The 57,671-nt window shown below is 59.5% G+C and carries 41 protein-coding genes and 1 tRNA gene (1 of these 42 running past the window's edge); 28 read left to right on the forward strand and 14 right to left on the reverse strand.

Annotated elements, in window-relative coordinates:
- Positions 1-206 precede the first annotated feature (206 nt).
- Positions 207-1,391, reverse strand: coding sequence for a hypothetical protein (locus tag GSF27_RS12790; RefSeq protein WP_160969684.1), 1,185 nt, complete (start codon positions 1,389-1,391; stop codon positions 207-209).
- 147 nt (positions 1,392-1,538) lie between these two features.
- On the opposite strand from GSF27_RS12790, the gene serB reads away from it, so the two are divergent.
- A complete protein-coding gene (gene serB / locus GSF27_RS12795; RefSeq protein ID WP_160969686.1) occupies positions 1,539-2,756 on the forward strand; it encodes a phosphoserine phosphatase SerB in 1,218 nt (405 codons plus the stop codon).
- 30 nt (positions 2,757-2,786) lie between these two features.
- Here the strand turns inward: serB and GSF27_RS12800 are convergent, their stop codons facing one another.
- The 3 genes from GSF27_RS12800 to epmB all read right to left on the reverse strand — a co-directional run bounded on the left by GSF27_RS12800 (position 2,787) and on the right by epmB (position 8,065).
- The gene (locus GSF27_RS12800; protein ID WP_160969688.1) at positions 2,787-4,886 is read right to left on the reverse strand and encodes an EAL domain-containing protein; all 2,100 of its coding nucleotides are present in this window, start codon (positions 4,884-4,886) and stop codon (positions 2,787-2,789) included.
- Between the two features lie 213 nt (positions 4,887-5,099).
- Entirely contained in the window at positions 5,100-6,857 is a 1,758-nt protein-coding gene (locus tag GSF27_RS12805) for a hypothetical protein (RefSeq protein ID WP_160969690.1), read from the reverse strand.
- A gap of 203 nt (positions 6,858-7,060) precedes the next feature.
- Positions 7,061-8,065: an EF-P beta-lysylation protein EpmB gene (gene epmB, locus GSF27_RS12810; RefSeq protein WP_160969692.1), complete on the reverse strand. Its 1,005-nt coding sequence runs from the start codon at positions 8,063-8,065 to the stop codon at positions 7,061-7,063.
- 234 nt (positions 8,066-8,299) lie between these two features.
- Between epmB and efp the strand changes: the two genes are divergently transcribed.
- The gene (efp, locus tag GSF27_RS12815) at positions 8,300-8,875 is read left to right on the forward strand and encodes an elongation factor P (RefSeq protein ID WP_160969694.1); all 576 of its coding nucleotides are present in this window, start codon (positions 8,300-8,302) and stop codon (positions 8,873-8,875) included.
- Between the two features lie 65 nt (positions 8,876-8,940).
- Positions 8,941-9,888, forward strand: coding sequence for an EF-P lysine aminoacylase EpmA (epmA, locus tag GSF27_RS12820; RefSeq protein WP_160969696.1), 948 nt, complete (start codon positions 8,941-8,943; stop codon positions 9,886-9,888).
- Positions 9,889-10,010: 122 nt separating this feature from the next.
- Here epmA and cysE read toward each other — a convergent pair whose 3' ends face one another.
- Both cysE and GSF27_RS12830 read right to left on the reverse strand, forming a co-directional pair.
- Positions 10,011-10,811 (reverse strand): serine O-acetyltransferase, encoded by an 801-nt coding sequence (gene cysE, locus GSF27_RS12825; RefSeq protein WP_160969698.1) that lies wholly within the window; start codon positions 10,809-10,811, stop codon positions 10,011-10,013.
- 585 nt (positions 10,812-11,396) lie between these two features.
- The gene (locus GSF27_RS12830; protein WP_160969700.1) at positions 11,397-12,389 is read right to left on the reverse strand and encodes a serine/threonine protein kinase; all 993 of its coding nucleotides are present in this window, start codon (positions 12,387-12,389) and stop codon (positions 11,397-11,399) included.
- A 195-nt stretch (positions 12,390-12,584) separates the two neighbouring features.
- On the opposite strand from GSF27_RS12830, the gene GSF27_RS12835 reads away from it, so the two are divergent.
- Positions 12,585-13,019: a hypothetical protein gene (locus GSF27_RS12835; protein WP_160969702.1), complete on the forward strand. Its 435-nt coding sequence runs from the start codon at positions 12,585-12,587 to the stop codon at positions 13,017-13,019.
- 35 nt (positions 13,020-13,054) lie between these two features.
- Here GSF27_RS12835 and GSF27_RS12840 read toward each other — a convergent pair whose 3' ends face one another.
- Positions 13,055-13,828 carry a ComF family protein gene (locus tag GSF27_RS12840; protein ID WP_160969704.1) on the reverse strand — a complete coding sequence of 258 codons (774 nt, stop codon included), beginning with the start codon at positions 13,826-13,828 and terminating at the stop codon, positions 13,055-13,057.
- Between the two features lie 176 nt (positions 13,829-14,004).
- Between GSF27_RS12840 and bioB the strand changes: the two genes are divergently transcribed.
- The 5 genes from bioB to GSF27_RS12865 all read left to right on the forward strand — a co-directional run bounded on the left by bioB (position 14,005) and on the right by GSF27_RS12865 (position 20,776).
- Positions 14,005-15,060, forward strand: a complete 1,056-nt coding sequence (gene bioB, locus GSF27_RS12845) for a biotin synthase BioB (RefSeq protein WP_160969851.1) — start codon at positions 14,005-14,007, stop codon at positions 15,058-15,060.
- Positions 15,061-15,106: 46 nt separating this feature from the next.
- Positions 15,107-16,288: an 8-amino-7-oxononanoate synthase gene (gene bioF / locus GSF27_RS12850; RefSeq protein ID WP_160969706.1), complete on the forward strand. Its 1,182-nt coding sequence runs from the start codon at positions 15,107-15,109 to the stop codon at positions 16,286-16,288.
- Positions 16,281-17,879 carry a malonyl-ACP O-methyltransferase BioC gene (gene bioC / locus GSF27_RS12855; protein ID WP_237457549.1) on the forward strand — a complete coding sequence of 533 codons (1,599 nt, stop codon included), beginning with the start codon at positions 16,281-16,283 and terminating at the stop codon, positions 17,877-17,879. Before bioF ends, bioC begins: the two co-directional genes overlap by 8 nt.
- A 13-nt stretch (positions 17,880-17,892) precedes the next feature.
- Positions 17,893-18,585, forward strand: a complete 693-nt coding sequence (gene bioD / locus GSF27_RS12860) for a dethiobiotin synthase (RefSeq protein ID WP_160969708.1) — start codon at positions 17,893-17,895, stop codon at positions 18,583-18,585.
- A gap of 400 nt (positions 18,586-18,985) precedes the next feature.
- Positions 18,986-20,776: an acyl-CoA dehydrogenase C-terminal domain-containing protein gene (locus GSF27_RS12865; protein ID WP_160969710.1), complete on the forward strand. Its 1,791-nt coding sequence runs from the start codon at positions 18,986-18,988 to the stop codon at positions 20,774-20,776.
- Positions 20,777-20,782: 6 nt separating this feature from the next.
- On the opposite strand, the gene GSF27_RS12870 is transcribed toward GSF27_RS12865, so the two are convergent.
- The gene (locus tag GSF27_RS12870) at positions 20,783-21,994 is read right to left on the reverse strand and encodes an EAL domain-containing protein (RefSeq protein WP_160969712.1); all 1,212 of its coding nucleotides are present in this window, start codon (positions 21,992-21,994) and stop codon (positions 20,783-20,785) included.
- 185 nt (positions 21,995-22,179) lie between these two features.
- On the opposite strand from GSF27_RS12870, the gene GSF27_RS12875 reads away from it, so the two are divergent.
- Positions 22,180-22,524 (forward strand): Hpt domain-containing protein, encoded by a 345-nt coding sequence (locus GSF27_RS12875; protein WP_160969714.1) that lies wholly within the window; start codon positions 22,180-22,182, stop codon positions 22,522-22,524.
- 42 nt (positions 22,525-22,566) lie between these two features.
- On the opposite strand, the gene GSF27_RS12880 is transcribed toward GSF27_RS12875, so the two are convergent.
- Positions 22,567-22,893, reverse strand: a complete 327-nt coding sequence (locus GSF27_RS12880) for a hypothetical protein (protein WP_160969716.1) — start codon at positions 22,891-22,893, stop codon at positions 22,567-22,569.
- Between the two features lie 337 nt (positions 22,894-23,230).
- Between GSF27_RS12880 and GSF27_RS12885 the strand changes: the two genes are divergently transcribed.
- The 7 genes from GSF27_RS12885 (at position 23,231) to GSF27_RS12915 (ending at position 34,341) form a co-directional block, all read left to right on the forward strand.
- The gene (locus GSF27_RS12885; protein ID WP_160969718.1) at positions 23,231-23,767 is read left to right on the forward strand and encodes a cytochrome b; all 537 of its coding nucleotides are present in this window, start codon (positions 23,231-23,233) and stop codon (positions 23,765-23,767) included.
- A gap of 36 nt (positions 23,768-23,803) precedes the next feature.
- Positions 23,804-24,370, forward strand: a complete 567-nt coding sequence (locus tag GSF27_RS12890; RefSeq protein WP_160969720.1) for a YceI family protein — start codon at positions 23,804-23,806, stop codon at positions 24,368-24,370.
- A gap of 90 nt (positions 24,371-24,460) precedes the next feature.
- On the forward strand, positions 24,461-24,781 hold the full coding sequence (locus GSF27_RS12895; RefSeq protein ID WP_160969722.1) for a 2Fe-2S iron-sulfur cluster-binding protein: 321 nt from the start codon (positions 24,461-24,463) through the stop codon (positions 24,779-24,781).
- A 4-nt stretch (positions 24,782-24,785) separates the two neighbouring features.
- Positions 24,786-26,018: an amino acid permease gene (locus tag GSF27_RS12900; RefSeq protein WP_160969724.1), complete on the forward strand. Its 1,233-nt coding sequence runs from the start codon at positions 24,786-24,788 to the stop codon at positions 26,016-26,018.
- 467 nt (positions 26,019-26,485) lie between these two features.
- Complete coding sequence (locus GSF27_RS12905; protein WP_160969726.1) at positions 26,486-28,810, forward strand: TonB-dependent receptor; 2,325 nt, start codon at positions 26,486-26,488, stop codon at positions 28,808-28,810.
- Positions 28,811-29,418: 608 nt separating this feature from the next.
- Complete coding sequence (locus tag GSF27_RS12910; protein ID WP_160969728.1) at positions 29,419-31,809, forward strand: TonB-dependent receptor; 2,391 nt, start codon at positions 29,419-29,421, stop codon at positions 31,807-31,809.
- Positions 31,810-32,223: 414 nt separating this feature from the next.
- Complete coding sequence (locus GSF27_RS12915; RefSeq protein WP_160969730.1) at positions 32,224-34,341, forward strand: glycoside hydrolase family 2 protein; 2,118 nt, start codon at positions 32,224-32,226, stop codon at positions 34,339-34,341.
- A 142-nt stretch (positions 34,342-34,483) separates the two neighbouring features.
- Here GSF27_RS12915 and GSF27_RS12920 read toward each other — a convergent pair whose 3' ends face one another.
- Together GSF27_RS12920 and GSF27_RS12925 are read right to left on the reverse strand one after the other, a co-directional pair.
- Complete coding sequence (locus GSF27_RS12920) at positions 34,484-35,077, reverse strand: hypothetical protein (RefSeq protein WP_160969732.1); 594 nt, start codon at positions 35,075-35,077, stop codon at positions 34,484-34,486.
- A gap of 313 nt (positions 35,078-35,390) precedes the next feature.
- Complete coding sequence (locus tag GSF27_RS12925) at positions 35,391-36,620, reverse strand: hypothetical protein (protein ID WP_160969734.1); 1,230 nt, start codon at positions 36,618-36,620, stop codon at positions 35,391-35,393.
- A 777-nt stretch (positions 36,621-37,397) separates the two neighbouring features.
- Between GSF27_RS12925 and GSF27_RS12930 the strand changes: the two genes are divergently transcribed.
- Genes GSF27_RS12930 through GSF27_RS12940 form a run of 3 tightly spaced genes read left to right on the forward strand, consistent with a single transcriptional unit; the run spans position 37,398 to position 40,195 of the window.
- Positions 37,398-38,534 (forward strand): Re/Si-specific NAD(P)(+) transhydrogenase subunit alpha, encoded by a 1,137-nt coding sequence (locus GSF27_RS12930; RefSeq protein WP_160969736.1) that lies wholly within the window; start codon positions 37,398-37,400, stop codon positions 38,532-38,534.
- Positions 38,534-38,818, forward strand: a complete 285-nt coding sequence (locus tag GSF27_RS12935) for an NAD(P) transhydrogenase subunit alpha (RefSeq protein ID WP_160969738.1) — start codon at positions 38,534-38,536, stop codon at positions 38,816-38,818. The genes GSF27_RS12930 and GSF27_RS12935 overlap by 1 nt, the downstream gene beginning before the upstream one ends.
- 12 nt (positions 38,819-38,830) lie before the next feature.
- The gene (locus GSF27_RS12940) at positions 38,831-40,195 is read left to right on the forward strand and encodes an NAD(P)(+) transhydrogenase (Re/Si-specific) subunit beta (RefSeq protein WP_160969740.1); all 1,365 of its coding nucleotides are present in this window, start codon (positions 38,831-38,833) and stop codon (positions 40,193-40,195) included.
- Positions 40,196-40,303: 108 nt separating this feature from the next.
- On the opposite strand, the gene GSF27_RS12945 is transcribed toward GSF27_RS12940, so the two are convergent.
- The gene (locus GSF27_RS12945) at positions 40,304-40,975 is read right to left on the reverse strand and encodes a TetR/AcrR family transcriptional regulator (RefSeq protein WP_160969742.1); all 672 of its coding nucleotides are present in this window, start codon (positions 40,973-40,975) and stop codon (positions 40,304-40,306) included.
- 485 nt (positions 40,976-41,460) lie between these two features.
- Here GSF27_RS12945 and GSF27_RS12950 point away from each other — a divergent pair, with 485 nt between their 5' ends.
- Together GSF27_RS12950 and GSF27_RS12955 are read left to right on the forward strand one after the other, a co-directional pair.
- Positions 41,461-43,764, forward strand: coding sequence for an arylsulfatase (locus GSF27_RS12950; RefSeq protein WP_160969744.1), 2,304 nt, complete (start codon positions 41,461-41,463; stop codon positions 43,762-43,764).
- A 772-nt stretch (positions 43,765-44,536) separates the two neighbouring features.
- Positions 44,537-46,768 carry a TonB-dependent receptor gene (locus GSF27_RS12955; protein ID WP_160969746.1) on the forward strand — a complete coding sequence of 744 codons (2,232 nt, stop codon included), beginning with the start codon at positions 44,537-44,539 and terminating at the stop codon, positions 46,766-46,768.
- 209 nt (positions 46,769-46,977) lie between these two features.
- Here GSF27_RS12955 and GSF27_RS12960 read toward each other — a convergent pair.
- Positions 46,978-47,064: transfer RNA gene (locus GSF27_RS12960), tRNA-Leu, on the reverse strand.
- 327 nt (positions 47,065-47,391) lie between these two features.
- Here GSF27_RS12960 and GSF27_RS12965 point away from each other — a divergent pair.
- From GSF27_RS12965 to GSF27_RS12975, 3 genes are all read left to right on the forward strand, one after another.
- Entirely contained in the window at positions 47,392-49,968 is a 2,577-nt protein-coding gene (locus GSF27_RS12965; protein ID WP_160969748.1) for a ribonuclease R family protein, read from the forward strand.
- A gap of 59 nt (positions 49,969-50,027) precedes the next feature.
- Positions 50,028-50,774, forward strand: a complete 747-nt coding sequence (gene rlmB, locus GSF27_RS12970) for a 23S rRNA (guanosine(2251)-2'-O)-methyltransferase RlmB (RefSeq protein ID WP_160969750.1) — start codon at positions 50,028-50,030, stop codon at positions 50,772-50,774.
- Between the two features lie 251 nt (positions 50,775-51,025).
- Complete coding sequence (locus GSF27_RS12975; protein WP_160969752.1) at positions 51,026-51,454, forward strand: group II truncated hemoglobin; 429 nt, start codon at positions 51,026-51,028, stop codon at positions 51,452-51,454.
- Positions 51,455-51,479: 25 nt separating this feature from the next.
- Here GSF27_RS12975 and GSF27_RS12980 read toward each other — a convergent pair whose 3' ends face one another.
- Positions 51,480-53,351 (reverse strand): DEAD/DEAH box helicase, encoded by a 1,872-nt coding sequence (locus GSF27_RS12980; RefSeq protein WP_160969754.1) that lies wholly within the window; start codon positions 53,349-53,351, stop codon positions 51,480-51,482.
- A 539-nt stretch (positions 53,352-53,890) separates the two neighbouring features.
- Here GSF27_RS12980 and GSF27_RS12985 point away from each other — a divergent pair.
- The 3 genes from GSF27_RS12985 to GSF27_RS12995 all read left to right on the forward strand — a co-directional run.
- The gene (locus GSF27_RS12985) at positions 53,891-54,148 is read left to right on the forward strand and encodes a hypothetical protein (protein ID WP_202410440.1); all 258 of its coding nucleotides are present in this window, start codon (positions 53,891-53,893) and stop codon (positions 54,146-54,148) included.
- Positions 54,149-54,384: 236 nt separating this feature from the next.
- Positions 54,385-56,199, forward strand: a complete 1,815-nt coding sequence (locus GSF27_RS12990) for an FAD-dependent oxidoreductase (protein ID WP_160969756.1) — start codon at positions 54,385-54,387, stop codon at positions 56,197-56,199.
- A protein-coding gene (locus GSF27_RS12995) for a 2-oxoacid:acceptor oxidoreductase subunit alpha (RefSeq protein WP_160969758.1) crosses the window boundary here: on the forward strand, positions 56,196-57,671 show its 5' portion. 390 nt of this gene lie beyond the right edge of the window; only the first 1,476 of its 1,866 coding nucleotides appear in the window; the start codon lies at positions 56,196-56,198; its stop codon lies beyond the right edge, outside the window. Before GSF27_RS12990 ends, GSF27_RS12995 begins: the two co-directional genes overlap by 4 nt.

Here is a 57,671-nt window from a genome sequence, read left to right on the forward strand (position 1 = left end):
GACAGAAGAAAAGATCGCCCGCGGGAGCGGGCTCCTACACGGGATGTGATATACATCGTAGGAGCCCGCTCCCGCGGGCGATCTTTTTCAACGGTGGCGCAATATGGCCGGAGTCACCTCCCCCCTGCTACCAAGCGGTTTACCCCACCCTGTAGCGAAGCGTCCTGAATCCTGTAGCAACGCGTCCTGTAGCGAAGCGTCCTCATTTAAGCCGGATGCAGCGCCTTGTTGGTCTGCAGCTGCTGCAACTGCTTCTTCAGCAAGCCTTCATAGCTCGGCTGCAGGCCGTCAACCACAAACCAGTGACCGTCCACCAGCGCCTGTCGGGTGCGGATGCGCTGCAGTGTCTGGGAGGTGGCGCAGTTCTGGCCGTCCAGCAGCAGGGTCTGTTGGGTCTGCTGCCGCAACAACTCCCACACCGCCTGGCGCTCCTTCTGTGATTGCAGCTGTGATTGCAGGTTTTGTCCCCGCGCCGGTACATAGACCGCACCGCTGAACACCAGCCCCATGCCGGGGGCTTTTCTCTCCTGTAGCAGGCACAGCAGCAGTTGCGCCGCACAGATGGCCCGGAAGCCGGTACTGCCCAGGTCGTCGCCCTGGAATTGCAGTTCCAGCCCCTGTTCGCTGGCAAACACTACCTTGCCGCCGTAGAGGGAGCTGATACCGCTCAACTGGGTCTCCAGTTCACTGTAGAGCTGCTGTCGCAGCGAGGCGCTGAGTTGCTGGCGCAGGGCGTCGGTGTTGAGGCAGTAGAGTGTGAGGGAGACGCTGACGTTTTCCCGCTCCCGCGTCGGCAGCTGGCTTTCGTCGTTGGCGGCGCTGGTGTCTGCGCCGGGTTGAGAATCGTCCTCGCTGTTGCGGCGCAGGTTGAGGGCGCTGCTGACCATCAGGGCGATGGCCAGTACCAGCAGGGCCAGTAACCAGCTCTCGCGGGTCTCGCTATAGAGTCGTTCGTGGTCCACGGTGATGGTGACAAAGCCGGCCACGCTGTCGTGCAGGGTAATGGGTGCACTGTAGGAACGGTAGTCGCGATCGCTGTAGTCGCCGCTGCCGGGGGAGGTGCCGGCCTGCACCAGCAACTGGTTCTCCACATCGTGGATGGTGGCGCTGAGGATATCGGGGTTGCGGGCTACGTCGCTGACGGTGACCTGCAGGCTCACCAGATCGTGGTTGAGGGTGGCGTCGGTGGCTTGCTTGGCGGCCAGGTCGGCCAGTGCCTGGCCGTAATGGGCGCTGCGCTCATCGAGGCGGGCGCGGTGTTGCTGATCCGAGAGGGAGGTGCTCAGCAGCAGGCAGAGCAGGGCCGACAAACCGGCGACAAACAGGGGCGTCTGGAGCAGGCGGTAGAGGGTCTGGACTATCTGTTGCAGCATGGTGGGCTGTTGCGGCATGGCGGGAGTGCCGGAATTCCGTGGTGTTGATGGTGATTGCTGTATCCCTGACACGGCGTGTCGTGCAGCAAAACCACAGGGTATTTTAGTCTCGGGGGTGAGTAAAGCTATAATGCCGCACCAAGTCGCTGTTGCCAGAGTACCTTTGTGAAAGAGATCCTGCTGATTACCATCTCCGGTGAAGACAAACCCGGTGTGACCTCCGCCATTACCCGCATCCTCGGGCAATACAAGGCCAATATTCTCGATATCGGCCAGGCGGTGATCCATGACACCCTCAGCCTCGGCCTGCTGGTGGAGATTCCCGCCGCCTACGAGTCGTCGCCGGTGCTGAAGGACGTGTTGTTCAAGGCGCACGAGCTGCATATGCAGGTGCGTTTCCAGCCCATTACCGAGGAGAGCTACGGTCACTGGGTGGGGCAGCAGGGCAAGGACCGTCACATTGTTACCTTGCTGGCCCGTCGCATTACGGCGGAACAGATCGCCGAGGTGACCGCAGTGGCCGCCAGCCACAACCTCAATATCGACAATATTACCCGTCTCTCCGGCCGCTTGCCGCTGGAGTCGGCCGCGGAAAAGACCAAGGCCTGTGTGGAGTTCTCCGCCCGTGGCACCCCGGAAGACCTGGGTGAGCTGCGCTCGGCGTTTATGGAGCTGTCCACCCGCCTGGATGTGGACATCGCCTTCCAGGAGGACAACGTCTACCGTCGCAACCGCCGCCTGGTCTGCTTTGATATGGACTCCACCCTGATTGAGGCGGAGGTGATCGACGAGCTGGCCAAGGCCGCCGGCGTGGGTGAGCAGGTGATCGAGATCACCGAGGCGGCCATGCGCGGTGAGCTGGATTTCAAGGAGAGCTTCGCCCGTCGCATGGCGCTGCTGAAGGGACTGGACGAGTCAGTGCTGGCGCAGATCGCCGAGCAGCTGCCGGTCACCGAAGGCGCCGAGCACCTGATCTCGACTCTCAAGCAGCTGGGCTACAAGACCGCTATTCTCTCCGGCGGTTTCAACTACTTTGGCCGTTTCCTGCAGCAGAAGCTGGGTATCGATTACGTCTACGCCAACGAGCTGGAGATTGAGGATGGCAAGGTCACCGGCCGGGTCTCCGGTGTGGTGGTGGACGGTGCCCGCAAGGCGGAACTGCTGCGCGAACTGGCGCAGCGGGAAGGTTTGTCGCTGGAGCAGGTTATTGCGGTGGGGGATGGTGCCAACGACCTGCCCATGCTCAGTATCGCCGGTCTGGGCATTGCCTTCCGCGCCAAGCCATTGGTTAAGGCGTCTGCCAAACAGTCGATTTCCAACCTGGGGCTGGACGGTATTCTCTACCTCATAGGTTTTCGCGATCGCGACCAGCTGGAGGGTTGAGCGAGGGTTGCTGATGGCTGAGCGCAAGGCTCAGCCATCCATGGCGAACTCGTAGCTCATGGACTCTGCCGGGGCCTGCAGGTAGCGCCCCTGGATGTAGTGCACGCCGGTCTGCCAGAGGGTGGCCAGTACGCTGGCGTTTTCCACTTCCGGAATAATGGTGAGTTTGTCCGCTTCCAGCAGCTGGGTGATCAGGCTGTTGAGGGACTCGGGGTTCTCGCCACTGTTCTGGATGTCCTGGGTAAAGGAACCGTGCACCTTGATCAGGTCCGGGGAGGCGTGCTCCAGGGTCTTGAACGGGTTCAGGGAGCAGCCGAAGTTGGAGATGCAGGAGCGTCCGCCGATAGCTGCCAGCGCATCAAACATCGCTTTGGCAGCATTGAGGTGGTTGGTGACGTCATCTTCCTGCACCTGGAATATCAGGGCGTCAGTGCGCAGGTTGCTGGCCTTGAAGGCCACTGACAGCCAGGGCACCAGTGAGGCGTCACAGAGGGAATCCTTGCTCAGGTTGACCACCAGGCGGGTGTTAAAGCCCTTGCCACGGTGCGCTGCCAGCGACTTGATAGCCTGCAGGATCACCCAGCGGTCAATTTTTACCATTGCGCCCATCTGCGAGGCGATAGTGGCGAACAGGGTAGGAGAGAGGTGTTCCTGCTCATCCACCATGCGCAGAAGCACCTCGTAGAGCTCCTCGTCGGAGCCGCGCAGGCTGACGATGGGCTGGTACAGGAGCTTGAATCCATTGTTGGCCAGGGAGTGCTTCAGCTTGCGGGTGATCTCCGCTTCCCGGGCTTCGTCTTCGCTCAGTTCCGGCTCAAACAGGCGGGCACCGTTGCCGGCGCCGCTGTTGTCCTTGCGCCAGTTCTGCACCGCTTTCTGGGCCTCGGCCACTACCGCTGCCGAACTGTCGGACGTCTCGTTGATGGTGGAGACACCGACGGTACAGGTGGCCTGCACGGTGCGACCCTCGACATCAATGATGTGCTGCTCCAGCGCCTTGCAGATCTGTTGCGCCTTGCTCACCGCCGTCTCGGCGGAGAGGCCCGGGGCCACCAGCGCAAAGCTGTCGTCGCCCAGGCGGGCCAGGGTCTGGCCGGCGTCGGCAAAAGGCTGCAGGGCGGTGGCAATGCTTTTCACCACGCCGTCGGTGGCGGCCAGTCCCATCTGACCCTGAATGCGATCAGCAAAATCGTCCACTTCGATGTAGAGCAGGCAGGCGTGGGTGCCGTTGTTAACGGCGCGTGAAACTTCCCGCTCCAGCTGGTCCATCAGGAAGGGACGATTGTAGAGGTTGGTCACATGATCGAGATCCTTGACCTTCTGCAGTTCCGCCTGCAGCAACTCGCTGTCGGCGTCTGTGGCCTTGGCGCGGATCAGAAACTGGATACAGGGCTCTTCGTCGTAGATGGCGTTGGCCACATCAATGGTGGCGGGAATGCTGCGCCCGTCGGCGGTCACTGTGGTCAGCTGCAGCTGGCTCAGCTCGGCGTCATCACCCTTGAGGGTGAACTCCTTGAGCAGCTGTTTGACCGGCTCCTGGTCGGCATCGCTGATCATGTCGATGACCGGCATGCACTCGATGTCGTCGCGATCGTCGTAGCCGAACATCTCCGCAAAGGACTGGTTGGCGTACAGATACATGCCATCCTGAACGAAGGCAATGGCGTCGCGGGAGCTGTCCAGCAGTTGCTGGCTGCGGCGTTCCGCTTCCCGCAGCTTCTGGTCGGCGCGGCGGCGGACCTGGCGCTGCTCGCGATTGCTCATCTCCCGCTGCAGTACCAGCAGCAGGTGCTGGTCTTCATCCAGGCGCACCACATCGGCGGCGCCAATCTTGAGGCCGTTGACCACCGGCTGGGTGCCCTCGTCATCACAGATGAGGATCACCGGTACGTCCTTGTTCAGGCGGCGTACGGTGCGGATAGCATCGACGGGAGTCAGTTGTGAGCAGGTATCCTGTGCCACCATCAGGTCCCAGGCGTTCTCCTGCAGCAGTTTGGCGAGGGCTTCCTCGCTTTCGACATGTTGGGCGCGGATGCTGAGGCCGGCGTTCTTCAACATGCTGACAAGCCTTTCAACTTCTGCACGGGAGTCGTTGAGGATCAGCAGGCGAATGGTCTCGTTAGCAGTCATAGCAGAAAATCGGTAATCCTAGGAGCCGTGTATCGTCAGGGCCGGTGGTGGCCCCGGATGAACCTCGGGCGGCAAATATCCTGGCCTGGGGAGAGCCACTATTGTACGGGCCGCAGAGCAGGGTCAACCAGACTACTGCAAAATTTATTTCCCTCCACGCGTCACTCTCCGGCTTTTCGCCGAAGTGTGACGTTGTTTGCACAATGTGGAGTGTTACTCGGGGAACTCCCGGTGCAAATGGCGGTACGAGAACAGGCATACACTGGAGGCGCTGAACTCCAGTTTGGTGAGGTGCAGGAGCATCTCTTCCTGGTTGTCCCGTACCATGACCTTGTTGCCTTCGCGGAAGGGCACGGCAGCGGTGATCAGCACCTGCTGGTTCATCTCCGGGCCACCGCGAGAGGCAATAAAGGCGCGCATATAGACATTGCTGCCGGAGGTGGCGCGTTGCTGGGCGGCGACCGGCACCAGCTGCTGGGCGATGATCTGCACACCCAGCTGGGAGCTGTCCCGGTGCTGCCGGGCCCAGCGGATCACCGCCAGGGACCAGAGCGGGCGTCCCGGTTCACGGAAGGCGATCAGTTCTCCGGCCCTGGCCTGGGGCGGGATCTCGCCGTGCCACTCCAGGCAGTAGCCGCCACTGCTGGTATCCGAGGTGTGCACCTGATAAATGGGGTAGCGGTTCTGGTCCACTACCTTGGTGGTCTTGGCGGCTTTGGCCTGGGCGCGGTAATCGTCCAGTGAGAGCTCCAGTATGGAACCCCCCAGCTTTTCTGCGTCCGGGGCGTCGGCCCAGGGATCTTTGAGCCCGGTGGACTGGCTGTTGAACTGGCTGGAGGTGATAGATCTGTGACCCAGTGCCGAGGCATCGCTGAGGAACTGGTCGAAGGTGCGCTGCTGGGACAGGTGATAGTGCGCCTGGGTGAGGCCGACCACGACTTCCAGCGGGGTGTTGCTGGGGCGTCGGGTCGGTTTGCGGTGGCGCTCCTCGCCCCAGCTGGTGAGCAGGTGCTGGGTCAGCCTCTGGTTAAGGCGTTGCGGCAAGCCGGTACCGCCCTGGCTGGCGCCGGCACTATCCTGCACCAGATCCAGCAGGTGGCCAAAGCGCAGGGCACGCAGGGTGGCTGGCCGGGGCTTGTTGTCGGGCCAGGTACTGCTGTAACCGGGCGGGTAGCTGTCGGCCAGGTCGACGCAGTAGAGTGCCGGCTCCGGGGAGTGCACCGTATCGATGGTAACGGCGCGGCTCCACTCTTCCAGTGCATTATAGAGGGTGTAGACCTCCTGCTGCTGCAGCTGGTTGGGGCCTGCGGCGCTGAGCAGCAGCGTGCGGCAGTAAGTCTGCTGGATGGTGCTGGCCGGTAGCTGGCGCAGCAGGTTGTCGCTGGCCGCCTGATGTTGCAGGCCGGTGATTTCCGCAATCCGGTAGAGGGTGTGGATCTCCAGCCACAGCTGGCTGGAGACCTGGGAATAGATCTGGGAGTTGCGCAGGTATTGCAGGCCAAGCCCGGTGAGGGCGCGGTGCAGCGCCAGTGTCAGCTGCTCGGAGTCATCCTTGCGCCAGCGACTGTTGCCGCGCTTCAGCAGCAGGTCTTTCACCACCTGACAATAGCCGGCGGTCATATGTTTCTGCAGCGCCTGGGCGATGATGGCAGTTTTCATCGCTGTCTCGGGCAGGATCAATGGCTGGTCGAGAAAGTCTGCGGCCAGCCCCTGAATGCACTGCTGCACACAGTCGCGCAGGGCTTCCAGAATGGCCAGCCGGTTGTCGGCACTGGTATTCAGGCGGCTGACTTCCGGCAGGGCCTTATACAGCAGCACGCTGGTATGGGTGGTGCGGGTGACAGGCAGCAGGCTTGCCCACGCGCTCACCCTCGCGGGCTTGGCGCTTTGGCAAAAGCTCAGTTCCGACAGCTCCTGGGGTGGCAGGCGCAATCTGTTTATCAGTTGAAGCAGGGTGGCAGTGTCAGTCATCGCGGCGTAATCGCTCGGCACAGGTCCTTGTCACACGGATCGCCCTCCACCGCTCTGTTCCGCTGCCGGATGGCGCTGGAGCAGGGTGAGTGAAACTGAGCATCCAGTCACAGTTTAAGTACAAAGTACCGCAATGTGTAATAAAACGACAGTTTTATGTCACGGATTGTTATGGCCGGTTGCTGCGGGGGAATATCGCAGGATCAGTACAGCAGCGTCTTGTTGGGTTGGCCGGGCTCTTCCCGGGCCAGCTTGGGGACCAGGTAGCCGGACATGCAGGCCTGCATCTGGCGGTGCAACTCCAGCGCTTCGGTGTCGCTGACTTCGAAATGGGCGGCACCGTCGACGCGATCCAGCTGGTGCAGGTAATAAGGCAGCACGCCCAGTTGAAAAAGGCGTTCGGAGAGGCTCTTCTGGCTGGCAAGGGTGTCATTGACACCCCGCAGCAGCACGGCCTGGTTCAGCAGGGTTACACCGGCGTGGCGCAGGCGGGCGAGGGCATCGCCGACGGCAGGATCCAGCTCATTGGCGTGATTGCTGTGGATCACCAGCACAGTCTGCAGGCGGTGGCCACTGAGCCAGCGCAGGGCGTCGTCGGTAATGCGCTGCGGAATCACCACCGGTAGGCGGGTGTGGACCCGTAGGCGCTGCAGGTGGGGAATCTGGCACAGCTGTTCCACCAGCCACTGCAACTGGCGGTCGCCGCTGGCCATGGGGTCGCCACCGCTGAAGATCACCTCCTGCAGGCTGTCGTCCTCGCGCAGGTAGTCCAGGGTCGCCTGCCACTGGGCGCGGCCGGGGTTGTTGTCGGCGTAGGGGAAGTGGCGGCGGAAGCAGTAGCGGCAGTTAACCGCGCAGTGGGGGGCCACCACCAGCAGTGCCCGCCCCCGGTATTTATGGATCAGCCCCTGTTGCGGGTTGCTGCCCAGCTCCTGCAGCGGATCGGCACTGTAGCCGTCGGCACTGTGCAGCTCGGCTTCCAGCGGCAGGATCTGGCGCAACAGGGGGTCGTTGAGGTCGCCTTTGCGGATGCGTTCCAGGAAGGGCTTGGGCACCCGCAGGCCAAAGTGGCTGGTGGCGGCTTCGGCCGCCGGCAGCAGTTCCATGGGCAGCTGGAGGTACTCCAGCAGCTGGCGGGGTTCGCGCACGGCCTGAATCATGGCTTCCTGCCAACTGAGGGTAGTCTGGGCTGGGATGATCTGGCTCATGGGTCTGGCTGCGGCGCACCGGGGGATAAGGGGGCGGCATTGTATCAATACCGCGCTCTTTGCGCCTCTGTTCCCGCTGTGGTTGCCCCCGGGCAAGACATTCACCGGGCAATGAACGCCACTGGTTATTTTCCCCGCAGGCCTGCGCTATAATGCCGCCCACTCCGGCCCCGGTCCCTGCGCCCGCGGCCCCGATTGCTATCCCGATGACCGATAATTAGCGCGAGACCTACCATGGCTGTTTACTCCACCAACGAATTCCGCAGCGGCATGAAAGTGATGCTGGACGGCGAGCCCTGTGCCATCCTCGACAACGAGTTTGTCAAACCCGGTAAAGGCCAGGCCTTCAACCGCGTAAAGCTGCGCAACCTCAACACCGGCCGCGTCTGGGAGCGTACTTTCCGCTCCGGTGAGACCCTGGAAGGCGCCGATGTGATGGACCACGACATGGAGTACCTCTACAGCGATGGTGAGTTCTGGCACTTCATGGATCCCGTGACCTTCGAGCAATTCCAGGCCGATGCCAAAGCCGTGGGCGACAACGCCAAGTGGCTGAAGGAGACCGACAAGGTCACCGTAACCCTGTTTAATGGCTCTCCACTGGCTGTGACTCCGCCCAACCACGTGGAGCTGGAGATCGTTGAAACCGATCCTGGCCTGAAGGGTGATACCGCCCAGGGCGGCACCAAGCCGGCCAAGCTCTCCACCGGCGCTGTGGTAAAAGTGCCTCTCTTCCTCTCCGAGGGTGAAGTGATCCGTGTGGATACCCGCAGTGGCGAGTACCTGAGCCGCGCCAAGGACAAAGATTAAGTCCTTGCCGCCCCGGGGCATCCGGCCCCGGGGCTACCTTCCCCTTTTTTGTTTCCCTGTCTCCCATGTCTCTCTGGCAACCTTCGGCTTCCCTGCCCCAGCTGCAACAGCGCGCGCAACTTAACCACTACCTGCGGAATTTCTTTGCTGACCGCCATGTGCTGGAAGTGGAAGTGCCGGCGCTCTCCCGGGCGGCGGTGAGCGACCCCCACATCGACAGTATTAACGCTTCGGTGTGTGGCGAGACCCTCTACCTGCAAACCTCGCCCGAGTTTTTCCTCAAGCGCTTACTGGCGGCGGGCAGTGGTGATGTCTACAGCCTGGGACGCGTATTTCGCAATGGTGAGGCCGGCCGTCGCCACAACCCGGAGTTCACCATGCTGGAGTGGTACCGGGTTGGCTGGGACGATCAGCGGTTGATGGACGAAGTGGCCGACCTGCTGCATGGCTGCCTGACCCTCGGCAGCACACAGCGGTTGAGTTACCAGGAGTTGTTTGAGCGCGAGCTGGGAATCGATCCCCACGTTGCCGGTGCGGCGGAGCTGGAGGGGCTGGTAAAGACACACATCGAGATTGACCTGCAGAGTGACGATCGCGATCTGTGGCTCGACCTGCTGATGAGCCATGTGCTGGAGCCGTGCATGGGTGACGGGCTGGTGTTGCTCTATGATTTCCCGGCTTCGCAAGCGGCGCTGGCCCGCCTGGGTACCAATGCCCGCGGGCAGTCAGTGGCAAAGCGCTTTGAAGCCTATGTGGGTGGCATTGAGTTGGCCAACGGCTACTGGGAACTGTGCGACGCCGACGAGCAGGCCGCGCGCCTGCAGCGCGATCTGCACAAGCGGCAAACTCTGGGCCTGCCCCAATACCCCGTCGACCAGCATCTGCTGCAGGCGCTGGCCGCCGGCATGCCGGACTGCGCCGGTGTGGCCATGGGGGTGGATCGCCTGTTGATGTTGCAGGGCAGCTGCGACGATATCCGTAAGTTGCTGGCGTTTCCGTTTGAGAGGGTTTGAGAGCAGGACGCTGCGCTTACCAGTACAGAGGTTACAGGACGTTTCACTGCAGGTGGTTCAACGGGGGTGGCCCTGTAGCGAAGCGTCCTACCCCCCTGTAGCTCTGCGTCCTGAATCCTGATTTATATCCCCTGATTCATCGCCCGTGAGGGCTCATCGTCCACCGGTCCGACTTCCTTCGCTGGCACACCTGCCACCGCAGTGCGCTCGGGCACCGCTTTCAGCACCACACTACCGGCGCACACCTTGGCGCCGCGTCCGACTTCGATATTGCCGAGAATCTTGGCGCCCGGGCCGATCATGACGCCGGCGCGGATTTTGGGATGGCGATCGCCACTCTCCTTGCCGGTACCGCCCAGGGTGACGGACTGCATGATCGAGACGTTGTCCTCCACCACCGCGGTTTCACCGATCACAATACCGGTGGCGTGATCCAGCATGATGCCCTTGCCGATGCGGGCCGCCGGGTGGATATCCACACCAAAAGCGACGGAGATACGGTTTTGCAGGAACAGCGCCAGTTCGCGGCGGTTGTGCTGCCACAGCCAGTGACTGACCCGGTGGGCCTGCAGGGCGTGGTAGCCCTTGAAGAACAGGAAGGGGGTGGAGAGGTTGTCACAGGCGGAGTCCCGCTCCATCACTGCCAGCAGGTCGGCGCGGGCGGCGGCGCTTAGCGACGGGTCCGCTTCCAGTGCCAGCTGCACCACTTCGCGGATCTGCATGGCCGAGGCGGCCGGAGTGTCCAGCTTGTTGGCCAGGTGGAAGCTGAGGGCGTCTTCCAGGCGCGAGTGGTTGAGGATTGTGGCATGGAAAAAACTGGCCAGAATCGGTTCTTCCGCGGCCTGCTGGGCGGTCTCCTGGCGAATGGTCTGCCAGATCTCGTCCTTGGCCGGATCGGGCAGGCGACTGTCCGGGAAGTTCATGGGCGGCTCCTCAGTGAAAAACGGGGCGATTATCCCGCTTTCGGTGTGACTGTTGCAAATGTGACAAAGAGATCGGAATGGACGACGGTAACCATGAGTTCGGGTGACTGTGCTGGCGCTCTCGCGGGAGGAGCATATGACGCGGAGCCTCAGTATGAGTTTGGTTCGTGTTGTGGATATGAACAAGTTGAATTGCGGTGGGGCTGCCAGAGCGTGGTCCGGGGTGGGCCGTAGTCTGGTTTCTCCCGGGCGTCATGGGCCCCCGCCTGCGCGGGGGCGACGGAGAGGATAGTGATCGGTAACTGCCGGGTGGTGATGGCAGGGCAGGTGACCGGAGCCTCAGCGGCGCAGTTCCCGGACATAACCCGCATCAGAGTCATTCCCGCGCAGGCAGGAATCCATAGATCATTTACTGAATCTTCAATCCCGCCAACTCGTTCTTCCCGCGCAGGCGGGAATCCAGGCTCCGGTAGCCTTCCGCCAGAGCAGTCACTGCGTGTCATTCCCGCGCAGGCGGGAATCCATATCCTGCCAGGCTTTGGGCCTGAGTCAGGACGGTCTGGATGGGCGAATCGGGCGCACCATCTAAAACATCGGCATTTCCAGTGGTGGCTCCTGCAGCGCCGCCAGCTGTTCCCGCAAGGTCAGGATATGGTCCGACCAGTAGCGCTGGGTGTTAAACCAGGGGAAGTTGTGGGGGAAGGCCGGATCTTCCCAGCGGCGGGCGAGCCAGGCGCTGTAGTGCATGATGCGCAGGGTGCGCAGTGGCTCAATCAGGTTCAGCTCGGCGCCATTAAAGGGACAGAATTGGCGGTAGCCCCGCAGTATGGCCTCCAGCTGCACCTGTTGCTGCGGGCGCTCGCCGGAGAGCAGCATCCACAGGTCCTGAATCGCCGGGCCCGAGCGGCAATCGTCGAAGTCGACAAAGTTGGGGGCGTCGTCGCGCCAGAGGATATTGCCCGGGTGGCAGTCGCCGTGCAGGCGCAGGGTTTCAAAGCGGGTGGCGGCAAAACGTTGCTCGACAATTTTCAGCAGATCCTGCGCCAGGGTGCGGTAGGCGGTTTCCAGCTCCATGGGGATAAACTGCTGTTGCAACAGAAATTCCATGCTCTCCACGCCGTAACTCTGTATGTCGATGGCGGGGCGGTGAAGGAAGGGTTTCTCGTATCCCTGGTTGTGCAGGCGCGCCATAAAGCGACCCATCACTTCCAGGTTGTTGAGGTTATCCAGCTCCGGCGCGTGGCCGCCACGGCGCTCAAACAGTGCGAACAGAAAGTCGCCGTGCTGGTGCAGGGTCGTGCCGTTGCTGTCGGCCATGGGCGGCACCACCGGCAGCTCCATCTCCACCAGCTCGAGGCAGAAGTCGTGCTCCTCCTGAATCTGCTCCCGGCTCCAGCGGTGGGGGCGGTAGAACTTGGCAATCAGCGGCTGGGCATCGTCGATGCCCACCTGATAGACTCGGTTCTCGTAGCTGTTAAGCGCCAGAATGCGGCCGTCACAGTAGTAACCCATGGATTCCACCGCATCCAGTACGGAGTCTGGTGTGAGGGCATCGTAGGGGTGGGTTGTTTCGCTCATGGGTCTGTCGGCTGCCTCTGGTAAACGGCGCTCAGTTTGGCGGAACTCGCTGGCAGGGTCTAGCATCGTCATTGAGATGGCCGCTTTAAGGATGTTGGTGATAACGGTTAGGCCAATCCCGTTGGCTGATGTCCGGACAGGAGTCCGGTGGGCAGGGATTGGGACATTGGATTGCAATATCAGGGAATGACAGGGATGAAGATAATAATTGGTGTAGCCGTGCTGCTGCTGGCGGCTTTTTTGTTTTTCAGGAACAACCGTTCAGTGGCTGGCAGTCATGGGCGCACGGTTCGTCCCGGCGCCTCGTTAAATCCGAAATCGGGTCGGGCGCAGCCTGCCCCCAGGCCCTATCGTGCCACCTCAATTGTACCGGGCACCAACGCCTGCGGCGCGGTAGCAGAACTGCAGGAGACCCGCTTCCTGGACGCGCAAGGCGCGACGCCGGCCTTGCCGCTGGAAGGTTGTGACGCAGGAAGCTGCCAGTGCCGCTACGCTCATCACACCGACCGTCGCGACAGCAGCGACGACCGGCGCCTGGCCGGTCAGCTGCAATCCCAGCTTTATGAGGCCAACAGCGGTGATGAGCGTCGTCAACGCCGTCGTGGCCGTCGTCGACGGGACCTGAACTAGTCCGCCAGGCTCCGGTTGGCCGCTCGGGTAAGGCATTACGCCAGTTCAGGCCCGCATCGGAGTCGATGTGGTTTCGGCGTGCGGGTCAGGCACCATACATCCACGCGTGCGGCGCCGGCATCCCGCAGCAGCTGGCTCAGTAAGCGCGCGCTGGCGCCGGTGGTCACCACATCGTCGATCAGCGCCAGGTGACGGCCACTCAGGAGCGAGTGCATTCGCGGCCGCACCTCAAAGCAGTCGCGCAGGTTGTGCAGCCGCTCACGTCGGCTGAGGCTTTTTTGCGCCTGGCCGGCGGCAACTCTCTGCAGGGCCATCAGCGCCGGGATGCCTGTCTGCTGGCTGAGTCGATGGCTCATCCAGGCGGCCTGGTTGAAGCCGCGCTGCAGCTGCGCCCGCCAGTGCATGGGGGTGGGTATCAGCAGGTCGGGGCGCGGGCCATTCCCATAATGCGCTTCTACAACCTTCGCCAACCGCCAGAGCAGCAGTTCCCCGGCCGTGAGGTCAGCGTTGTGTTTAAACACATTGAGCCAGTCGCTGGCCGGCGGGGTGTGATCGCCTGCGCAGAGGGTATGGTAGAACGCCGGCGACTGCTGCAGGCATTCGCCGCAGATCTCACCACTGCCGGGCAGGGGCAGGGCGCAGCGCCGACAGCGATGAGGGGCGGGGGTGCTGATGGCGTGACAGGCATGACAGACGGGAGTCCCGGAGAAGAGACCGCAGAGGCGGCAGGGCTGGGGAATCGGGATGGGGGAGAGTAGCCGGGTGAGCAGCGGAGAGAGTCGCCGGGTGAGTCGCCGGTAGAGAGGCACGCAGGACATCCTTGTATGGTTAGTTAACCTTGTTTCGGATTTTTGGTTGACAGGTTCATCCAGAGCCTTATCATGCGGACATTCACAGCTTTATTTTTAACCAATCCATGGCCTGGAGCCGGCGTCCGCACGCCAGCCCAGACAGCCGTAAAGAGCCTAACAGGGTGATTCAGATTATGGGCGCCACTGCCGACACTATCCGCCACGACTGGACCCGGGAAGAGATCAACGCACTGTTCGATCTGCCCTTTAACGACCTGATGTTTCAGGCGCAGGTGGTGCATCGCCAGTTCTTCAATCCCAACGAAGTGCAGATCAGTACCCTCTGCTCCATCAAGACCGGCGCCTGCCCTGAGGATTGCAAATACTGCCCCCAGAGTGCCCGCTACGACACCGGCCTGGAAAAAGAGCAGTTGATGAAAGTAGAAAAGGTGGTGGAAGAGGCCCGGGCCGCGAAAAACAGTGGCGCCACCCGCTTCTGCATGGGTGCCGCCTGGCGCTCGCCGAAGAAAAAGGACATGCCCTACGTCACCTCCATGGTGCGTCAGGTGAAGGCGCTGGGCCTGGAGACCTGCATGACCCTCGGTATGCTGAAAGAGGAGCAGGCCCAGGAGCTGGCAGAGGCCGGCCTGGATTACTACAACCACAACCTGGACACCTCGCCGGAATTTTACGGTGACATTATCACCACCCGCACCTATGAGGATCGTCTCAACACCCTCTCCAATGTACGCGCTGCCGGTATGAAGGTGTGCAGCGGCGGCATCGTGGGTATGGGTGAGCAGCAGAAAGACCGTGCCGGTCTCCTGCACCAGCTGGCCACCATGCCGCAGCACCCGGACTCCGTGCCGATCAACATGCTGGTGCGTGTTGAAGGTACTCCGCTGGCGGACCAGGCTGACCTGGACCCGTTTGATTTTATCCGCACCATCGCCGTGGCCCGTATCCTCATGCCCCGGTCCCATGTGCGTCTCTCCGCTGGTCGCGAGGAGATGAACGAGCAGATGCAGGCGATGGCCTTTATGGCCGGTGCCAACTCCATCTTCTACGGTGAGAAGTTGCTGACCACGCCCAACCCGGAAGCCAACAAGGATATGGCGCTGCTCAACCGTCTTGGTATCAACACCGAGAAGTACGAAGTGGAGCAGGATGAGGCGGAGCAGGAAGAGGTGCTGCGCCAGTCCATGGAAGCGGCCCGCAACGACCAGTTCTTCTACGACGCCGCCAAGTAAGCGGCGTCATTCTCCGGCACAGATTTCAGTAAAAGGCAGCTCCGCCATGTCGTCGATGGATCAGCTTCTGGCGCAGGCACTGGCAGAGCGGCAGCAGCACAACCTCTACCGCCGCCGTACCACCATCGACTCTCCCCAGGGAGCCCACGTGGTGGTGGATGGCGAGACCCTGCTCAATTTCTGCAGCAATGACTACCTGGGACTGGCCAACCACCCGCACCTGAAAATCGCCATGAAGCAGGCGGCCGACACCTACGGCGTGGGCAGCGGCGCTTCTCACCTGGTGTGCGGTCACTCCCGCGAACACCACGCCCTCGAAGAGGAGCTGGCTGCCTTTACCGGCCGCGACCGGGCGCTGCTGTTCTCCACCGGTTACATGGCCAACATGGGCACTATCAACGCCCTGGTGGGCAAGGGTGACGGGGTTTTCGAAGACAAGCTCAATCACGCTTCGCTGCTGGATGGCGGACTGCTCAGCGGTGCTCGTTTCCAGCGTTTCCTGCACAACGACAACGACGACCTGCAGCGCAAGCTCAGCAGCAGTGACGCCAGCCGCAAGCTGGTGGTGGTGGACGGTGTCTTCAGTATGGACGGTGATATCGCTCCGCTGGCTGAGCAGGCGCAGGTGTGTGCGGCGCAGGACGCCTGGTTGATGGTGGATGACGCCCACGGTTTCGGCGTGCTGGGCGACAGCGGCGCCGGGGTGTTGGAACACTGCGGTCTCACCCAGCAGCAGGTGCCGGTACTGATGGGCACCCTGGGCAAGGCGCTGGGCTCCTTTGGCGCCTTTGTGGCGGGCAGTGAGACCCTGATCGAATACCTGATCCAGGAGGCGCGTCCCTATATTTACACCACTGCCATGCCGGCGGCTGTGGCGGCAGCAACCCGCGCCAGCCTTCGATTGATCAGTGATGAGAGCTGGCGGCGCGATCACCTGCAGCAGTTGATCGCCCAGTTCCGCGCCGGCGCTGAGCAGCTGGGACTGCAATTGATGCCCTCGCAGACTGCTATCCAGCCGCTGGTGATTGGGGCGGCGGATCGCGCCATGGCGGCGGCTGCGGCGCTGCGGGAGAAAGGATTCTGGGTCGGTGCTATTCGTCCGCCCACGGTTCCCGCCGGCACGTCCCGCCTGCGCATCACCCTGTCGGCAGTACACACCTTTGAGCAGCTGGAGCAGCTGCTACAGGCACTCTCCAGTGTACTGGCGGAGCTGCCAGACGATGGTTGAAGCAATGCGTATCGCGGTGGAGCGATTGCCGGCGACGCAGAGGCTGCGTCCGGAACCCCTGGTGCTGCTGCACGGCTGGGGCAGCGATACCCGCAGCTGGGAACCGCTGTTGCCGGCACTGAATTACCACTACGACCTGCTGCTGGTCTCCCTGCCCGGCTTTCATGGAAAGAATGGTGGCAGTGAAGTCTGCGAGTCGATGGATAGCTGGCTGGCTGAACTACAACGGCAGCTGCCCGAGCGCTACCTGCTGGTGGGGTGGTCACTGGGGGGCATGCTGGCGTTGCAGCTGGCGGCACGGGAACCGAAACGGGTACTGGGCCTGATCACCCTGGCCAGCAATCTCTGCTTCGTGGCCCGGGATGACTGGCCTCAGGCGATGCCCGAGGACACCTTTGCCGGCTTCTACGACAGCTTTGGCGCTGCCGCGGCGGCGACCCTCAAACGCTTTGCCGGCCTGATGGCCAAGGGTGCCGGTGAGCAGGAGCGGGAGCTGTTGAAAACGCTGCGACAGCTCAGCGCTTCCTCGGCAGAGGGCCGGGAGATGACCGCCTGGCAACAAGGGCTGCAGTGGTTGCAGCAACTGGATAATCGCGCGGCGTTTGCGCAACTCACCCAACCCGGCCTGCACCTGCTGGCCGCCGACGATGCGCTGGTACCGGCGCAAGTGGAGGAGGATATGGCACAGCTCAACCTGCTACAGCGTGTGGACGTGGTCAGCGACAGTTGCCATGCCCTGCACTGGCAGCGCACCGACGAGGTGGCGGCACGGGTAACGGAGTTTGTGGAACAGATCCACTACACGGTGGATAAAGCCAGTGTGGCACAATCCTTCGGGCGTGCTGCCCACAGTTACGATTCAGTGGCGGGTTTGCAGCGCGATATCGGCCATAACCTGTTGCGCCAGATCGATACAAGCGCACAGGTGGCCGATCGCTGGCTGGATCTGGGCTGCGGCACCGGCTATTTCGAGCCGCACTTGTGCCGGCAGCTGGACCTGCCGGGCCAGAACCTGATTGCGCTGGATCTCTCCCACGGCATGCTGCAGTTCGCGCGAGAGGAACGTGGCGGCGATTACCTGTGGCTGTGCGGCGATGCCGAGTCACTGCCGCTGGCGGACAACTCGGTGGACGGTATCTTCTCCACCCTCGCTATCCAGTGGTGCAGCGATTTGCCGGCACTGTTTGCCGAATTGCAGCGGGTGCTCAAGCCCGGTGGCCGGGCCTATCTCGCCACCCTGGGCCCGGGCACCCTGCGTGAGCTGCGTGCGGCCTGGAGTCAGGTGGATCAGTTTACCCATGTGAACCGTTTTGCCAGTGAGCAGCAGGTGCGGGCGGGCGTTGAGAGCTCAGGCCTGCAATTGCTGCAGTGGCAGGGTGAAGAGATGGTGCTGCGCTACAGCGAAGTGCGGCAGCTCACCCATGAGCTGAAGGCGTTGGGTGCCCACAATATGAACCACGGCCGCGCCAGCGGTTTGACCGGACGCCAGCGCCTGCAGGCCTTTAAGCTGGCCTACGAGAATTTCCGTCAGGCGGACGGACTGCTGCCCGCCACCTATGACGTGTTTTACCTGCAACTTCTGAAACATTGAGACCGACTGTTCCATGGCCAAAAAGAAATTTTTTATCGCCGGCACCGACACTGATGTGGGTAAAACCCTGATTGCCTGCGGTCTGCTGGAAAAGGCCCGCCAGCAGGGGCTGCGTACGGCAGCTATCAAACCGGTGGCTGCCGGGTGTGAGGAGACACCGGATGGCCTGCGCAACAGCGACGCGCTGGCCCTGCAGGCAGCCATGACCAGCGAGTTTGATTACAGCGAAGTCAATCCGGTGGCCCTGCGCTCCGCCATCGCCCCTCATATCGCCGCCCAGCAGGAGGGCAGGGTGCTCTCTGCCGCGCGCCTGGCCGGCTATTGCCAGGGGCTGTTTATGGCGCCGGCGGACCTGTTGCTGGTAGAGGGAGCCGGCGGCTGGCGGGTGCCGCTCAACCCGCGGGAAAACCTGTCGCAGCTGGCGCAGGAGCTGCAACTGCCGGTGGTACTGGTGGTGGGGATGAAGCTCGGTTGCCTGAATCACGCCCTGCTCACGGCCGAGGCCATTCAGCGTGATGGCCTGGTGCTGGCGGGCTGGGTCGCCAACCGGGTGGACCCGGATATGAACTGTTACGAGGAGAATGTGGCGACCCTGAAAGGCTTGCTGAAAGCGCCGTGTCTGGGTGAAGTCCCGCATCTGGCTGAGGCTGATGCAGTGGTCGCAGCCCAATACCTCTCTCTGGAGCCTCTGTTGGGAGAGGACTGAAGTCCTCTCCGCCTGGCTCTCCTGTCTGGTTCTCCGGCCGTCCTCACGGCCGTCACGCTTTCTACCCGGGGCGACTTTCCGGGGCTCTCATTCCGGCGCTCTCTGCCTTCACCACGGGCGGCGCCTGCTATCACCCAAGGCCCTTCACTGAATCTACACAGTTAACTGGCAAGGTTTATGCTGATGTAACAGCGGGGAGAGCTGGTCCCGGGTCGCGGCGTGTCCGCGCAGAGCAGTGGAAGCGTTTGAAATTAAAACGACTGTTTGATTTAATCGGGGGCTGTTGCCGCCACGCGCGGCTGTCGATGTAACCACTGTCCGGTTACTGCAATCCATCGGCATTACCTGTGACCTGTTCACGTTTACTCAAGCAACGGATTTGACTAATTGAGGTGACCCTATGGCTGACTACAAAGCTCCTCTGCGCGATATCCGCTTCGTTCTCAATGAAGTGTTCGATGCCCCGGCTCTCTGGGCCCAATTGCCCGCTCTGCAGGAACTGGTGGACGGGGAAACGGCGGACGCGATTCTGGAGGAGGCAGCCAAACTGATCGAGCAGGAGATTGCCCCTCTCAACCGGGAGTCCGATGAGCATGGCTCCAGCTGGGAAGATGGCGTAGTCACCGAGCCGGAGGGCTTCAAGGCGGCCTACGAGGCCTTCTGTGAAGGGGGCTGGAACGGCCTTGGAGGTAACCCGGAATACGGCGGCATGGGCATGCCCAAGATGCTGACGGCGCAGGTGGAGGAGATGCTGCAGAGTGGCAGCATGTCCTTTGGCCTGGCGCCCATGCTTACTGCCGGCGCCTGTCTCTCCATCAATGCCCACGGTTCTGATACGTTGAAAGAGACCTACCTGCCCAACATGTACTCCGGCGTCTGGTCCGGGGCCATGGATCTCACTGAGCCCCACGCCGGCACCGACCTCGGCATTATCCGCACCAGGGCGGAAGATAACGGTGACGGCAGCTACAGCATTACCGGCACCAAGATCTTTATCACCTGGGGCGAGCACGGCATGGCGGAGAATATCATCCACCTGGTGCTGGCCAAGTTGCCGGATGCGCCTCCCGGTCCCAAGGGTATCTCCCTGTTCCTGGTGCCCAAATTCATGGTCAATGACGATGGCTCGCTGGGAGAGCGCAACCAGTTCAGCTGCGGTTCCATCGAGAAAAAAATGGGCATTAAAGGGTCAGCCACCTGCGTCATGAACTACGATGGTGCCAAAGGTTGGCTGGTGGGCGAGGTCAACCAGGGGCTGGCCTGCATGTTCACCATGATGAATTACGAGCGACTGGTGGTGGGTATCCAGGCGCTGGGGGTGGCGGAGATGTCCTACCAGAACGCCGTCGAGTACGCCCGTGATCGCATCCAGAGTCGCTCACCGGCCGGTGCTGTCTGCCCCGACAAGGCCGCCGACCCGATTATTGTGCACCCCGATGTGCGCCGTATGCTGTTGGTCATGCGCGCCCAGACCGAAGGTGCCCGCGCGCTTTCCACCTACGTGGCCAAGTGGCTGGACCTGGGCAAGTACAGCGACGATGCGGAGCAGAAGAAGTACGCCAACAACATGATGGCGCTGCTGACTCCGGTGACCAAGGCGTTTATCTCGGACAAGGCACTGGAGACCACGGTGCTGGGGCAGCAGGTGTTCGGCGGTCACGGCTTTATCCGTGAGTGGGGCCAGGAACAGCTGGTGCGTGATGTGCGCATCACCCAGATCTACGAAGGTACCAACGGTGTGCAGGCCATGGATCTGGTGGGCCGCAAGCTGGTGGCCAACGGCGGTGCTTTCTTCGCTGATTTTGTCGCCGACGTGGAAGCGTTCGTAAGCAGTTGTGATGGCAATGCTGCCATGCAGGAGTTTATCGCCCCGCTGACCAGCGAGCTTGAAAACCTGAAGCAGGTTACCGCCGCGGTGCTGGAGCAGGCCAAAGGTGATGCCAGTGCCATTGGTGCCGCCGCCAACGACTACCTGCACCTGTTCGGTACCTTCTCGCTGGCCTATATGTGGGCGCTGATGGCGAAGGTGGCGCTGGAGAAGGTCGATTCCGGCGAGGCGGACTTCTACCGTACCAAGCTGGCGGTAGCGCGTTTCTTCTACCAGCGGCAGCTGCCGCTCACCAAAGCCCTGTCCGGTAACATCCTGGCTGGCAGCGACACACTGATGGCGCTGGACGCTGATCTCTTCTGATCGACCCTATGAGGCTGCATGGCGCAGGGCGTAGTCCTGCGCCCACTGCGCCATCTCTGCCGGCGGCATGGGCGGGGCGATGTAAAAGCCCTGCACAATGTCGCAACCCAGTTCCTGTACCAGTTGCCAATCCTCCAGCGTCTCCACCCCTTCTGCCACGCAGCTCAGGCTCAAGCTGTGGGCCAGGCCGATACTGGATTCCAGAATCGCGCGGCTGGCGCTGTTGCCGGCCGCATCATGCACAAAACAGCGGTCGATCTTCAGCTCCGTAAACGGGATATGGCGCAGTTGCTCCAGCGATGAAAAGCCGGTGCCGAAATCGTCGATGGAGAGACCAAATCCCTTCAGGCGCAGGCGGGTGAGGATATCGAGGGCGATGTTCATATCCTGCGCCAGGGTGCTCTCGGTTACTTCCACCACCACATCACTGGGGCTCAGCCCGCGGCGCTGCAGCGCATCGCTGAGGATGTCCGGCAGGTCCAGGGCGCTGAGGGTGCTGGGGGAGAAGTTGATGGAGACCCGGGTGTGCAAGCCCTGCTGCTGCAGGCTGGCACTGGCGTCAATGGCCTTGTGGTAGATGCAGTCGGTGAGCTCGTGGATCAATTCGTACTGCTCGGCGAGGCTGACGAACATATCTGACGGTATCCAGCCCTTCTGCGGGTGTTGCCAGCGTGCCAGTGCCTCCACGCCCACCAGCCGGCGACTGCCCATTTCCACCTGGGGCTGGAAGAAAAACTCCAGTTCGTCATTGCGGATCGCCTGGCGCAGCTCTTCGGCAAACACCTGGGTATTGTTGCTGTCTTCGCTGGTACGCCGCGGTGCATCACTGCGCAGTAATAGCTCCCCCAAAGCCTGCTGGCTGATGGGCTTGGGCAGGGTGCCGACAATGTGCAGGTGCTGTTGCTCGCCGAGGCTGCGTACCGACTCCAGCAGCCGCGGATCTTCGCCACTCACCAAAATAATGCCGGCGCTCTCCTCCAGGGCCACCAGGTGGCGCAGCAGCTGTATGCCGTCCATATGCGGCATGTTGAGATCGGTGAGGATGATATCGATGGGCTGGCTGCGATCCGCCAACCGGCGCAGGGCGTCGTGGGCGTTGGTGGTGTGGATCACCTGGCCGACCCCCAGGGCTTGCAGCTGTGCACAGAGGGCCGCCACCATAAAGGGGTCATCGTCCACCACCAGGCAGGTGGTGCGGGAGAGATCAGAGGGGTTCAATAGCGTCATCCTTGGCTGAGTCAAACAACGGCTCTGTGGGGCTGGGGCGACCTCAGTGCGGCTTTGCTCACAGTATGGAGCCTAGAGCGGATTGTGCAAAGCGTCTGCCGGGCGGCGCCGGTAGGCAGTGACCACGTATCGTGATACAAAACCGGCAACAGTTCACAGTAATCGCAGGAGGCGATGTGACCGAAGCCGTGATTGATACCGCCGTGCTGAACGAGATGTTTGGCGATGACCAGGCGTTGACCCGGGCGATCCTGGATCAGTTCCGGCGCAGTGCTGCGCCTTATATGGTTGAACTTGTGAGCGCCATGGGTGGCCGCAGTGCCGATGGGGTGGGAGCGTTGGCGCACAAGCTCAAGTCTTCATCCCGCACCATAGGCGCCACGCCGCTGGGGGATTTGTGTGAATGCCTGGAGCAAGCCGCCAGGCAACAGGATTGGGAGGCCATGGTGCGGTTGCAGCCCGAGGTAGAGCAGATGCTGCAGCAGGTGTTGCAGGCGGTGGAGCAGGACAGTACCTCGTAAGCCGGTTGCGGCTGCTCGTTACCGGGAGGCTTGCTGGCGAAGTTACTCGGTAATCCAGCGCAGCGGCTCACCAAAGTCATCGGTGAGCAGGGTTTTCTTCTCGCTGTCGCGACGGCGGCGACGATTGGGAACGGCTTTCTTGCGCTGGCGTCTCGCCTCAATGGCCTGGATTTCCGACAACACCGGCGTGCGGGCTTGTGGTTCCGGGTTGCGTTCGATGTGTGGCGGTTTGGGCAGCGGCTCATTGCTGTCGCGACCACTGTGGCCGGGCTGAAAGCGGGCCACTTCGCCACCCAGATCGAGGTAGGCCTGTATCTGATTTTCGATCTCTTCGCGAATTTGCGCTTTGGTTTTGACCGGTTTAATCATGATTGCCGCAGTGGGGGTGGGAAAGCAGATCTTCTATTATGCCCCATACAGGCCCTTATGCATCCGCTTTTTGCGGGAAATTTGTACAGTAGCAGGGTTGGTGGTTCCGGCAATGGCTCTTTTGGGGGTGTCGCCCGGCTTCTGCACAGGCTGTCGTGCAGGTGACAGCGTTGAGGGCACTTACACGCTATTACCGGCGAGCTGATTGTTCATCGTATTTGAACAAACTGTTCAGGGCGGCCGTCTGATAGGCTGCCAGGATTTTTTCTACTATAGCGTCCGGTGTGCCGATGCCTGAGGTGTCGACTGCCGACACAAGCTTTCATGGAGCATAGAGATGTGGCGCAATACCCCTACTGGTTACGGTCGACTTAACAAGCTGTTGCATTGGCTGGTGGCCATAGCCGTGTTCGGGCTGTTCGGGCTGGGGCTGTGGATGACCAGTCTCAGCTACTACGACGAGTGGTACCGCAAGGGGCCTGACCTGCATCGCAGTATCGGTGTTTTGCTGATGCTGGTAATGGTGCTGAGACTGGCGCTGGTGCACTGGATGGGTAAGCCCAAACCGCTGGCGAGCCATTCGGTGCTGGAGGTGCGTATGGCTCAGCTGGTGCACCTGCTGATCTACGGATTGGTGTTTGCCATTGGTATCAGCGGCTACCTGATCTCTACCGCAGATGGTCGCGGCATCGAGGTGTTTAACTGGTTTACGGTGCCCTCGCTGGGCTCCTTCTTTGAGCACCAGGAAGATGTGGCCGGTGAAGTGCATGAGTGGTTGGCATTTGCCCTGGTCGGACTGGCCGTGCTGCATGGCCTGGCGGCGATCAAGCACCACCTGCTCGATAAGGACGACACCCTCAGGCGCATGCTCTGATTGACCCCTGACAATTTATTTTCCGGAGTAACTGATATGAAAAAAACTGCACTGGCTGCGGCCGCATTGCTGCTCTCCTGTAACACCTTTGCGGCGGAGTACGTGGTGGATACCAAGGGCGCCCACGCCTCCATCAACTTCAAAATCCCCCACCTGGGCTATTCCATGCTGTTGGGGCGCTTCAACCAGTTCACCGGTTTCTTCAGTTACGATGCCAATAAGCCGGAAGCTTCAAAAATCTCCGTAACCGTGGACACCGAGAGCCTGGATTCCAACCATGCCGAGCGTGACAAGCATCTGCGCAGCGACGACTTCCTCGATACCAAGCTTTATCCAGAGGCCACCTTTACCAGTACTTCGGTGCGCGACCTGGGCAACGACAAGTTGCAGGTAGTCGGGGACCTGACCCTGCACGGTGCCACCAAAAGCATCACCATTGATGCCGTAAAAATTGGTGAAGGTAAGGATCCATGGGGCGGCTACCGGGTTGGCTTCTCCGGCACCACCACTCTCAAGCTGACTGATTTCGGTATTCCCGAGCGTCTCGGCCCGGCGTCCACCGAAGTGGAGCTGGACCTGCATATCGAAGGGATTCGCCAGTAAGTCCTCCCCTACAGTGGCACCTCCCGGCAGGTGCCACTGCCGCGCGTCCCTGCTACCATGCCAGCATCCTGCCACCGCGTGGAGCTGAGCGTGTCTGTTCCGAGTATGTCTTTCCTGATCACCATTCGCCAAACACAGGCCGCTGACCTGGAGTTGCGTGTCGACGGGAATGAAACCTTGCTCGAGGCCATGCGCCGGCAGGAGTTGCCGGTGCGCAAGGCTTGTCGTAACGGCGGTTGCGGTGTCTGCCGCTGCCAGTTGGTAAGTGGCGATATCGACTACGGTGCCCGCTATCCTCACGGCCTGTGGCAGGCCGATATCGAGCAGGGGGTGATCCTGCCCTGCATTGCCAGCGCCCGCTCCGACCTGGTGTTGTCCGATCTCTCTTTTGAGCAATCCCGCCGGAGGTGATGTTGTGAGTGGCAAGCCGGCGCTGAAACGGGTTTTGACCCTGCCGCACCTGCTGCTCTACGGCTTGGGCACTACCATCGGCGCCGGAATTTATGCGCTGGTGGGCGAGCTGGCGGCGGTCTCCGGTTACTCGGCCCTGGCGTCGTTTGTGCTCGCCGCGCTATTGGCGTCCCTCACAGCCTTGTCCTTCGCGGAATTATCCGCCCGTTTTCCCTTTGCCGGCGGCGCTGCCACCTTTGTCCGTGAAGGTCTTGGCTCCCGCCACCTGTCGACCCTGGTGGGCCTGCTGGTGGTGTTGGCGGGGCTGGTCTCTGCGGCTGCCATCATCAATGCCATGATTGGTTATTTGTATCTGTATCTGTCGTGGCCCCGGTTGCCACTGGTGTTGGGCCTGACCCTGCTGTTGGGGTTGGTCGCCTGGTGGGGCATTGCCGAGTCGGTCACGGTGGCGGGGCTGATTACCCTGTTGGAGCTGGGTGGCCTGCTGCTGGTGATCTGGGTCAGTCGCGGGGCGCTGACGGGTTCGCTGGCAACGTGGGAGCCGTTGCTGGAGGGATTTCATGTTAGCCATTGGAGCCTGATTGCTGCCGGCGCGCTGCTGGGTTTCTACGCCTTTATCGGTTTTGAAGACATGGTGGTGGTGGCGGAGGAGGTGCGCAATGTGCGCCGCACCCTGCCGCTGGCGATACTGCTGACGTTGCTGATCACGACGCTGTTGTACCTGCTGGTCATGTCAGCCGCACTGCTTACCTTTACTCCACAGCAATTGGCCGGCAGCAGCGCCCCGTTGGTGGACGTCTATCGGGCCTATCATCCGGAGACGGCCTGGCTGATCAGCGGAGTGGGGATGTTTGCCATCGTCAACGGGGCTCTGATCCAGATCATTATGGCCTCAAGGGTGCTCTACGGACTCGCCAGTCGCGGCCAGTTGCCCGGTTGGCTGGCGCAGGTCGGTGCCCGTACCCGCACCCCGACAGCAGCCACCTTGCTGGCTTCTGTGATGGTCGCCCTGCTGGCTGTCCTGGGGCGACTGGGGGCACTGGCGGAAATTACCTCGGCGATCATGTTGAGTGTGTTTGCCATTGCCAATCTGGCGCTATGGCGGGTGCATCGCCGTCCGGATAAAGGTGCTGAAGAGCCCTGGTTTCAGTGTCCGCGATGGGTGCCGGTCCTGGGCATGTTTGTCTGTCTCTGGTTTGTTTTTCACTTTGCCACTGGTCTGTTGATCAGGCTTTGAGCCCATCTTAAAAGTACATATATATGTACAATCTTGTTTTTCTTTAATGAAAAGATATTTATTTTATGGCTTTTTTTAAGGGTTAATTTAATTTTTTTCGAATCCGAATTCTGATTTCTTATCTGTATATATGTACTTCGGAAGACTTATTGTTTCTTTGTTGATTGATTACATTTCTTAGCGATTCCCGGTGTGCGGGCGTCCTGGCGGCGGCTGATGCCCGCAAACCCCCGCAGTCACTGAACTTCTTGCCAAACGGTTGCCGGCTACCTGCAGTTGAAAGGGGTAGTTAAGCCGTACCCGCGTCTTCCTGGTGGATTGACCAGTCTGGGGAGCGTTCCTAGTATCGGCGCCCGCTGAAATCCGGGCAGGTGTTTATTCCTCCGCAATGGATCTGTCGTTGTGCTGCTGCGGGCTGGTCTGAACTCTGTCAGGCGACGAGATATAACAAAAAGGTAATGAGAGTCATGAAGTGCAATCGCGAACAATTTCGTCTGGCAGCCACGCCTGTGCTGCTGGGTATGGCCTTTCCCATGAGTGTGCCGGTACTGGCGCAGGAGAGTAGCAGTATCATGCTGGAGGAGGTGGTGGTCACAGCCCGTCGTAAGGACGAAAGTCTCCAGGATGTACCGCAGACCGTTAACGCTGTCGATGCTGAAACCTTCCAGAAACTTAACATCCTTAACTTTCAGGATATGCAGTCGGTTGTACCGGGTGTGACCCTGGATAGCGAAAACAACGGCTACACCAACCAGGCCAGTATGCGTGGTGTGAGTTACGACCCGACGGCGCAGACCTCGGCATCGGTTGAGTTCTACCTTAACGATGCTCCTGTCTCTTCAGGCCAGATCTTTACCCAGGTGTTTGATGTTGGCCAGGTGGAGGTGTTGCGTGGGCCGCAGGGTACCCTGCGTGGCCGCTCAGCACCATCCGGTGCCATTACCGTGCGCACCCGCGATGTCAATTACTCCGAGTACGAGGGCTACCTGAGTTCGACCCTGACAAACAAGGGCGGCAGCAACTATCAGGGCGCCATCAATATTCCGCTGGTCTCCGACATGCTGGCCTTGCGCCTGGCAGGTGTTATGGATGAGAGCGAAGCCAATCACGTTGACAGTGTGTTCAGCGATGCGGACTCTGATGCTGATATCAAGGGCTTTCGCGCCACACTTGGTTTTTCGCCCACCGAGAATATCGACTCGCAATTGATGCATCAGCGTATCTCCAAAGACCTGGTGACCTTTGAGCAGCAGGCCGGTCAGAATCGCTCCCTGCCACACCATGCTTCTGTCGGTTATGTGGCCCCGGAAGACCGCGTGAGCCTGATGGGCAGTCCCAACGATGTTAAAAACATTACTGAAGTGACGACACTGAACGTCAACTGGCTGGTGGGTGGACTGGAGGTCTCCTATGTGGGTTCCTACAGCGAGCTGGTGACCCGCTCCAATTCACCGGAGGACGAGATTAATTGGATTGCCGAAAGCGATGCAACGGGCTTGTCTGCGAGTCAGGCGGCATTGTTGGTGGATGAGTGGTATCAGAATCTGCACCTGATGCGGGAGACTCGCACCCATGAGCTGCGTATCTCTCCGGAAGAGCCTGTCGCTGACTTTTTCAGCTACACCGTAGGGGTGTTTTATGAAGAGCAGGAGGGGCTGAACCTGCTGGATCGTAACTCCTTGCTGGGAATTGTTGGCTCCAGTGGCACGCCGTCCGGTGTTCTCGTGTACACGCTGCCAATGGAGCGTCCTTCTGAGTCTGATGAGCTCTCCGGCTTTGTTAACGGCACCTTCTTCCTGAGCGATGCGACGGAACTCTCTCTCGGGGCGCGCCAGATTCGCACCCATACCAGCAACGAAACCTATATGCGTGGTAGCCGTATCAGCTCGGACTCCAGTGATGACAATGAACTCATCTGGAACGCATCTCTGTCACATCGCTTCAGTGATGATCTCATGACCTATGCCAATGCCGGTACTGCCGTGCGTCCCGCACCTTTGGGGACCCTGGGTATCCGCGCCCTGGCGACACCTGATGCAAATATGGAGAAGGTACTGTTTCGCGATAACGAGCGCTCTATCTCCTACGAGCTGGGTATCAAGTGGGATTTCATGAATGGTCGTGGCCGACTGAATGCGGCTTATTACTATCAGGAGTTTGATGGATTCCTCCACTACTCGCCTTCCATTCTCTACTTTGGCAGTAATGGTGTTGATGATTTCAACTTCACCACCAACGCCGATGCCGAGGTACAGGGTGTGGACATCGATGTCAGTTTTCAGCTGACCGAGGAGTGGACGGCATCAGCGGTGCTTGCCTGGAACGACAGTGAGCTGCAATCCGAGGTGCCCTGTAACGATGCGTCCCGCCCGCTGGATGCTAATAACCAGGTGAACTTTTGTGCTACTGGCGACAAGGCCAGCACCATGGCTGACTGGTCTATGGCCGTGCGTTCGGAGTACGCCTCCGAAGTGTCAGACGGTCTTGAAGGTTATGTACGCGGTATCTACTCCTACACACCGGAGAACGACAACCAGCATCAGTTCACGACTATCGACGCTTATGGTTTGCTGAACCTGTACGTCGGTTTGCGGGATGTTGGGGGTAGCTGGGATCTGCAACTGTTTGCCAAAAACGTAACTGGCGAAGAGCAGATGACCTCCCTTGAGGATCTGCAGATTGGCGAGGGCAGCTCGCTGGCGACCGCATTGGGCGATTCCGGTTACTACACTGCTCGCTCAACCCCTTTGCGTGAAGTGGGTATCAGCGTGCGTTACAACTTCGGATCCTGATTGTAAGAACCTGTGGGAGTGGCCAGATTCTCCTGGCTCAGGTCGCTCCCATCGGGGGCCCGCGAGGGTCAGTGTGTATCTTGCATCGTTTAGGTGCTTTGTGGCGGTGGAGCTCTCCGGAGCTTGCCGCCTTTTTTGTTCCTGATTTCTGTTCTTCCTGCAGTGCCTGTCTTCCAGGTGCTGGCCGTGAGGCTCCCGGCCAGCACTATCTCCTTTTTTCGTCAGCAGACCGTAGTTCGCGTCGTTTCCGTGGGGGTGGCCCCCAAGTGTGCAGTTGCCATCAGTCCCGCCGGGTAAATACGTCCTTTCTGCGGCCTCCTGGATAGCCTGACTCTCTATGTTCCCTGATGCGCTTCACCTGGTGATGGGGCTGGCGAGGCGGCTGTGCGGGCCTTTCTGGCCTGGGTATCGCGGGCCGTGAGGGGGTCTGCAGCATGCGGTAATGTGGTAAGGCCAATTGACCGGTTTTTGGTCGTTCTATAGAATGCCCCGCCGTATGTTCCCGGGAGGGTTCCGCAACTGCACCGTTTCGAGCGGTCGGCGGCCCCGAAAATACAGAAAGATAGCCGGGTCAACAGCTCCATGATGTACAGATGTAGGAGAGAGAGATGAAAGCGAACAAACCCATGATGCGTGGCGCGGCCGCGCTGGCCCTGGCCTTCCCGATGAGTATTCCTGTACTGGCCCAGGAGAGCAGCGGCTTCATGCTGGAAGAGGTGGTGGTAACCGCCCGCCGCAAGGACGAGAGCCTGCAGGATGTGCCCCAGACCGTAAACGCGGTGGGCTCCGATACCTTCGAAAAGCTCAATATTCTTAACTTCCAGGACATGCAGTCGGTCGTACCTGGTGTCAGCCTGGACAGTGGCTCCAACGGCTTCAGCACCCAGGCTACCATGCGCGGCGTCGACTTCAGCATTGAGTCAGGCGTGGCACCATCGGTTGAGTTTTACCTCAACGATGCGCCGGTAGAGTCCAACCAGATCTTCACCCAGGTGTTCGATGTGGGCCAGGTGGAAGTGCTGCGTGGTCCCCAGGGCACCCTGCGTGGGCGTTCCGCTCCCTCCGGTGCCATTACCGTACGCAGCCGCGCAGCCAACTTCGACAGTCTCGAAGGCTACGTGAATGCCACCGCCAACAACAAGGGCGGCACCAACTACCAGGGCGCCATCAACCTGCCACTGATCGAAGAGAAGCTGGCCCTGCGCCTGGCCGGTGTGGTGGACGAGAACGAAGTGGATGGCGTGACCAGTGTTTTCCACGACGTGGACCCGGATTCCGATGTTCAGGGCTTCCGTGCGACCCTGGGCTTTGCACCTACCGATAACTTTGATGGCCAGCTGATGCATCAGCGCATCAGCAAGGACCTGGTGACCAACCCTCAGTACGCTGGCCTGAATACCAGCATGGCGCACCACAGCGGCATTGGCCGGATCGATCCTGAAGATCGCAAAAGCGTCTTCGGCTCGCCTAACAAGGTAGAGACCGACCTGGAGGTCACCACCCTCAACCTGAACTGGCTGGTGGGCGGCTTTGAGCTGACCTACGTGGGCCAGTACAGCGAATACCAGAACGACGCCAACTCGCCTTACGATAAGGCCAACTGGATCAACGATTCCAACGGTGGCGAGTTCTCCCTCGGACCAATGGGCACTGCTGTCAATCGCGATGAATGGTTCCAGAACCTGGACCTGTACCAGCAGCAGGAGTCCCATGAAATCCGCATTACCCCGGAAGAGCCCATTGCCGACTTCTTCAGCTACACCGTAGGTCTCTTTTATCAGGAGAAGTACGGTCGCAACCTGCTGGATTCCAACACCATTCTCAGTGCTGATCTGAACCCGCAGCTGGGCGCCCTGAACCCGACTGCCAATGGCGGTGCATATATCCTGACCAACTACATTGATCGTCCTTCTGAGTCAGACGAACTGTCGGCGTTCTTTAACACCACTTTCTACCTGACAGACGCTACCGAGTTGTCCGCGGGTGTGCGCCAGATTCGCAGCCATATCTGGAACACTACCTACGTTAACGGCAGTGAAGTCTCCGGCGCGAAAATCAAGGGTGACGATAACGAGCTGATCTGGAACGTCTCCCTCTCCCACCGCTTCAACGATGACCTGATGGTCTACGGTAACGTGGGTACTGCTGTGCGTCCTGGTCCTGTCGGTGCCCTGGGCGTGAACAACCTCTCCACCCCGGACGCCAATATGGCGAAGGTGGTGGCTGATCGCGACAACGAGCGTTCCATCAGCTACGAAGTTGGCTTCAAACTGGACTTCCTGGATGGTCGTGGTCGCCTGAACGCTGCCTACTTCTACCAGGACTTCGAAAACTATATCTACTACTCACCAACCACGCAGTACTTTGGTACCAACGGTATCGAGAGCTTTAACTTCACCAGCAACGCCGACGCCGTGGTACAGGGTGTTGACCTGGATGCGACCTACCAGTTGCTGGAAAACTGGAACGTGGCTGCGGTATTCAGCTGGAACGAGAGCGAGCTGCAGAGCGCCGTGCCTTGTAACGATGGCAACCTCGACGGTCGTCCGGATCAGGTGGACCCGAGTGTCAGCGGTAGCCTCAATGCCGGTCACCAGATTGCTTTCTGTGACACCGGTGACTCCGCCAGCAGCGCCCCCAACTGGTCGGCGTCCCTGCGCTCCGAATACTTCACCGAAGTGTCCGGCGACATGGAAGCCTACGTTCGTGGTATCTACTCCTACTACCCGGAGAACGACAACAAGCACCGCTACACCACCATCGACAGCTATGGTCTGCTGAACGTGTTCTTCGGTGTGCGTGATATCGCCGGTGCCTGGGATCTGCAACTGTTTGCCAAGAACGTCACTGACGAAGTTGAAACCCTCTCCTACGAAGATGTGATGGAAGGTGCGGGCGGTACCCTGGCCAACTACGTGGGTGACTCCGGTTACTACGCCGTGCAGCTGACTCCACGTCGTGAAGTGGGTATCAGTGTGCGTTACAACTTCGGTATGTAACACCAGAACCTGAATGGGGCAGGCCGTTTTTCTGGTCTTGGGCCTGCCCCTATATTTAGGTGTTTTACCAAGGCCAGTGTGCAATCTTGTCATTTTTGCTTTATGCGGCGGTGTGCTCCCTGTGGGTATACCGCTTTTTTTTGCCTGAGCTATACAGGGGTGGTCTCTGACTGCTGATGAGGCCTGCTTTTATTGTCAAGATTGGTAAGGCCAATATTGACAGTCCAGCCTCTCCTGCCAGAATGAAAGCCCCTGTATTGGCCGTAGTGGCGATAGCGTATTCGCTTGCGGTTGAGGTATGGGGGAACAGGTCGCTGAAGGCTTTTCAGTGGGCTGGGCTACTGTTGCTTTTCCCGGGCATGCAAGCCGTTTTCCAGATTTTGCTTCAGAGTGATAATTCAGAGAGCGTTTGATATGAATAATAAATATTGGTCGGCCCGGAGTGGCTGGCAACTGTTGCTGGTGGCATTGCTGCTGCCATTTTTTTCCGTGGTACAGGCGGCGGAGAAGAAGGATGAACACGAAGCTGCCATGGACTTTTTCAAAGGTGAGCCGGATCAGGGCTACCCGGACATCAGTCCGCTACTGGTGAATGCCCAGGGCCGTGACTACCAGTCGCTCAACGGCATGTGGAATATCATGATTGATGAGGCGGGCATGGGCTGGCGGGTTATCACCAAACATGATTATTACGATACTGGTGAGATCTACCCCAAGACCGGCATGGAACTGCTGGAGCACAGTTTCGATGACCGCAAGCAGCTGCGTGTGCCCGGTGACTGGAACAGCCAGGCCCCGGAGCTGGATCGCTACCGCAGTCGAATCCTCTATCAGAAATCCGTCGATCTGAAGCCCAAAGCCGGACAGCGTTACTTTGTCCACTTCGGCGCATCCAACTACACCACTGACCTGTTTGTGAATGACAAGCTGGTAGGTCGCCACATTGGTGGCTATACCTCGTTCAATTTTGATGTAACTGATTTCGTGCAGAAAGGCAGCAACAACATCATTGTACGTGTCGATGCCAACCTGGATGAGACCACCATTCCCACCATGCGAACTTCCGACTTCTGGAAGTATGGCGGCTTGATTGGTGATGTCGGCCTGGTCACAGTCCCGGATACCTTTATCTCCCAATACCATGTTTACCTGAGCGACCGTGAGAAAAACGAGATCAGCGGTTGGGTGCAGCTGGCCGGCGGCAAGGTTGCCGGGCAAAAGGTCGAGTTGAAAATCGGCAAGGCCAGAGTGAAAACCTCTGCGGTGACCGATGCCAAAGGGCGTGCAAACTTTAAGGTGCAGGCACAGAAGCTTGATCTGTGGTCGCCCGAAAATCCTTATCTCTACGATGTATCACTGGCGCAGGGCAAGGAGCGCATCAAGGATCGCATCGGTTTCCGTACCATTGCGGTTGATGGCCTGAACATCCTGCTGAATGGCGAGCCCATCAAGCTCTACGGTATCAGCATGCATGCGGAAACTCCGCTGCACCCGGGTATGGCCTCCACCCACGAGGATGTGCTGGCGAGCCTGAAACTGGTGAAGGAGCTCAACACTAACTACATTCGCCTGGCCCACTACCCGCACAGTGAGTACACCCTGAAGCTGGCCGATGAGATGGGGCTGATGGTCTGGAGTGAAGTGCCCATTGTCTCCCTTATCGATTGGGAAAACGCCGATACCCTGGCAGTGGCGAAAAGCCAGGTGGCTGAGAATGTCACCCGGGATATGAACCGCGCGTCCATTATTCTGTGGTCCGTGTCCAATGAGAGTTTCCCCCAGACCCAGGCGCGTCTCGACTTCCTCACAACATTGGTGGAGACGGCTCGTTCACTGGATGACAGCAAGCGACCGATTACCTCGGCACTGGTTGGTGGTCAGGGTGAGGAGTTTGCCGAGCTCGGCAAAGCTATCTTCGCCGGTATCCTGCGCCATCCCAAACTGGCCGAAGCGGATCGCCAACGGCTGATGGCCATGGCCGCGAAAATGGCGGGTGGCAAGGCGCCAGCACAACCGTCGCAGTCTGAGGGTGAGCAGGTGATCGAAGTGGCGGTTACCGATGCGCTGGGTAAAGTGGTGGATGTGGCCGGTTACAACCAGTACTTCGGCTGGTACTACGCCAAATTTTTCTCCCAGATGACCCAGGTGGATCAGGGCATTGTGCGTGATGTGATCATTGACAACATCATGCCCCGTGTACGCTTCACCAATCCGTACGGCAAGCCGATGATCATCTCCGAGTTCGGAGCCGGTGCCAAAAAAGGCCTGCGCTCTGAAGAGGGATTGATGTGGTCCGAGGAGTATCAGGCCCGTGTGTTCCGCGCCCAGCTGGATATGTTGCCTCGCAGCGAATTTGTGCAGGGTATGTCGCCGTGGGTGCTGAAGGATTTTCGCTCCCATTTGCGTGAGTTGAACGGTATCCAGGACACCTACAATCGCAAGGGTCTGGTGTCGGAGACCGGTGAAAAGAAACTTGCCTTTGATGTGCTGGCGGATTTCTATCGCCAGCAGCAGGACAAGTCTGCCGACTAAACCTCGTTTGACACAGCAGCGGAAAATCATTTCCGCTGCTGTGTCTCTCTTCCCTGTTTTCTGTTGCCAACCTGTGGCAGATGTCTTGTACGTTCGTGCGGTGGCTATTGTGTGCCGTGCGTCGTTTTTACTTTCCCCTCCGTCACTCAGGCAGCTGTATATCCAGCCCGGCCAACAGGTTGTAATAGGCGGCTACCGTAAGTATGCCCAGCCCCAGCACCAGTATCAGGCGGTAATTGAAACCGTGACGGTGATACTTTTCCCTGTGTGAATGACGGGTAACGTCCATCATCTCATCACCAAACCAGATCGACAGGAAGGTGCCCAGGGCACTGATCAGCAGAATGCTCCAGTAGGGGAGGGGTTGAGTGAGTATCTGTTCCAGCAGGCGGGTGAGAAACGTCAGTGCGTAAGTGTCGCGGTACATCAATAGCATCACGATATTGATGGCGACGGCCACCAGCCACACCACCAGCTGGGTGGTGGCCATGCGTACATTAAAGAGTAAACGCACGGGAAAGGCGACAATAAACCCGCCGTCGGCGATGGGCGTGCAGAGCACGAAAAAACTCCAGCTCAGCAGCGCCAGCCCGAAGCCGGTGGCGGCATTGAATTTCCACGCCACGTAGAGAAAGTAGGCCACCAGCACGGAGATCAGGGCGAGAAATTTGAGCAGGCTTTCCAGGTGGGTCTGGTGGCTGTGGTGAAACCGGGCTGGGGTTCCGGGTAAAACCATGGTGCTGGTCTCCTGGTGCTTTAACGCAGCTTCGGCCGCTGGCAGGGTGTCCCGGGGTTGCCGGGTGTTCCGGTGTCGCAGCGCAGTGCTGTCGCCGTCAACGCGCGGATTGGTTACTGCTTCATTACCTTATGCCAGTTTACAGACACTTGCCAGAGAGCGGGGATGGTGTGGCGGGCTACCAGCGCCTGGTACTGTTATACGGTGCTGCCGGGCGGGGAGACACAGGCAAATCGAAGAGGGGCTTTGCAGCTTGGCGACCGGGACAGGTTGCGGGGACGGAAGCCCGGTTGCCCGGGCTTCCGTGGGACATTCATTTGATGATTACATTGTCCACATCGATATCATTGCCCTTGCCGTTTCCGCTCAACAGGGTGTGTTTCACTGTGGCACTGCCGGCGGGTTCCATGGACTGCTCTTCATCTTCCTCAATCCATTGGCCCAGCTTGATACCGTACTTGTTGTTATTGGTGGCTGTGGTGCGATTAAAGGAGGCGCTGATCTTGCCGGCGCCAATTTCGGTGTATTGAATACCGTCATCGCCGCTGCCGGTTACCGTGGTTTTGTGTACTTTGGCAATAATGTCGCCATCGTCTTCCTCATCCAGTTTGATGGCTTCGTCAGCATTGTTGGCGGCGGAAATGTTGCGCGCTTCCAGCAGCAGGTTGCCTTCGCCGGCCTCGTCAAAGTCCAGGCCTTCATCCAGGTTGTTGTTTACGGTTACATCGATCAAGGTGACCTTCAGGTCACCTTCGCCGGCTTCGTCAATGTCGAAGCCGTCATCCAGGTCTTCCTCGTTGTAAAAGCCGTTGTCGTTCAGGGTGACGTGAATCATGGTGGCATCGACAGCACCGGTACCGCCTTCGTCCAACTCAATACCGTCACCGCCGTTTTCGTTGATCCAGGTATTGATGATGTGTGAGCGAATGCTGCCTTCGCCACGCTCGTCCACCCGCACACCGTCAAAGTCGATAGCACCGGTGCCGTTGCGGAAAAAGATGGAGTTGTTGATCAGCAGTTCAACACCGATGGCGGAGCCGGAGTTGCCGTCATCAAACTCGTCCATGTTGTCATCAATGTGCAGTCCGAACAGCGCTGAATGGCTGATCTCCACGCGATTGAGGTGCACGGAGATGTCCTCACCGGTGGCGTTTTCGGGAATATTCACTACCAGGCCACGGGTGGCACTGTGACTGATGGTGAGGTGATTAATTTTGATGTCGGCAGCGGTATTGAAGACCAGGGTGCCGTCTTCGGTCATGGCGGTAAGATCCTCTGACAGGGTAAAGCTGCCGGCGTGGCTGCCGTCAATGGTGGCACCGTTACCTTCGATTTCGAGGGGGTTGCTACCGTTGTAGACCGCCGGGGCAGAGAGTGTGATGGTGGCATCCTTGGCAAAGACCAGATGGCCCGCGGTTGGATCGACAGCGGCTTGTACCAGTGCCTGTTGTAACGAGGCCTCATCGGTAATCGGGGTGGCGGCCATTACCGGTGCCACCAGAGTGGCGCCTATCCATAATACTGCGTGCAGTGACTTGTTCATTCCTTGCTCCCTGGAAGTGGATTTATATCAGAATGAAAACTGTACGGAGGAAATGTGACGCTTGTGTTGCCTGCGGGAGCGTCTGCAAACGGTTTCGCCTGCTGGCCAGGAGAGGTTTGGCGGCAGGGCCCTGGCGGCCGGGTTGCTGGCGCATTAAATCTCACATCCGCAGGATGCGGGCGGCAATCTCTGCTAAAACTGATGGGTGTTGCGGTGCACGGGTGTGGTTTTTATTGAGCAGGGTGTTTGATAAGTTGAATGTGGAAGTCGGGGCGGGGAGGGTGAGGTAGCAACATTTTTGGCTGTTACTCACCAAAACAATCGCGTGCTGGCTGGAAAATGGTTTTTGTGACCACATTCGGTCATTTTTAACCCTTGAGTAGCGGCTTGAGGATTGCGTACTATGCGCGGCTGCTATCGGGTCGGGCGATTATTTGCAAGACGTTATAGCAGCTATTTTAAAAACTTATAGATAAAAGTACAGCACTTTATGGTGGTTTTCGTACGCCATACCAAAGCGGTAATGCGCAGGTGTTTCGTCGCAGATAAAGTGCTGTCGATCAGGTTTTGCCTGATGACTTAGTAATTGTTTGGTTTGCAGCCTTGGGGATCGGGGCAGATTTTTTTGCAGAGTGCGCGGTGCAGTCGGGCCGCAAGGGAAAGGAAACGTGGCAGTCATACCTTCCGGTTTTGATCCGTCGGGTGCTGTCAGGAGTTCAATAAAATCAGGGCTGAGGCATGTACCTCTGTGCCCATAACAACAAGCAAGGACATCTTATGATTATTGGTATCCCGCGGGAGTTGGCTCCCGGAGAAACCCGGGTCCCTGTAGTACCTGCCTCGGTAAAACGATTTACCGACCAGGGTGCAGAGGTACAGATTGAGTCCGGTCTGGGCCTGGCCATCGGTATTAAAGATGACGAGTATGCTGCTGCCGGCGCCAGTGTGGTGACTGATCGTGCGGCACTGCTGGGAGGGGCGGACATCGTTCTGCGCCTGCGCAAGCCTGAGCTGGCCGAAGTCGCTTTGTTGAAGAAAGGATCGATCCATATCTCGTTCCTCGACCCCTTCAATGAGCACGCGCTGGTTGATGCGTTCCTCGAAGCGGGCATTACCGCCATCAGCATGGAAATGATTCCGCGTACTACCCGTGCCCAGAAAATGGATGCCCTTAGTTCGCAGGCGAGCCTTGCCGGTTACGCCATGGTGATCCTGGCGGCTGAGCGCCTGGATAAAATTCTGCCGATGATGATGACGCCCGCCGGTACCATTTCTCCCGCCCGCGTTTTTGTTATCGGTGCCGGTGTTGCCGGTCTGCAGGCCATTGCCACCGCCAAGCGTCTGGGTGCCCGCGTGGAAGCGTTCGATACCCGCCCGGTGGTGAAGGAGCAGGTTGAGTCCCTCGGTGCCAAGTTTGTCGAGATTGACTTGGGTGAAACCGGCCAGACTGCCGGTGGTTACGCCAATGCGCTGACGCCTGAGCAGCAAAAGCTGCAGCTGGAAGGCCAGAAAAAAGTGTGTGCGCAAGCGGACATCGTTATCACCACGGCGCAGCTGTTTGGTCGCAAGGCTCCTGTGGTGGTTACCAAAGACATGCTGGATGTAATGAAGCCCGGCAGTGTTGTGGTTGACCTCGCGGTGGAGTCCGGCGGTAACGTCGAGGGCTCGGTGCTGGGCGAAGAGGTGGATATCAATGGCGTTAAGGTCATTGGGCTGCCGAACATGCCAGGCCACGTTGCCGGCAATGCGTCCGACATGTACTCCGCCAACCTGCACAACCTGGTACTCGAGTACTGGGATAAAGAGAGCAAGTCATTCCAGCTGGACCTGGAAGACGATATCCAGCAGGGCTGTATCGTTACCCACAACGGCGAAGTGATCAGTGAAATGATTAAAAATGCGAGGGCAAACTAATGGAAGCTATCTATCTCTCCTTCATTCTGGTGCTCTCCATCTTTCTGGGATTTGAGCTGATCTCCAAAGTACCGGCAACGCTGCACACGCCGTTGATGTCCGGTTCCAACGCCATCTCCGGTATTACCGTGGTGGGCGCATTGACTGCCGCTGCTGCGGTGGTTGAGAACCAGCAGATCGCCCATATCCTCGGTGGCGCCGCAGTGGCACTGGCGACCATTAACGTGGTGGGTGGTTACATGGTAACTGACCGCATGCTGGCCATGTTCAAGAAGAAGCAGTAAGCGGAGCCGACAATGACTATCAATTTCCTGATTAATCTTTCCTACATCGTTGCGGCCATCCTGTTTGTCCTTGGCCTGAAAAAACTGGGTTCACCGGCTACTGCACGTCAGGGTAACCTGATCTCTGCCGTGGGTATGCTGATCGCCGTGGTGGCTACCCTGGGTGGTAAGGGCCTGTTGCCCTGGACTTACATCATCGCCGGTTTTGTCATCGGTTCTGCAATCGGAGCGTTTGCCGCCCGCAAGGTGGAGATGACTGGCATGCCCGAGCTGGTGGCACTGTTCAACGGCTTTGGTGGCGCTGCTTCCCTGCTCGTAGGTTGGGTTGCTACCTACGCCGCTGGCAACAGCACCTTTATCAATGTCACTATCATCCTCTCCATCCTGATCGGTGGTGTAACCCTGACCGGCTCCATCATTGCCTGGGCCAAGCTCTCCGAGCGTATGCCCACCAAGGCACTGATGTTCACCGGCCAGCAGATCTTTAATGTGCTGCTGGTACTGGCGATCCTGGGTTCGGCAGTGATGTTCTGCATTGAGCCTTCCAACCCTGTGTGGCTGTGGGCGATTCTCGGCCTGTCACTGCTGTTCGGTATCATGGCGGTTATCCCCATCGGTGGTGCTGACATGCCGGTGGTTATTGCACTGCTGAACTCCTACTCCGGTCTGGCGGCCTGTGCGGCCGGCTTCGTGCTGCACAACAACCTGCTGATTGTTGCCGGTGCGCTGGTGGGTGCGTCCGGTATCATCCTTACCAACATCATGTGTAAGGCGATGAACCGCTCCCTGAGCAACGTACTCTTCTCCGGCTTTGGTTCTGCGGTAACTTCCTCCACCAAAGTGGAAGGTGAGGTGAAACCCATTACCGCCGATGATGCTTACCTGATTATGGAAGCGGCCCGCAGTGTGGTGTTCGTTCCCGGTTACGGTATGGCGGTGGCCCAGGCCCAGCACGTGGTCAAAGAGCTGGCGGATCACCTGGAATCCAATGGTGCAGAAGTGAAGTTTGCTATCCACCCGGTAGCCGGTCGTATGCCTGGTCACATGAACGTGCTGCTGGCTGAAGCCAGTGTGCCTTACGATCAGCTGGTGGAGATGGACGATATCAACCCGCAACTGCCGAACGTGGACCTGGCGGTAGTGATTGGTGCCAACGACGTGGTCAACCCGGCGGCCAACAAGGACAAGGGCAGCCCGCTGTACGGTATGCCTGTGATCCGCGTTGACGAAGCCCGTACCGTGTTTGTGCTGAAGCGTTCCATGGGCTCCGGCTTCTCCGGTGTGGACAACCCGCTGTTTGTGGGCGACAACACCCGTATGTTGTTCGGTGATGCCAAGCAGTCACTGTCTCACATTGTGGGTGAGTTCAAGAGCTGATTGGCTCCTGGACTGCGCTGGTAAAAAGCCCCGCATATGCGGGGCTTTTTTGTTTTTGCGTCTGGCGATTGGCAGCAGTGTGTTGCTTGCCGACAGGGAGGGGAATACTTATGCGGGTGTTTTGGCGCGGACTTCCGGTTTGGTAAGGCCGTGCAGGAACAGCTGTACGCAATAGCGGATATGATCGTCCAGGTCCTTGATGTCGTTGTTGGCGATGCCGGTCATTATGCCCCTGGCGGGGACGCCTACCGCCATGCTGAGAAACAGGGCAGCGGTTGTATCCGGGCGCTCCAGATAAATATCACCCAGCTCGGCATGGTGCTCCAGGACCTCTTTGATAACCACGATGGTGGGCAGTGTGCTGAGGCGGTAGAAGACACCGAGCAGTTCCGGGAAGCGATGGGTTTCGGAGTTGACTATGCGCTGGGTTGATCGGCCTTTGGGGGTCAGGAAGTGGCTCACCCGATTGTGGGCGATAGCTTCCAGGGTGGTGGCGAGGTCATCGGTGATCAATGCTCTCAGCTCTTCCGGGGAGGGGGCGCACTCCACAAAGGCTTTCTCCAGTGCCGTTTTGAACAGCGCTTCCTTGTTGCCGTAATTGGTGTAGATGGTGCGCTTGGTCATGTGCATTGACGCAGCGATTTCATCCAGGGTGGTGAGGTCATAGCCTTTTTTCAGAAACACTTTCAGCGCCTTGTCGAGAATTTCCACGTGGCGCTTCTGGGCCTGTGCGGCGGTAGGGCGTCCGGCCTTCGGACGTGTTGTCGTTGATCTGCTCATACCGGAGATGGCTCTGGGTTCCTGTTTATTATTTATTATGTTGCGGCAGTCCGGATTCCCGGGGTGCGTCACTGCTGCACAGTCCCAGGCAAATGTTGCCTGCCCGTTATCTTAAAGAATCACAACGATACTCTTCAATACAGAAGCAATACGAAAGCAACATGGACACGATCCAGTGCTGCCCTCTGTGAGCCGGCCCCTGTTTGTGGCTTTCGCGTGCTGCGGACGTGACTACCCGACCAGCCGCGAGAGTCGCAGCTTGACGCCACTGTGCAGGAATCCTAACATATAAAGAAACTGGTCAGTATCATTATGCCGGTTAAATAACCCTACCGAATAATAACAGCGGCCGCAGCGGCCCAATCATAGCCATAGCCAGACGCGGTGACCTCCCAGTACAGGATTCACATTGCGGACTGGTGTTACCGGCTGCCCGCCAGAGGCGGGCCCGCTGTCAGGCCCATAACCGGGAGAGAGTGCAAGTCATGAGCAGAAAAAGGTTGTTGGGCCTGTTAGCCCTGGTCCTGAGTGCCGCGTGTAATGCGACGGAATTTCAGGGAAAAATCGGCCGCACGGAAGCCGATTCGACACCGGACTGGCCGGCGGAGCCTGCACCTCCGGCCGCTGCTCCCAATATCCTGGTGTGGTTGCTGGATGATGTGGGTTTTGCCCAGCTGGGTAGCTACGGAGGACTGACTGAAACAGCCACTCTCGACCAGCTGGCGCAGAGCGGCGTCCGCTTTACGGATTTTCATGCAACGCCACTCTGCTCCCCCAGCCGGGCTGCACTGCTTACTGGTCGTAACCCGCACAACGTGGGTATGGGGGCGCATGCGGTAACGGCGACCGGATACCCGGGCTACAACGCACGGGTGCCGGATTCGGCGGCTACCATTGCCCGGATTCTTAAAGGAGTGGGATACGCCACCTATGCCCTGGGCAAGTGGGACCACCTGCCGGTTGAGCATACGACCGCAGCAGGACCGTTTGATTACTGGCCCAGTGGCCAGGGTTTCGAACATTTCTATGGCTTCCTGTTACACGAGGCGAATCACTTCCAGCCGACTCTCTGGCGTGATCACACGCCGGTGACCGATGTGGACCTGAACAATCCCGATTATCACCTGACAGAAGATCTTGCTGATCAGGCGATCCACCAAATACGGGAATTGAAGGCGATCAACCCGTCCCGGCCCTTCTTCATGTACTGGGCCACCGGCGCCGTACACGCCCCGCACCATGCACCAGCCAGCTACCTGGAAAAGTACCGCGGTAAATTCGACAAAGGTTGGAACGCGGTTAGGGAAGTGATACTGGCGAAGCAGAAGAAGTTGGGTGTTGTCCCTGCAGATGTAGCGCTACCGCCGTGGCCGGATGATGTGCCGGCGTGGGAGAGCCTGAGTAGTGAACAGCAGAAAATGGCCGCGCGCATGATGGAGGCGTTCGCCGCGATGCTGGACCACGCCGATGATCAGTTCGCCCGTATCCTGCAGGCTCTGGACGACGTTGGTGAACTGGATAACACCATCGTGGTGGTGCTGTCGGATAACGGCGCCAGCGCCGAGGGTGGTTTGACCGGCACGTTTAATGAAATGTTGTTGGGGCGGGTGTCCTGGGAAGACAACCTGCGTCACTACGCGCAGTGGGGTGGGCCGGAGACCTATCCTCACTACCCGGTGGGGTGGGCTGCGGCAGGTAACACCCCATTCCGTTATTACAAGCAGAGTGCATTCGAGGGCGGCAGCCGTGTACCGCTGATTATCTCCTGGCCCAAAGGCATTAAAGAGCGGGGGGAGTTGCGTTCCCAGTACCATTTTATCAGTGACGTCACCCCGACCCTGCTGGAGCTGGCCGGAGTTAAGGCTCCGAAAACGGTGGCCGGGGTTGAGCAGCAGCCACTGGACGGAGTGAGTTTCGCCTACGCCATTCACGATGCGGAGCAGGCAACCCGCAAGCAGGTGCAGTATTACGAATTGTGGGGTAACCGTGGCGTCTGGTCCGATGGTTGGAAGGCCAATTTGCAGTTGCGTCCCCGTCCCTGGGAGCACTCCACGCCGGCGTCGGTAGATGCTGCTCCGTGGCAGCTGTTTAACCTTGCCGAAGATTTCAATGAGCAGCATGACCTTGCGGACCGTGAACCACAGAAACTCGAGACCATGGTAACGCTGTTCCGGCAGCAGGCGGCGATAAATAACGTCTATCCTCTGGCGCCTGATTATCTTACGGCTTCCGTTAACCGCGTGAAAAAACAGTTGGCGGATCGTCAGGGTATTTTTGAATATCGCCAGGGCAGTGGTCGCATTCCGACGGTCATTGGGCCACCAGTAAATCAATTGCCTTTCACGTTGAAAGTCTCAATTGATAACCGGACGCCGGTTAAGGAGGGCGTGATTTTTTCCGTTGGTGGCAACGGCGGGGGGATGGCGCTTTACCTGAAAAATGGCCGACCGGTATTGGCCTTCAGGCACCTGCTCAACGGTCTGACCGAGATCAGGTCGGTCAGGAAAATTGAGCGCGGAGAGAGTGTGATCGAGGTTGCCATGGAAAGACCGCAGGGCTCTCGTGATGGCATTGCCACTCTGATGCTGGATGGTAAGCCAGTTGGCAGCGGCACCTTCAAAGGCTTGTCTGCGCTGCTGCCAATGGAGGAAACCTTCGATGTGGGTGCCGATTACGCCAGTCCGGTAGTGCCAGGTTATCCGGCGCGCTCGGCTATACCTCCGGGTTTTATCAAGTCGCTGCGTTTTCAATTCCCGGTGGCGCAGGAGATTAATCTCCTCGGGCACTGAGCCACAGTGTGCCGTGGCACTGCTGTCGTCACTGTTATTTCTAAAGGAAATTATAAAAACTAATTAATATTTCCTTAAAACCTATGCGTCAGTGGCAAAACCTGTTCCCGGTGTTCCTGCCGGGACAATGCTGAATATTTCGGGACATTTAGGTGCTGCGGTGTGTTGACAGCGCATCTGGCGGTCGGCTAGATTAACGATACTTGCTGGTATCTTTAATTTTGATCATCACAGATGCCATAAATACAGCCCGGCATTAGCACCTGAATCTGAATAAATATAAGTGCACCAGGGCAGTACAACCTCCGCTAAAACTTTGCTGAATTAATAATTACAGAGGCAGGTTGAGGGTGGCGGTTTTGGATTAACAGAGACTCAACAGTAGTAAGTTTTGCATTCCGTGTGGGAGCGATGTCGCTGCGCGGGGTGGCGGGACTGCGGTTGTCCAAAGTCTGTATGAAGCCGTTTCCCTCTTACTGTTGAAGCTTTACGAACAAGCCAGGCTTTCCAGCGTTGAAATCACGTATCGTAAGGCCTGGCCTGGTCACGACAGGAGTTGTGACAGGACGCCAGGCAGGCATGCCATTTTTATAAAATAAAAAAACAAAATAATAACGCGGCAATACAATAAAAAGCGGGAGCTACCCTCATGAGCATGATGAAAAATTCCCTTTCCGAAGTTATTCGGAAACATAACAAAATGACCGGCAGATACGGTGCGGCAATGATGCCGGCACTGGCTTTGGCGGCTGGTTTTTTATCCGCTTCGGCAGTGCACGCACAAGACGGAGCACCGACCTCCCGGAGTCTGGAAGAGGTGGTGGTTACTGCCACCCGGCGGGAGGAGGGACTGCAGTCCATTCCCGCCAGTATCGCGGCGGTATCCGGCGATGACCTGCAGAATGCCGGTATTACCGACTTTAAAAGTTTGACCGGCGCCATTTCCGGCCTTGACCTGGTGAGCCCGTCATCCGCCATTGCCACCGGTATCTACATGCGCGGTGTGGGTACCGGCGGTACCAGCCCGGCTGTATCTTCTGTGGGTGTCATGGTGGATGATGTCTATCAGATCGTTCCGGGTGTGGCTTTCTCTGAAATGTTCGACGTGAGTCGTGTGGAAGTATTGCGTGGTCCGCAGGGCACACTGTTTGGTAAGAACACCACCGCCGGTGTTATCCGTGTCTATACCAACGACCCTGATACCGAAGAGTTTTCCGGTAAGGTGCAGGCTGTGGCTGGCAATTACGATGCGCGTGAAGTTCGCGGTGTCGTGAATGTGCCCCTGATCGAAGGCAAGATGGGATTGCGTATCAGCGGCTTTAATGCCGAAGCCGACGGTTATACCGACAACGTGTTTCTCAACAAGGATACCCGCAATACCGATCGCGAAGGCTATCGTGTGAAGTGGCTGTGGGATGTTACCGATACTTTCCAGGTCAAGCTGAGCGCCGAGGACACCAACGACTACTCCCGTATGGACCAGAGCAATGTGTCCGGTGGTGTGGGTACGGATGGCAGTGTCGGTTATGACATTATCCAGAGCGGCCCTGGCAGTCTGGGCAAGGCGACTGATTTTGTTCTGGGTGAGGTGGAGACCGACGTTGAACGCTACATCTTTAACATGCGCTGGGATGTGCTGGGTCATACCCTGACCACCATTTCTGCTGTGGAAGATATCACCACTTACCTGAAGAGCGACCAGACCGAAAACTCCAACGAGCGGGTGCTGACCCCAAGACCCGGTGGCAGCTACCTGGAGAACATTGGTAATCGCGATATTGAAACACACGAAATCCAGTGGGCCTCCGATTTCGATGGCGATTTCAGCTACCTGATCGGTTACTACTGGCAGGAACAGGATTCCGATAGTCTCTCCTATATCGACGGTGTGCTGGTCTCTCCCACCCCGCTGCCGGAAAAGAGCGAAGCCGTATTTGCCAGTACCACCTACCAGTTTAATGACCAGTGGGCCGGTACGGTCGGTGTGCGCTACACCGAAGATGAGCGCAGCGGTAAAAACAGTGCACTCAATCCGCCTGCACAGGATCGAGTACTGGGACCAAATTTTTATCTGTATCGGCCGAGTTCAGACCTGACGGTGAAAACCTTCCGCGAGACCACCTACTCGCTCAAGCTGACTTACCAGTACGATGATGACACCATGTTCTACGTCGCCCATGACAAGGGCTTCAAGTCCGGTGGTGTGCAGCGGGAGTTTGGCGAGTCCTGTCTGACTGCCGGATCCACTCCTCCTGCGGACTGGTCAGCACTGCAGGCATCCGGTGGTTGTATCGATCCCGATATCGCCTTCTGGGAGCCGGAAACCTCCTACAACTATGAGTTCGGTATCAAGAGCCAGATGTTTGACAACACCCTGCGCCTCAACGCCGCACTCTTCTACCAGACCTATGAGGATTTCCAGGTAACACAGAACCGTCCGGACAAGAACAGCGTGCTGGTGACCAACGCGGCGGAAGTGGAATCCATGGGTCTCGAAACCGAGTTTACCTGGCTGGCCACCGATCACCTGACCTTCAATGGCAGCTTGAGCTACGTGCAGACCGAGTACGACAAGTACGAGGATGCCCCCTGTGGCCTGACCGAGACCAGTTGTGATACCGGTGTGCCCGGCAATGGCACTTCAGACTTCTCCGGCAGAACCCTGGATCACGCGCCGGAGTGGACCTTCAACGTGGGTGCCGAATACCGCGACGTGATTCCAATGATCGATGGTCTCTCCTGGTTTGGTCGTATGGACGTTGTCTACAAGGACGACCAGAACCTCAACGTGGATCAGTCCCGGGAAGCGGAACAGGACGCCTACACCCTGCTTAACGCCCGCCTGGGTATCGAGCCGGAGAGTGCCAGCTGGCGCGTCACCTTCTGGGGTAAAAACCTCACCGACAAGGAGTACCTGATGGATGCCGGTGTGGCCACCAAGGGTGTGGCACAGCGTCTGGCTCCACCACGCACCTACGGGGTGACTGCGGACTACTTCTTCTAAGGGAAGTACCAACTTTTTCAGCGTGTCTTTGAAGCGTTTGGGGCTACTGTTGGCAGTAGCCCCTTTTTTTGTTTGCAGGCTGCCGCCGCAATCATGTGGTTTGCGGGTGTGCAGAAAGTGGTACAGCGGAATCGGGCGGGTTTTGGCTGCTGGTGTTACGAGCCACAACGAAAAAAGGCTGATCCTTGCGGATCAGCCTTTTTGAATAGTGGTGCCCAGGAGAGGACTTGAACCTCCACGGCCGTGAGGCCACTAGCACCTGAAGCTAGCGTGTCTACCAATTTCACCACCTGGGCTTAACAGGGCTTGCCCTGTCGAGGTGGCGCATATTAGTAGTAGCGCCTGATCATGTCAATTACTCGGGAGCAGTTTTTTATAAAAAAATGCACTGCCGCCGGTGGTTGGCCGAATAGTGACCAATCGGGTCCGGACGTGGCCGCTTCAGTTGCCCGCAGATGGCATATACTGATAGCTGGCAATGGGGCGTGGAGACGCTCCGTTGCCTGCCGGTCGCAATCAATATAGGCCCTGCGGCCGTCAGTATTAGGGTAATGCCGGCCACAGCGGTATCATGGCGGCACATTTCTTCCCTCCGGGAAACTCCAAATAAGGATGTCTCCATTTTGAGTAAACGCAAAGATACATTGCGCGATCCCCAGGCGGACCGTGAGGCCCGCAACTACGACAACCCCATCCCCAGCCGGGAACTGATTCTGCAGGTACTGGAGAAGTCCCCCGGGCCCATGACCCACGAGGCGCTGTGCGAGGTTCTGGACCTGCACGACGAGGACTCGGTGGAGGCCCTGCGTCGTCGCCTGATCGCCATGTCACGCGATGGTCAGTTGCTCAGCAACCGCAAGCGCGGCTTCGGTATTGTCGACAAGATGGACCTGGTGCGGGCTCGCGTACAGGGGCACAAGGACGGCTTCGGCTTTGCGGTGCCTGCTGATGGGGGGGATGACCTGTTTCTCTCGTTCCGCCAGATGCGACGGGTGTTTGATGGCGATGAGGTGCTGGTGCGGGAGACCGGGCAGGATTTCAAGGGGCGGCGTGAAGGATCCATCGTTGAGGTGGTGCGCCATAACACCAATCAGGTGGTGGGGCGGCTGTTCAGTGAGTCCGGAGTCTGCTTTGTCCGCCCCGACAATCCGCGCCTCTCCCACGACATCATGATTGCCCCCGATGCGGTGGGTAAGGCCGAGCGCGGCCAGTTTGTGGTCACCGAGATCGTGCAGCAGCCGGGGCGCAACAATCCGCCAGCCGGTCGTGTGCTGGAGGTGCTGGGCGACCACATGGCGCCGGGCATGGAGATCGACGTTGCCATCCGCTCCCATGGCATCCCCAACCTGTGGCCAGCCGATGTGCAGGCTGAGGCCCGTGCGCTGCCGGTCGAGGTGGCGGATGAGGATAAGGAGCACCGGGTCGACCTGCGCGACCTGCCGTTTGTCACCATTGATGGTGAGGACGCCCGTGACTTCGATGATGCCGTCTACTGCGAGGCGAAGAAGTCCGGTGGCTGGCGCCTGTATGTGGCCATTGCCGATGTTTCCCACTATGTGCAACTGGGCAGTGCCCTGGATCGGGAGGCGCAGGAGCGCGGTACCTCAGTCTATTTCCCGGACTTTGTGGTGCCCATGTTGCCGGAGGCTCTCTCTAACGGCCTTTGCTCTCTCAATCCGAAAGTGGATCGTCTCTCCATGGTGTGCGAGATGACCATCTCGGCCCAGGGGCGGCTCAGTGGTTACACCTTCTATGAAGGTGTGATTCACTCCCACGCCCGCCTTACCTACACCCAGGTGGGCGACGCGCTGGAGCAGGTGGCGGCGACCCGGGCCGAGAGGTCGCTGGGGCGCAAGATGCTGGACAAGCTCGGCTTCCGCAGTGAAGAGAAGGGGCTGGATAGGTCCCACCCGGTAGCGCCGGTTTTGCCACAGGTGCTGGAGCTGCACCGAATCTACAAGGCCTTGCGTGCCGCGCGTACGGTGCGTGGCGCCATTGATTTCGAAACCGTGGAGACCCGCATCCTGTTTGATGCGGATCGCAAGATCGAACGCATTGTGCCGGTGGTGCGCAACGACGCCCATAAACTGATTGAAGAGTGCATGCTGGCGGCCAACGTCTGTGCGGCCCGTTTTCTCGAGAAGCACAAGCTGCCGGGACTCTACCGGGTGCATGAAGGGCCGCGGGAAGAGAAGCTGGAAAACCTGCGGGAGTTCCTCGGTGAGCTGGGTCTCAGCCTGCCGGGCAAGGGCGAGCCGAAACCGGAAAACTACCAGGCGCTGCTGCAGGGGATTGAGGGGCGCAGCGATGCCAACCTGATCCAGACGGTGATGCTGCGCAGTCTCAGCCAGGCCATGTACCAACCGGACAACAAGGGTCACTTCGGACTGGCCTATACCGCCTACGCCCACTTTACCTCGCCCATTCGTCGCTACCCCGACCTGCTGGTGCACCGGGCCATCCGCCATGTGGTGCGCTCGAAGCTCGACAGCTCGGTGGTGCGGCGGGTGAAGGGCGCCGGCGTAATCGCCAAAAACCGGATTTACCCCTACAGCCTGCAGGATATGCTGGCCCTGGGTGAGCACAGCTCGCTGACCGAGCGTCGTGCCGACGAGGCTACCCGCGAGGTGGTCAGCTGGCTGAAGTGCGAATACCTGCGTGACCATGTGGGAGACAGCTTTGAGGGTGTGGTGGCCGGTGTCACCGGTTTTGGCCTGTTTGTGGAGCTGAAAGACCTCTACGTGGAAGGGCTGATTCACATTACCAACTTGCCGCACGACTACTACCACTTTGAAGCCGCGCAGCACCGCCTCGTCGGCGAGCGCACGCGGCAGGTGTTCCGGCTCGGTGACGAGGTGCAGGTGCGGGTGGCCAGCGTCAACCTGGATGACCGCAAGGTGGACCTGGAGCTGCTCGACTTCAAGCAGCGCAAGGGCTCTGCAGCCAAGAGCGGTAAGGGCATCAAGACCCGTGACAATGCACGGCGACTGGCGCAGCTGGGCGACGGTGGTGATGGCCGGGGCAAAAAACGTGCTTCCTCCGGTGACGGTGGTGGCAGGCGCGGCGGTGCCAAGAAGAGCGCCGCCGGCGGTAAGTCAGGCGACGCCAAGGGTGCCCGCAAGCCCAGTAAGGGCAATCAGGTGCGCAAGACCAAGTCGACCCGGGCCAGCGGTGCCGCCAGTAAACCCAAAAAGCGTTAACAGAGAGTATCTTTTAAGGGGGCTCCCCTTTAAGTGAAGCTCGTTCCAGAGAGATAAGTGTGGCGAAGTTAGAGGCAGTCTATGGCCTGCATGCGGTGCAGGCGTTACTGAAAAGTGCACCGCAACGGGTAAATGAGGTTCTGGTGCTGCAAGGGCGCCAGGACCAGCGCCTGCAGAAGGTGCTGGCAGCGGCGGAAAAGGCTGAGATCAAGGTGCGGCAGGTAAGTCGCAAGGAGCTGGACAAGCTGGCCGGGGAGGGCAATCACCAGGGGGTGATCGCCATGAGTTTCCCCGGAGAGCTGCACGATGAGAAGTTTCTCTATCGCCTGCTGGAGGGGCTGCAAGGTCCCGCCTTCCTGCTGGTGCTGGATGGCGTCACCGACCCTCACAATCTGGGCGCCTGTTTGCGTACCGCCGAGGCCGCTGGTGTGCACGCCGTCATAGCCCCCAAGGACAACTCCGCCAGCCTCACGCCGGTAGCCCGTAAAACCGCCTGTGGCGCTGCGGAGGTACTGCCCTATATCCCGGTCACCAACTTGGCCCGCTGCCTGCGGCAATTGCAGGAGTTGGGGGTTTGGATTATCGGTACCGCCGGCGAGGCGTCCATCTCCGTCTATCAGCAGGACCTCACCGGGCCTGTGGCGCTGGTGATGGGGGCAGAAGGCCCGGGTATGCGTCGTCTCACCCGCGAGTGCTGCGATGGTCTCGTGAATATCCCCATGGCGGGCGAAGTCAGCAGTCTCAATGTCTCAGTTGCCACTGGCGTCTGCCTGTTTGAGGCGGTGCGCCAGCGCGCTTCTGCCTGATCCCCTTGTCGGCCCGGCAGCCTGCTGGCTGCCGCGGCTGGCGATTCCCCTGAACTGGTGCCGGTGAGCCATCCGCTTGATCTGTGACATCGACAGTATCCCCCTCTCCGACCTAAAGTGACCGCCATTCGGCGGTGTGCTCCCGTGATCTGTTGGCCGGGTGTTTACTCAGGGAGTGTAGCGCCAATAGCATGGCCGGGGCGGCCGGAATATGAGAGAGCGACCCTTGCCTGGTCGCGACAGGGAGAGCAATGGTGAGTAATGCAGAACAGAAGCAGGTCGCGACCGCGGCCTATGGTGAGGGGGATGCCTCTTATCGGGCGGCCGGGGGCTATGAGGGCCTGCGGCAATTATGCGAGCGTTTCTACTTTTATATGGACACCCTGCCAGAGGCGGCGGGTATCCGTGCCATGCACAAGGCGGATCTGGAAGATTCCACGGACCGGCTGACCAGTTTTCTCAGCGGCTGGTTGGGTGGGCCGCGCCTCTATCGGGAGAAGTACGGCCAGATCATTATTCCGCAGGCGCACCGCCATCTGGAGATCGGCACCGCGGAGCGGGACGCATGGTTGCTGTGTATGCGCCGGGCGCTGGACGACCAGCCGGTGGCGGAGGACTTTAAAGAGTATCTGATGCAGCAGCTTTACCGCCCGGCGGAGTTCAGTCGCAATCGCGACTGACGCCGGGGGGTATTGCCGGGCTGGATCAGCTGCGGCGTGGCTTGCGGTCGTTACCGCGGCTGTCATTGCGACCGGGGCCGCGACTGTTGTCGCGCTGGCGCCCGCCTTCGTGGCGCTTGCCGCGAGGCGCATCCCGGTCACTGCGCTCACCGCCAAAACGACGGCCCCGGGGGGCGGCAGTTTCCAGGTCGCCGCTGAAGCGACTCAGTTGCATGGCCTGACCGCGCACGCGTACTTTCTGCATGTGGTGCAGCAGTTCATCCGGCATGCCGGCTGGCAGGTCGACGCAGCTGAAGTCGTCAAAGATGCGGATGTGGCCGATAAAGCTGCTGTCGATGTCCGCCTCATTGGCAATGGCGCCAACAATATCGCCCGGACGTACCTGATGGTTGTGGCCAGCCTCCAGGCGGAAGGTCTCCATGTTCGCATCAGCGGTGTCGCGCTCGCTGTGGTGCTTGCGGTCCTTGCGGCCACGCTTCTCCTGGCGGCCGACGTCGTAGTCCTCGCGGCCGGGGCGGGGGCCGCGGGGCTCACGGTCACGGGGCTTGGGATCTTCTACAATGTCCTTGGGCTGCAGCAGTGGTTTGTCTTTCTGCGCCAGGTAGGCAAGGGCCGCCGCCAGGGTTTGGGGCTCGGTTTCGGTCTCGTCGCTGAAATTGGCCACCAGCTCGCGGAAGAAATCCAGGTCCTGCTCTTCGATGGTAGCGAGGATTTGCTGGCGGAACTGGTTGATGCGCTTGTCCGCTACCTGCGCCTTGCTGGGCAGGTGCAGTTCGGTGATGGGCTGCTGGGTGGCGCGCTCAATGGTGCGCAGCATGCGCGTCTCGCGCGGGGCCACAAACAGGATCGCCTTGCCGCTGCGGCCGGCGCGGCCGGTGCGGCCGATACGGTGCACATAGGCCTCGGTATCGTAGGGGATGTCGTAGTTGATCACGTGGCTGACACGGGCCACGTCGATGCCACGGGCAGCGACGTCGGTGGCGATAATGATGTCCAGCTGGCCGTTTTTCAGGCGCTCGATGGCGCGCTCGCGCAGCTGCTGGCTCATGTCACCGTTGAGGGCGGCAGCGGAGTAACCACGAGCTTCCAGTTTCTCGGCCAGCTCGCTGGTGGCGTTCTTGGTGCGCACGAACATGATGATGGCGTCGAATTCCTCGACCTCCAGGATGCGGGTGAGGGCGTCCAGTTTGTTGACGCCGCGCACCTGCCAGTAGAGCTGCTCAATGCGTTCTACGGTCTGGGTCTGGGCCTCGATCTTGATGATCGCCGGCTCGCGCAGGTAGGTATCGGCCACTTTGCGGATCTCCCGCGGCATGGTGGCGGAGAACAGGGCTACCTGACGCTGCTCCGGAGTCTGGTCGAGAATCCAGGTGACGTCGTCGATAAAGCCCATGCGCAGCATTTCGTCGGCTTCGTCCAGTACCACGGTCTGCAGGTGGTCCAGCTTGAGGGTGCCGCGACGCAGGTGGTCCATGACCCGGCCCGGGGTGCCAACCACAACCTGGGCGCCACGCTGCAGGCCGCGGATCTGGCCGCGGTAGTCGGAGCCGCCGTAGATGGGCAGTACGTGGAAACCTTTCAGCTCCGAGGCGTAGCTCTGGAAGGCTTCCGCCACCTGGATGGCGAGTTCGCGGGTGGGTGCCAGCACCAGCACCTGGGGCTGGTTGAGGCGGGCGTCGATGCGGGTCAGCAGCGGCAGGGCGAAAGCTGCGGTTTTACCGGTGCCGGTCTGGGCCATGCCGAGGATGTCGTGGCCGGCCAGCAGTTCGGGAATGGCGCGGGCCTGAATCGGGGAGGGGGTCTCGTAACCCACCTTGGCGATGGCATTGAGGACCGGCTGGGCCAGGCCCAGGTCGGCAAAGCGGATGCTGTTTTCGGTGTTGTTCGGGTCAGACATGTAGATACCTTTGGGTGTGACCGCGCAGCACGGCAATGTGCCGAACGCCCGGCGGCCATGGCTCCCGGTGGGTAGCGGCCGTCAGGCAAATGCGCAGGTCGGATTAATAGCACGTGGAAGGGGGGCATTGGCGGCTCGCCTTGGGAGGCAGTCTGCTCCCCTCATTCCGTCGTGCGGGTAGTGTCTGATGGCGTCGCTGCGCGACGGTCGTCTACCCGGAGTAAGGCGTCTGGCCAGTGATCCCGAATCACAAGAGGGCGCGGATTATACGCACCTGCCTGAAGAATGATAGCTTTATTTTGGCGCCGCGATGGCTTGCGAGAGGGCAAAAAAGTGATGTGTCTATCAGGAAATTGTGTCTGCAGGGGGAGTTGGCGTGTTTTTTTTGGCCAGTACAAACGTTATTATTAACAGGTTTTGCAATGCGTGAACCGAATTTTCTGCTTTTGGCGCATTTCGGTGCGTCCCGTCAGGCTCCTGCTGCGTGTGTGGCTGCCGTCCGGGGCGCAGGATAACCATAACAACAAGAGGTAGTGGTCATGCAGGAAATGATCAACGGCGACGAGAATGCCTGTCCATTCGAGTTTAACTTTGATCCCGCCACTTTCAAGGCGGGGGATCTGGTGAGCTATAGGGTGCCGGAAGCCTTCCAGGATATGCCTTTCGTGGGTGAGCTGGTGGCGGTCGAAGCCGATCACGTGTTGCTGGTACACCAGGGTGAGAAGCAGGTGATGCGGGGTACCCGCGAGAGCCGACCCGTCGTCAGCGCGGCGGAAGCATTGGGCGAGAGCCACTGACCACCCGGATATACCCCCGTCAGAAGCGGAGTTGTGGAGTTAAAACCGCTGCATCTGTTTCCCGGATTTCGTGCAATACCTCCCTGTGACTCGGGAGGGGGCGGGGCTGCGCCTGCGGTACCACTGCGGGACGCCCTGCCAACACGCGTCAGCGTGACATAACTAAAAAAAGAAGAGGCCGGCTACACAATGGCTGGCATGAATATTCGCCTGAACTGTGAAGTGTGGAGAGTCAGTTGAAACCTACGGATACCAACAACCCGGAGTACTACCACAAGGTAGTCGATTGCCAATACGCCTGTCCGGCGCACACACCCGTGCCGGAATACATTCGTCTGATTGCTCAGGGTCGCTACAACGACGCCTACATGATCAACTGGGAATCCAATGTGTTTCCAGGTGTTCTGGGCCGTACCTGTGACCGCCCCTGTGAGCCCGCCTGCCGTCGCGGCCGGGTGGAAGAGGAGCCGGTTGCCATCTGCCGCCTCAAGCGCGTGGCCGCGGACAACAAGGACAGCGAAGCCATTGCTGCTGCCATGCCCGCCATTCCCACCCGCAAGAACGGCAAGCGCGTGGCGCTGATTGGCGGTGGCCCTGCCTCGCTCACGGTGGCTCGCGACCTGATGCCGCTGGGATATACCGTCGATCTCTACGACAACCAGCCTGCGGGCGGCGGCTTTATGCGCAGCCAGATCCCCAGTTTCCGCCTGCCGGCCACCGTGCTGGACCAGGAAGTAAACCAGATTCTCGATATGGGCGTGAGCGCCCACTTCAACACCTACGTCGACAGCATGAAGTCCATCATCGACAAGGGTTACGACGCAATTTTTGTCGGTACCGGCGCACCCCGTCCGAAGGACCTGAAGCTGCCCGGTCGCGAAGAAGCGGAGGCCAATATCCACCTGGGTATCGAGTGGCTGGCGTCCGTCGCGTTTGAGCACACCAAGGCCATCGGCAAGAAAGTGCTGGTGCTGGGTGGTGGTAACACCGCCATGGACTGCTGCCGTACCTCCCTGCGGGTGGGTGCTGACTCCGTCAAGTGTGTGGTGCGCAGCCCGCGCGCCGATATGAAAGCCTCGCCCTGGGAGATCGAAGACTCCGAGCGTGAAGGTGTGGAGATGTTTGAAAACCACACCCCGAAAGAGTTTATCGTCGAGGACGGCAAACTGGTGGGTATGCGCTTTGAACTGGTACGCGCCGAGTACGACGCTAATGGCAAGCGCTCACTGGTACCGACCGGTGAGCCGGATGTGATCATGGAGTGTGATGACATCTGTGTCGCGGTGGGTCAGGACAACGCCTTCCCCTGGATCGAGCGCGACGTGGGTATCGAGTTTGGCCAGTGGGATATGCCGGTGGTGGACCGGGTTACCTTCCAGTCCAGCCGTCCCAACGTTTTCTTCGGTGGCGACGCCGCCTTTGGTCCCGAGAACGTCATCACCGCCGTGGCCCACGGTCACCAGGCGGCCATCTCCATCGACCTGTTCCTCAATGGTCACAGCGTCAAGAACCGTCCGGCACCGGGTGTGACCCTGGTGAGCCAGAAGATGGGCGTGCACGAGTGGAGCTACGACAACTCGGTGGCCAACGACCTGCGCTACGCCGTGCCGCATGAAGATGTGGGCCTGTCGGTGAAGGATCGCAAGCTGGAAGTGGAGCTGGGCTTTGATGTGGCCACCGCGGTGCGCGAAGCGGCCCGTTGCCTCAACTGTGACGCCCAGACCGTGTTCGAGGCGCCCAAATGTATCGAGTGCGATGCCTGTATTGATATCTGCCCGACAGACTGCCTCACCATGATCGATGTCACCGACATGGAAGACGAGGCGCAGCTGCGTCCGCAGCTGAAGATGCCGGCCACCAATGAAACCCAATCCCTGTTTGTTTCCGACAGTCTGCAAACCAGTCGCGTGATGGTGAAGGACGAAAACGTCTGTCTGCACTGTGGTATGTGTGCGGAGCGCTGCCCGACGGCGGCCTGGGATATGCAGAAATTTACCTATCACGTCAGCAAGGCCGGAGCCTGCGCCGTGCAAGAGGAGGAGCAAGCATGAGCGGGATTCCTGCGCGCACCCCGGTCGTCAACGACCTGGTGGTGAAATTTGCCAATGTGAACGGTACCGGCTCTGCCAGTGCCAACAACCTGTTTGCCAAGGCCCTGTTCCGCATGGGCCTGTCGGTGAGCCCGAAGAACATCTTCCCGTCCAACATTCAGGGCCTGCCCACCTGGTACGAGGTGCGGGTGAACGACCAGGGCTATCTGGCCCGCCGCGAGGGTGTCGACATCATGGTGTCGGTAAACCCGCAGAGCATGGCCAAGGATGTGCGTGAAGTGAAGCCGGGCGGCTACTTCATCTACGACAACAGCAAGCCGCTGGACCTGCGCCTGATGCGCGACGATATCGACTTTATCGGCCTGCCCCTGACCCGCATCTGTCTGGAAGAGTACAAGGACGCCCGTCAGCGCCAGCTGTTCAAGAACGTCATCTATGTGGGTGCCATGGCGGCGCTGATCAACATGGACTTCTCTGTGCTGACCGACCTGATCGCCGATCAGTTCAAGGGCAAGGAGAAGCTGATTGCGCCCAACGTGCATGCTCTGGAGCTGGGTTTCCAGTACGCCAAGCGCAACTTCACCTGCCCGCTGCATGTGACTGTTGAGTCCCGCCCCATGGGCGACTACATCCTGGTTGAGGGTAACGACGCCTGTGGTCTGGGTGCGGTTTACGGCGGTGCCACCATGGCAGGCTGGTACCCCATCACCCCGTCCACGTCTGTGGTTGAGGCGTTCGAGAAGTACTGCAAGCGCATGCGCATCGATCCGGGCACGGGCAAGAAAAACTTTGCCATTGTGCAGGCGGAAGATGAGCTGGCGGCCATGGGTATGGTGATCGGTGCCAACTGGAACGGCGCCCGCGCCTTTACCGCCACCAGTGGTCCGGGTATCTCCCTGATGAGTGAATTCCTGGGCCTGGCTTACTTTGCCGAAATTCCGGCGGTACTGATCGATGTGCAGCGCGCCGGTCCCTCCACCGGTATGCCCACCCGTACCCAGCAGTCCGACGTGCTGGCCTGTGCATACGCTTCCCACGGTGATACCAAGCACGTGCTGGTGTTCCCGTCGACGCCGAAAGAGTGTTTCGACATGACCGCCCAGTCCTTTGACCTGGCGGAGCAGCTGCAGACCCCGATCATTATGCTGACCGATCTGGACCTGGGCATGAACGACAACATGTCCGAGCCGTTCGAGTGGGACGAGAACCGTACCTACCAGCGTGGCAAGGTGTTCAATGCCGAGCAGCTGGAAAGCATGAGCGAGCGCTTTGGTCGCTACCTGGATGTGGACGGCGATGGCATTCCTTACCGCACCTATCCGGGCACTCACCCGACCAAGGGTGCCTTCTTCACCCGCGGTACTTCCCGCGATGAATACGCGGTCTATACCGAGGATGGTGAAGAGTATGTGGCCAATATGGAGCGTCTGCTGAAGAAGTTCGAGACCGCCAAGTCCTACGTGCCCGCGCCA

It is taken from the genome of Pseudomaricurvus sp. HS19, from assembly GCF_009857815.1.
GTDB lineage: Bacteria > Pseudomonadota > Gammaproteobacteria > Pseudomonadales > Cellvibrionaceae > Pseudomaricurvus.

What these genes read in the sequence shown, in the direction of transcription:
- efp (WP_160969694.1), top strand. Translation starts at nt 8,300, where the DNA reads ATGGCTGTTTACTCCACCAACGAATTCCGCAGCGGCATGAAAGTGATG.
- GSF27_RS12980 (WP_160969754.1), bottom strand. Translation starts at nt 53,351, where the DNA reads ATGTCTGACCCGAACAACACCGAAAACAGCATCCGCTTTGCCGACCTG.
- bioB (WP_160969851.1), top strand. Translation starts at nt 14,005, where the DNA reads ATGGGCGCCACTGCCGACACTATCCGCCACGACTGGACCCGGGAAGAG.
- bioF (WP_160969706.1), top strand. Translation starts at nt 15,107, where the DNA reads ATGTCGTCGATGGATCAGCTTCTGGCGCAGGCACTGGCAGAGCGGCAG.
- GSF27_RS12935 (WP_160969738.1), top strand. Translation starts at nt 38,534, where the DNA reads ATGGAAGCTATCTATCTCTCCTTCATTCTGGTGCTCTCCATCTTTCTG.
- GSF27_RS12920 (WP_160969732.1), bottom strand. Translation starts at nt 35,077, where the DNA reads ATGGTTTTACCCGGAACCCCAGCCCGGTTTCACCACAGCCACCAGACC.
- GSF27_RS12915 (WP_160969730.1), top strand. Translation starts at nt 32,224, where the DNA reads ATGAATAATAAATATTGGTCGGCCCGGAGTGGCTGGCAACTGTTGCTG.
- GSF27_RS12940 (WP_160969740.1), top strand. Translation starts at nt 38,831, where the DNA reads ATGACTATCAATTTCCTGATTAATCTTTCCTACATCGTTGCGGCCATC.
- bioC (WP_237457549.1), top strand. Translation starts at nt 16,281, where the DNA reads ATGGTTGAAGCAATGCGTATCGCGGTGGAGCGATTGCCGGCGACGCAG.
- GSF27_RS12805 (WP_160969690.1), bottom strand. Translation starts at nt 6,857, where the DNA reads ATGACTGACACTGCCACCCTGCTTCAACTGATAAACAGATTGCGCCTG.
- GSF27_RS12925 (WP_160969734.1), bottom strand. Translation starts at nt 36,620, where the DNA reads ATGAACAAGTCACTGCACGCAGTATTATGGATAGGCGCCACTCTGGTG.
- GSF27_RS12945 (WP_160969742.1), bottom strand. Translation starts at nt 40,975, where the DNA reads ATGAGCAGATCAACGACAACACGTCCGAAGGCCGGACGCCCTACCGCC.
- GSF27_RS12910 (WP_160969728.1), top strand. Translation starts at nt 29,419, where the DNA reads ATGAAAGCGAACAAACCCATGATGCGTGGCGCGGCCGCGCTGGCCCTG.
- bioD (WP_160969708.1), top strand. Translation starts at nt 17,893, where the DNA reads ATGGCCAAAAAGAAATTTTTTATCGCCGGCACCGACACTGATGTGGGT.
- GSF27_RS12975 (WP_160969752.1), top strand. Translation starts at nt 51,026, where the DNA reads ATGGTGAGTAATGCAGAACAGAAGCAGGTCGCGACCGCGGCCTATGGT.
- GSF27_RS12930 (WP_160969736.1), top strand. Translation starts at nt 37,398, where the DNA reads ATGATTATTGGTATCCCGCGGGAGTTGGCTCCCGGAGAAACCCGGGTC.
- cysE (WP_160969698.1), bottom strand. Translation starts at nt 10,811, where the DNA reads ATGAACTTCCCGGACAGTCGCCTGCCCGATCCGGCCAAGGACGAGATC.
- GSF27_RS12865 (WP_160969710.1), top strand. Translation starts at nt 18,986, where the DNA reads ATGGCTGACTACAAAGCTCCTCTGCGCGATATCCGCTTCGTTCTCAAT.
- GSF27_RS12835 (WP_160969702.1), top strand. Translation starts at nt 12,585, where the DNA reads ATGAAGATAATAATTGGTGTAGCCGTGCTGCTGCTGGCGGCTTTTTTG.
- epmA (WP_160969696.1), top strand. Translation starts at nt 8,941, where the DNA reads ATGTCTCTCTGGCAACCTTCGGCTTCCCTGCCCCAGCTGCAACAGCGC.
- GSF27_RS12830 (WP_160969700.1), bottom strand. Translation starts at nt 12,389, where the DNA reads ATGAGCGAAACAACCCACCCCTACGATGCCCTCACACCAGACTCCGTA.
- GSF27_RS12905 (WP_160969726.1), top strand. Translation starts at nt 26,486, where the DNA reads ATGAAGTGCAATCGCGAACAATTTCGTCTGGCAGCCACGCCTGTGCTG.
- GSF27_RS12880 (WP_160969716.1), bottom strand. Translation starts at nt 22,893, where the DNA reads ATGATTAAACCGGTCAAAACCAAAGCGCAAATTCGCGAAGAGATCGAA.
- GSF27_RS12985 (WP_202410440.1), top strand. Translation starts at nt 53,891, where the DNA reads ATGCAGGAAATGATCAACGGCGACGAGAATGCCTGTCCATTCGAGTTT.
- GSF27_RS12885 (WP_160969718.1), top strand. Translation starts at nt 23,231, where the DNA reads ATGTGGCGCAATACCCCTACTGGTTACGGTCGACTTAACAAGCTGTTG.
- epmB (WP_160969692.1), bottom strand. Translation starts at nt 8,065, where the DNA reads ATGAGCCAGATCATCCCAGCCCAGACTACCCTCAGTTGGCAGGAAGCC.
- GSF27_RS12950 (WP_160969744.1), top strand. Translation starts at nt 41,461, where the DNA reads ATGAGCAGAAAAAGGTTGTTGGGCCTGTTAGCCCTGGTCCTGAGTGCC.
- GSF27_RS12890 (WP_160969720.1), top strand. Translation starts at nt 23,804, where the DNA reads ATGAAAAAAACTGCACTGGCTGCGGCCGCATTGCTGCTCTCCTGTAAC.
- GSF27_RS12790 (WP_160969684.1), bottom strand. Translation starts at nt 1,391, where the DNA reads ATGCCGCAACAGCCCACCATGCTGCAACAGATAGTCCAGACCCTCTAC.
- GSF27_RS12800 (WP_160969688.1), bottom strand. Translation starts at nt 4,886, where the DNA reads ATGACTGCTAACGAGACCATTCGCCTGCTGATCCTCAACGACTCCCGT.